Raw genomic sequence first — 57361 nt, forward strand, 5'->3', positions numbered from 1 at the left:
ACCAGGACGCCTCCAGCAAGCCGGACATCGATGCGGTCTACGCCATGAGCGAGGCCGAACGTGCCCAGTCCTTCGTCGGTGCCGCGCTCTGGAAGCGTGCCGCCACGGTGGCAGCTGGTCCCATTGCCAATTTTATTCTGGCGATTGCCATCTTCTCCGTCCTGTTTGCCATATACGGCCGCCAGGTTGCCGACCCTGTGGTAGCTGAGGTCAAGCCGGATAGCGCGGCCGCCCAGGCGGGGATCGAGCCAGGCGACCTCCTTGTGGCAATTGACGGCGACAAGGTCACGACATTCGACGACGTTCGCCGCTATGTCAGCATCCGCCCGGGCCGCAACATTGTCGTGACCGTCGAACGGCGTGGCGAAAAACGCGACTTCCCGATGGTTCCGCTTTCGACCGTCATGACCGACCAGTTCGGCAACAAGATGGAAGTCGGCATCATCGGCATCGTCACCAACCAGGAGATGGGCCATTTTCGCAAGGAAAGCTTCACACCACTCGGCGCAGTGGCCGAAGGTGTGAGGCAGACGGGGCACATCGTCACCGGAACGTTCGAATATATCGGCAATCTTCTTGGCGGCTACATGAAGGCGGATCAGCTCGGCGGCCCCATCCGCGTCGCCCAGGCCTCCGGCCAGATGGCGTCGCTGGGTATTGCAGCCGTGCTACAGTTGGCTGCCGTTCTGTCGGTTTCCATTGGGTTGTTGAACCTAATGCCTGTACCGGTACTTGATGGCGGCCACCTGATGTTCTATGCGATTGAGGCGGTAAGGGGAAAACCGCTTGGGGCCGGCGCGCAGGATGTCGCTTTCCGCATCGGTTTGTTCATGGTGTTGTCGTTGATGGTTTTCGCAACCTGGAACGATATCAGCGCCCTGATCGGATGAGGGCAGGACAGCGGAAATAATGCTTTATTTACGATGTTTCAAAGCTGTAGTGGCGAATGAGACACGTTTCCAAATGAAGTAAACAGAAATTAACCCGCGCGCTTGCTTGTAGGCTAAAAGCGGGTAAAACGACACACGTGGCCGGAATCGAGTTTGCTCGACATCAGGAACGACTGAGAAAAGGTAAGAAGTACATGAAGGCTGGTTCAAAGTTTTTGAACGCAGTATCGGCGGTTGCGCTGTCTGCTGGTATTGTTGCTTCGGGCGCAGGCGTCCTTACCCTTGCATCCGCCTCTGTCGCGGAAGCAGCTGTCATCCAGAAGGTCGACGTTCGCGGGGCATCCCGCTCTGGCGCGGACGCTGTTCGCGACAACATAACGATCAAGCCCGGTGTTAGTTTCACCAGTTCCGACGTCGATGACTCCGTAAAGCAGCTTTACGCGACGGGTTACTTCTCCGACGTCCACATCAATGTTTCCGGCGGCACGCTCGTCGTTTCCGTCAAGGAAAACCAGATCGTCAACGCGGTGGTTTTCAACGGCAATCGCAAGATCAAGGATGACAAGCTGCAGGGCGTCGTCAAGACGCATGCTTCGGGTCCTTTCGATCAGAACATCGTCAATGACGATATCAAGACCATCAAGGAAGCCTACGCAGTCATCGGTCGCAACGAAGTGACCGTGACGACGCAGGTCGTCAACGTGGCCCCCGGCCGCGTCAACATCGCTTTTGTCGTCAACGAAGGCGACCGTACGAAGATCGACAAGATCAACTTCACGGGTAACCAGGCCTATGGCGATGGTCGCCTTGCGTCGGTTATCGCGACGAAGAAGACCAACTTCCTGTCGTTCCTGACCCGCAAGGACGTCTACAGCGCCGACAAGCAGCATGCCGACGAAGACACGCTGCGCCAGTTCTATTACAATCACGGCTATGCCGACTTCCGCATCGTGTCCTCGGACGCGACGCTGGACGAGCAGACAAACGCCTACACCATGAACTTTGCTGTCGAGGAAGGTCCTCGTTACACCTTCGGCGACATCTCTGTCGTGTCGACGGTCGACGGCGTCAATGCCGACGAACTCAAGGGCCTGATCTCAACGTCTACCGGCGAAGTCTACAACGCCAAGAACATCCAGAAGTCGATCGAGGCGATCTCCAAGCGCGTTGCTGCTGCTGGATATCCCTTTGCCCGCGTCACGCCGCGTGGCACGCGCAACTTCCAGAACAACACGATCGCTGTGGAATATCTGGTCGACCAGGGTGAACGCGCCTATGTCGAGCGCATCGAAATCCGCGGCAACACCCGCACCCGCGATTACGTCATCCGTCGCGAATTCGACCTGAACGAAGGCGATGCGTTCAATCAGGAAATGATCACCCGCGCCAAGCGTCGCCTCGATGCTCTCGGTTATTTCACGAGCGTCAACATCACGACGGCACCGGGCAGCGCGCCTGACCGCGTCGTCATCGTCGTCAACGTGATCGACCAGTCGACCGGTTCGTTCGGCGTCGGTGCAGGCTACTCTGTCGGCAACAACGGCGGGATCCTGCTCGAAGCCTCCGTCGAGGAAAAGAACTTCCTCGGTCGCGGCCAGTACATCCGCATCGCTGCGGGCGCCGGCACAGAAGGCTCGCGCACCTACAACATCTCGTTCACCGAGCCCTATTTCCTCGGCTACCGCCTGGCCGCTGGTTTCGACATCTTCAAGAACCAGACGTCGAGCGACGATTACTACGACTACAGCGAAGCCGGCTTCTCGCTCCGCGTGACCGCGCCGATCACCGAAGACCTGGCCACGACCCTTCGCTACAACTACAAGCATATCGATTATAAGGGTACCAATGACTGGGAAGATCACCTGTCAAACACGTACCAGAACCTCATCAACGACGGTCCTTGGACGCAGTCGTCGGTGTCGCAGACATTCACCTACAACACGCTCGACGATCAGAACCTTCCTCGCGACGGTATCATCGCCAAGCTGACGCATGAGTTTGCAGGCCTCGGCGGCGACTCGAACTTCTACAAGATCAGCGGCAAGGCGCGCTTCGTTAAGACGCTGAGCGACGAAGCCGACATCATCGGATCTCTGACGCTCGGTGCCGGCTACGTGCTGCCTACGAACGGCAAGCTGAACGTCTTCGACCAGTTCCAGATCGGCGGTCGTGAAATCCGCGGCTTCGAGAACACGGGTATTGGCCCACGCACATCGAATGGCGACAAGGACCCGTTGGGCGGCACGACATACTTCACGGCCTCTGCTGAAGCCAGCGTTCCAATGCCTGGCGTTCCGCAGGACATCGGCCTGCGCGCTGCAGCCTTTGCCGACGCTGGTACCCTCACGGGTAACAAGGTCGACACCTCTGGCGATAGCGTCAACAGCGATAGCTCGATCCGTGCATCGCTCGGCCTCGGCATCATCTGGGCCTCGCCCTTCGGTGTGCTGCGCGTCGACTATGCGCAGCCTGTCATGAAGCAGAGTTACGACAAGGTTCAGCAGTTCCGGTTTGGCATTGCCAACCAGTTCTGATATCGGCAGGCCCAGACCCACGGGTTAGAATACCGTCCTGGAGCTGTTGTTTATGGAACATAACCGTTTTTTCCCGCCCCATGCTGGGGTCAGCCTTCGGGAGCTGGCCAATCATCTTGGGGCGGTTGTTGCCGATGAGAAGTTTTCAGACCGTGTCGTTCGTTCTGTAGCCCCCGTATACCGGGCAGCTGAAGGCGACGTTTGCTATATTCTTTCCCGCAAGAACATGGATGAGTTGAAGACCTGCAAAGCCTCCGCCATCATCTGCGATGCGTCGATGCAGTCGATCATTCCGCAACACGTGCCGATCATACTATCCTCAAAGCCCCATGCTGCCTTCGCCATTGCCGGTGCCTTGCTGCACCCTGCTGCAATGCGGGCCGTAACAGTCGGCACAGCTGAGAGCGGCATCTCGCCGTCCTCTTTCGTCGATCCCACCGCACGGCTCGAGGCCGGTGTGCTGGTCGAGCCGATGGCGGTTATCGGGGCAGATGCCGAGATCGGCGCGGGGACGCGGATCGGCGCAGGTGCCATTATCGGCGCTGGCGTCAAGATTGGCCGGAATTGCTCGATCAGTGCTGGGGCCAGCGTTCTTTGTGCCTATGTAGGCAACAACGTCATCATTCATAACGGTGCGCGCATCGGCCAGGATGGTTTCGGCTATGCCCCCGGTCCGGCCGGCATGCTGAAGATCGTCCAGGTCGGGCGCGTCATCATCCAGGATCACGTCGAGATCGGCGCCAACACGACGATCGACCGCGGGACGATGGACGACACCGTCATCGGCGAAGGAACGAAGATCGACAATCAGGCGCAGATCGGCCACAACGTCCGCATAGGGCGCCATACAGCGATTGTCAGCCAGGTCGGCATCGCCGGCAGCGCTCGCATCGGCGACGGCGTACAGATCGGCGGACAGGCCGGGGTTGCCGGTCACATCCATGTCGGAGACGGTGCGCAACTTGCTGCCGGTAGCGGCGTTATATTCGATCTGGCGCCTGGTGGTCGCTACGGCGGCGTTCCGGCGCGGCCGATCAAGGATTTTCTAAGGGAGATGGCGGAGACCATGGCTAAGATTGGAAGCCGCAAGAAGGCACGGGATGGCAAGGATGACTGATCACCCCGGGACCGAGCTCGGATCGGCCGATATTCTCGAGATCATGAAATTGCTGCCGCACCGCTATCCGTTTCTCCTCGTTGACAAGATCATCGAGATCGATGGCGACAACTCCGCAATTGGGATCAAGAACGTCACCGCCAACGAACCGCATTTCACTGGGCATTTTCCGGATCAGCCGATCATGCCTGGCGTCCTGCTGATCGAAGGCATGGCCCAGACCGCCGGCGCTATCTGCGCCCGCAAGGAAGGCCAGAGTGGCAGCCTCGTCTACTTCATGACCATCGACAATGCGCGCTTCCGCAAGCCGGTCGTGCCTGGCGACCGCGTTGAGTTTCACGTTGTGAAACAGCGCCAGCGTGGCAATATCTGGAAGTTTCATTGTGATGCAAAAGTTGACGGCACCAAGGTTGCCGAGGCCGATATCGGCGCGATGATCGTGCGCAAGGAAGAATCATGAGCGGAATAGCAAAGAGCGCCATTATCCACCCGATGGCCATCGTCGAAGATGGCGCCGTGCTGGGCGAGGGCGTCTCTATCGGGCCTTTCTGCTTCGTCGGACACAAGGTCGTGCTGGGTGACAATGTCCAGCTTTTCAACAATGCTGTCGTCACCGGCCGCACGACCCTCGGCAAAGGCTGCAAAATCTTCCCCATGGCCGTCGTCGGCGGTGATCCGCAGAGTGTCCATCACGGCGGCGAGGACACCAGCCTGACGGTTGGCGACAACTGCACGATCCGCGAGGGCGTGACGATGAACGCTGGCACGGCTGAATTTGGCGGCGAGACGATTGTCGGCAACAACAACCTGTTTCTCGCCAACTCGCACGTCGCCCATGATTGCCGGGTCGGCAACAACGTGATCATGTCCAACAACGTCATGCTTGCAGGCCATGTGGTGATCGGCGACCGCGCCATCCTGGGCGGAGGCTGCGCCGTGCATCAGTTCACCCGCATCGGCCGCCAGGCTTTCATCGGTGGTCTCTCGGCAGTCAATTACGATGTCATCCCCTACGGCATGCTGAACGGCAACCCCGGGATATTGGGCGGCCTTAACGTCGTCGGTATGACGCGTGCGGGTATCGAGCGGCCGATCATTCATATGGTCCGTCGCGCCTTCAAGGCGGTGTTCGAGGGCGAGGGTTCGATCCGCGAAAATGCGGCTGCAATCCGCACCGAGTTTGCCGATTGCGCCGAGGTGATGGAAATCCTCGACTTTATCGCCGCTGATAGCGATCGCGCCCTTTCGTCGCCGCATCGCGGCAACAAGAACTGACGTGGACGATAGCGGGAACGACGGCAAGGGGCGCCTGGCGATCATCGCCGGCAGCGGCTTTCTGCCAGCTTATCTCGCCGAGGCCGCCCGACAGGCGGGCGAAAACCCGGTTATCGTCGTATTGAAGGACGAGGTTCTCCGCGACTGGAGCGACTACGACCACGCGCTGCTCGGCGTCGGTGACTTCAAGGGATTCGAGGCGCTTTTCGATCGCTACGATGTGCGCCGTATCGTGATGTCAGGCAGCGTTGCCCGGCGCCCGGAATGGTGCGAGATACGGCCAACCTGGCAATCGTTGGTGCGAATGCCGCGAGTGGTCAAGACGCTGCTGTCCGGCGGAGACGATACCGTGCTGAAGATGGTGATCGGCCTGCTCGAGGTCAAAGGCCGCAAGGTCATCGGTGCCCACGACATCGCCCCCGATCTGCTGGCGACAACCGGCACGCTTGGCAGCCATGCACCGTCCGAGGATGACATGCGAGACATCAAACAAGCAGCCAGGGCAGCCGATGCGCTCGGCATGCTGGATGTGGGACAGGGCGCTGTCAGCGTCGGCGGACGCATCGTCGCGCTCGAGGGCGTCGAGGGCACGGACCAGATGATCGAGCGCGTCGCAGGCCTGCGAGCAGCGGGACGCATATCGCACCGCCGACGGGGCGTGCTGGTGAAGCTTTGCAAGCCGCAGCAGGACCTGCGCGCCGATCTGCCCTCCATCGGCGTATCGACCATCCTCAACGCCAAGGCTGCTGGTCTCGGTGGCGTCGCTGTCGAGGCCGGGCGTGCGCTGATACTCGAGCGCAAGGCAACGATCGACGCAGCCAATGAGGCCGGCCTGTTTTTGTTCGGCATCGACCGCGGCCTGCCTGCAGGAGGTCTCCAGTGAACAATGCGCCCCTGAAGGTCGCCATCATTGCCGGGGAAGTCTCCGGCGATCTGCTGGGCGCCGATCTCGTTGCTGCCCTGCGCCTGCAGACGACGCGACCGCTCGAGCTCGTCGGCGTCGGTAGCGACGGACTGGAGGCGCAAGGCCTGAAGTCGCTGTACGATTTCTCCGAACTGTCGCTGATGGGGTTCACCCAGGTGATCGCCAAGTTGCCGCGGCTGATTGCCCTTATCGGCGAAACGGCAAAGGCCATCATCGCCGCAAGGCCCGATGTTCTCGTGATCATCGACAGCCCGGATTTTACCCACCGGGTGGCCAAGCGGGTTCGCAAGGCGCTGCCCGACCTGCCGATTGTCCAATATGTTTGCCCGAGCGTCTGGGCCTGGAAAGAATATCGCGCCACAGCGATGCTCGCTTACGTCGATCACGTCCTGGCTGTCCTGCCGTTCGAGCCGGAAGTCATGAAACGTCTCGGCGGGCCGCCGACGACCTACGTCGGTCACCGCCTGGTGACGGATGCCGGTCTGGTCGACGCGCGCCAGCAGCGGGCTATTCGTCCGCCCCTCGACCAGGCCGACACGCGAACCATATTATTATTACCCGGCTCACGGTCGTCCGAAATAAATCACCTGATACCGTTCTTTCGCCGGACTGTCGATGAGCTTAGCCGGCGTAATAAAAACATGCGATTCGTCATGCCGACAGTCGCCCGACGCGAAGATTTGGTTCGCAAGCTGGTTGCGGATTGGGAGATCAAGCCCGAGATCGTCGTCGGGACTGCTGCCAAGTGGCAGGCCTTCGCGTCAGCCGATGCAGCGATGGCGGCGTCGGGGACAGTGATTCTGGAACTCGGCCTGACGGGTGTGCCGGTCATCTCGACCTACAGCACGGATTTCATCGTCAAGCTGCTGCACAAGCGGATAAAGACATGGACCGCTGCGCTGCCCAACCTGATCGCCGATTATGTCATCGTGCCGGAGCAGATCAACGAGATGCTGCTGCCGGGGCTGCTGTCCCGCTGGCTGGAACGCCTGTCGAGCGACACCCAGCAGCGCCGCGCGATGATCGAGGGCTTCGACCTCGTCTGGCACCGGATGCAGACCGAGATCCCACCCGGCGAAAAAGCTGCATCCATCGTGCTCGAAGTTCTGGACAACAAAAAACCCGCCCATTCCTGAGCGGGTTTTTTTTATGAAGCCGAAGACGCTTTTTAGCGGCCGTCGACCGGTGTGTAATCGCGCTTCGGTTCGCCCGTGTAGAGCTGGCGAGGACGGCCGATGCGCTGCTGCGGATCTTCGATCATCTCGTTCCACTGAGCGATCCAGCCGACGGTACGCGCGAGTGCGAACAGGACGGTGAACATTTCCGTCGGGAAGCCCAGCGCGCGCAGGGTGATGCCCGAATAGAAGTCGACGTTCGGATACAGCTTCTTTTCGATGAAGTAGGGGTCGTTCAGAGCGATCTTTTCGAGCTCCAGGGCAACCTGCATCAGCGGATCGCCGGCATTGCCGGTCGCTTCCAGCACCTCATACATCGTCTTCTGCATGATCTTGGCGCGCGGATCGTAGTTCTTGTAGACGCGGTGGCCAAAGCCCATGAGGCGGAAAGGATCGTTCTTGTCCTTGGCGCGAGCGATGTACTCGGGGATGCGATCGACAGTGCCGATTTCCTGCAGCATCATCAGGGCAGCTTCGTTGGCGCCGCCGTGGGCAGGGCCCCAGAGGCAGGCGATGCCGGCCGCGATACAGGCAAACGGGTTTGCGCCCGAAGAGCCGGCGAGGCGGACCGTCGATGTCGAGGCGTTCTGCTCGTGATCGGCGTGCAGGATGAAGATGCGGTCCATCGCACGGGCGAGAACCGGATTGACTTCGAACTCTTCGCAAGGAACAGCAAAACACATGCGCAGAAAATTCGACGCATAGTCGAGATCGTTCTTCGGATACACGAAAGGCTGGCCGATATGATACTTGTACGCCATCGCGGCAAGCGTCGGCATCTTGGCGATCATCCTGAGGCTCGCGACCATGCGCTGGTGCGGATCCGTGATGTCGGTTGAATCATGATAGAAGGCCGACAGCGCACCAACGCAACCGCACATCACAGCCATGGGATGTGCATCGCGGCGGAAGCCGGTGAAGAAGCGCGTCATCTGTTCATGCACCATCGTGTGATGAACGACGCGGTCGTCGAAATCCTTCTTCTGGGCAGCCGTCGGCAGTTCGCCGTAGAGAAGCAGGTAGCAGACTTCCAGGAAGTCACCCTTTTCAGCCAGCTGCTCGATGGGGTAGCCGCGATGCAGCAGAACGCCTTCGTCACCGTCGATATAGGTGATCTTGGATTCGCACGATGCGGTCGAGGTGAAGCCGGGGTCGTAGGTGAAGGAAGCGGTATTCTTGTAGAGTGCGCCAATGTCGAGGACGCTCGGGCCGATGGTACCGGCCTTCACCGGCAGATCGACAGTCTTATCACCCCAGGTCAGTTTCGCGCTTTGTTCCGTCATGAGAGCCTCCAAGATTTGGCGGGTTGGTGCCTTAAAAAAGCACCAAAGGGTTAAGCGTCTAAAGATTAGCTATATGATCCAGACGCTAATGCCAAGTTACCCTGACCGGTATTTGTGCATCGCGGTATCAACTTTTGGGCAGCGCCTGCGCCATGATTGCGATGCCTTTAAAGCACGTTCTTCGGCATTCCAGAAGCGACCTTCCTACGGCAGGCATTTCAATCGATTTTAGTTGAATTATTCGAGCAAAGGTTGCAAAAATACCCCGAGCTTGACGATTGCGGGCAGGGCTGACGGGCGAATGGCAGAGTTGGACGCGCGCGAGAGGCAAGGTCACCGCCAGGTATTTCTCGGCCTCGCCGAGCGGTCGCGCGCCACTGTCAACGCCGTTGCCAAGCTTGGACGGATGCCTGCCCGCACGCAACACGCCGTGCCGTGGCCGAAGCGCGCTGCCCTTTCGCTCAACGGGTGGCGAATCGCTACCGCCGGCATGCTTGCGGAAGAGGCCGCCCACGGTCGCGCGATGCTGTTTGCGCCCGTCTATATCGGCTGCGGCGCGATTATCTGGTTCGAGTTGCCGGGCAATCCGCCGCTGACGGGCATTGCGGCGGGCTTCCTCGTGCTCGCCGCCGTTTGCCTCCTGAAACACAATCTGAGCCCGATGCTGCGGCATCTGGCGTTCGCTGCGGCGCTGGGCCTGCTCGGCATGCTTCTCGCTGAGTGGGAGACGTGGCGGGCCTCGACGATCATGCTGGACTCGCCCGTGACCACCACCATCACCGGCCAAGTTCAGCGCCGCGAAGTGGACGATAAAGGGCGGTGGCGCTACGTGCTGGATCTGCTGGCGACAGACGCGCCTGTCGTTCGGCGGCCACCGGAGCAGATATCCCTTCTTGTGCGCGGCCAGGATGTACCGTTCGAACTCGGAGATGTGGTTGAGGGCAGGGCCCGGTTAAGCCCGCCAGCAGGCCCTGCGCTGCCCGGCCTCCACGATTTTGCGTTCACTGCCTATTTCGAAGGCACCGGTGCCAACGGTTTCTTCTACGGTACGCCGCAACTGATGATGGCCAGCGTCGACGACACCAGCGAGCGAACCACGCTCCAAAGGATCGACCGCTGGCTGACTGGGCTGCGCGGCCATATCGGAGACCGAATCCGCTCGATCCTGCCCGGCGACACCGGCGCCTTCGCGGCTTCGCTGGTCAACGACGAACGTCGGGCGATTTCGCCGGAAACGACGGATGCCCTAAGGGTGTCCGGCCTCGCCCATATCATCGCCATCTCGGGACTGAATATGGCTTTGTCGGCCGGTATCTTCTATGTCGGCCTCCGGCATGTACTGAGCCTGTTTCCCGGATTGGCGCAGGCTTTTCCGACCAAGAAAATTGCAGCCGTCGGTGCGCTGATCACCGTCACCGCCTATTATTTCATTTCCGGCTTCGGGGTATCGGCCGAACGGGCCTTCATCATGATGGCGATCATGCTGGTCGCGGTGCTGTTCGACAGACCATCCTTCAGCCTGCGCAATGTCGCCCTATCGGCCATCGCCATCCTGGTGCTCTCGCCGTCGCAGATCCTCGGCCCGAGTTTCCAGATGTCCTATGCGGCGACCATCGCCCTTGTATCCGGCTATTCGCTATGGAAGGGACGTCCGCCCCGCGAGCGGCGGTTTGCCGCTTTCCGGGCACCGATGCCGGTGCGGGCGGTCAGCCGCTTCTTCACAGGCGTCGCCATGACATCGTTCATCGGCGGCGCGTCGACGGCGATCTTTTCGATTGAGCATTTTCACAGGCTGGCGACCTATGGCCTCGTTGCCAACCTTGCCGCCATGCCGGTGGTGTCATTCATCGTCATGCCGATCGGCATGCTTGCCATGCTGATGATGCCTTTCGGCCTAGACGGCGTATTCTGGCTAGTCACCGGGTGGGGACTCGATATCGTCATGGTCATCGCAAAGACGGTGGCGGCATGGGGTGGCAATGTGCCCTTCGCGCGCCTGCCTGCCGGACTTTTCCCGACCATTATTGCCGGCTTCCTGCTGATGACGGTGCTGCGGACGCCTATGCGCCATGCCGGCGCGTTGCTGATTGCAGCCTCGGTGACCTTCGCCGCCTTCCAACCGTCTCTCCAGAAATCGGAACTGCTGATTTCGGAGGATGGCGAACTCGTCGCCCTGTTCCGGCAGGGGCGCCTCGAGCGCAACCGCGAACGCCCCCCGGATTTTATCTATCAGCAATGGAAGCGAGCCCTGCTGGTGTCAGAGGATACGCCGCCGCAAATGCTGCCGCCGGACAACTCGACCCCGTCCCATTCCGTTCGTGGCCGCCCCTCGACCCGTATGGATGCGGAGCATCAGGCCACATTGCGGTCAGCAATGGAAACTGCTCTGGACAATGCGGTCGACGGCGGGTTTGCCTGCCATGGTCGCGATTGGTGCGTTGCCATGCTCGAGACGGGCGCGATGCTGGTGACTATCTCCGACGCGGCTTATCTGGGGCCGGCCTGCGATACCGCCGACATTGTCATCACGCCGGTCAAACTTCGCCTTGATCGCTGTCGGTCCGGTGCAGTGCTCTACACCGGCGCTTCGTTACGCAAAACAGGTTCCATAGAGGTCAACTTAAGCTCTCCTAAGCCAGAGTTCATCACCGCGTTCAGCGCCCTTGACCGTCCATGGGAGAGGCATCGAGCCTACGACTGGCGAAAGCCCGCTTTCACCGGTACCGACGCCACGTCACCGGTCAGTGATACCGGCGGATGAGGCCGACAAGCCGCCCCTGGATCTTCACCCTGTCCGGGCCGAAGATGCGGGTCTCGTAGGCCGGGTTGGCTGCCTCGAGTGCAATGGAGGCACCTTTGCGGCGAAAGCGCTTGAGCGTGGCCTCCTCGTCATCGACGAGGGCGACGATGATGTCGCCGGGGCTCGCCGTACTGGCATTTCGGATGATCACCGTATCGCCGTCGAAGATGCCGGCCTCGATCATCGAATCGCCTCGCACCTCGAGCGCGTAATGCTCGCCGGCGCCGACCATGTCGGCTGGAACCATGATGTCGTGGGTGTTGTTCTGGATCGCGGCAATGGGAACACCGGCAGCGATTCGGCCCATGACCGGCAGCGAGACGGAGCCGCTGCGGTCGTCGACTGCGGGCTTTGTCGGCGCTGCGGCAACAGCCGGCGTCTTGCCAAGGCTGCCTTCGATGACGCTCGGCGAAAAGCCGCGCCGTGGCTGCGCATTCGGGTTATAGGCCTCGGGAAGCTTGATGACCTCGATGGCACGCGCCCGGTTCGGCAGGCGGCGAATGAAGCCGCGTTCCTCCAGCGCCGTGATCAGCCGATGGATGCCTGATTTCGACGCCAGATCCAGCGCATCCTTCATTTCATCGAAAGAAGGCGGCACGCCGGACTCTTTCATTCGTTCGTGAATGAAGAGAAGCAGTTCCTGTTGCTTGCGCGTCAACATCGTTTTTCGTGCTCCAAGTGCGAAACAAAGCCAGAACGGACACTATCTGTTCCATATGTGTTCCGCAAGTGACTAAATCTTTGTGAACGCCGTTGGAATAATCGCGTTTTTGGAAGATCATGTCGCGCTGCGGTCGCTGACGGCTTCGCAGGGTGGAGACAAACCATGACAGCAGCCTACCCGATCGACCATCTGGTCCTGCCGACCTGTGATATAGCCTCTGCGCGCCAGCGGCTGAGCAAGGTCGGCTTCACTGTCGCTGCCGATGCACGGCATCCCTTTGGTACTGAAAATGCTTGCGTTTTCTTTGCCGACAAGACCTATCTCGAGCCACTCGGCATTGCCAGTCTCTCGGAGTGCGAGGCGTCGGCGCTGGCCGGCAATGTCTTCGTCGCGCGCGACCAGGCTTTCCGGTTTCGCGTCGGCGACGATGGTTTTTCCTCCATTGCCTTCGCAACCGGCAATGCTGAAAGCGACCAGCAGCGCTTTCTCGACAGCGGGGTCTCGGGCGGCAAGATCCTCGAGTTCGAAAGGCCGTTGCGCATGCCGGACGGGTCCGAATCGATCGCCGGCTTTCGACTTGCCTTCGCTGCAGATTTGCGTGCCCCGGATTTCTTCGTTTTCACCTGCGAGCGCATCAATGCGATGCCGACGGATCGCAGCGCGCTGGAGAGGCATCCGAACGGCGTTCTCGGCATTTCGCGCATTGTACTGTCCTCCGCCAGTCCGGAGGCGTTTTCCGGGCTCATCAGCGAAGTTGGCAATGGTGCCGCAATCGCTCCGCATTCCTTTGGCATCACAGCATCGTCGGCCAATGTGGAAATCGACATCTTGAGCGGCGAGGGGATGGAGGCCTTCTATGAGGTGGCGCCATCCGGTGAAGATCCGGGCCTGCGGGGGCGGGCAATCGTCTTTGCCGTTCGCGATCTTTCCGTGACAGAAGCGCATTTGGCTGGTAACGGCGTGACCTACACACGCAAGAGCAACACTATTCTGGTGAAGGCCGCTCCCGGGCAGGGGGCATTGTTTGCCTTCGAGGAGACAGCATGAGCCATTCGACAAATTCGGACGTGGTCGCCGGCGAAGGCCCCGGCAAGGTCACTTTCTCCAACAGCAAGCGCCTCTCGCTGATTGCCGGTCCCTGCCAGATGGAGAGCCGCGACCATGCCTTCACGATAGCCGGCAAGCTCAAGGAACTCTGCGCCTCGCTCGGTATCGGGCTCGTCTACAAGTCGTCCTTCGACAAGGCCAACCGCACATCCCTGTCCGCCCAGCGCGGCCTTGGGCTGGAAGCGGCTCTGGAGATCTTCGCCGATCTGAAGCAGGAATACGGTTTCCCGGTGCTCACCGACATCCACACGGAAGAGCAGTGCGCGCTTGTCGCCAAGACCGTGGATGTCCTGCAGATCCCGGCTTTCCTGTCGCGCCAGACCGATCTTCTGGTCGCTGCCGCCAAGACCGGCCGCATCATCAACGTCAAGAAGGGTCAGTTCCTCGCCCCCTGGGACATGAAGAACGTGCTGGCCAAGCTTAACGACAGCGGAAACCCGAATATCCTGCTCTGCGAACGCGGAGCCTCCTTCGGCTACAATACGCTGGTCTCCGATATGCGCTCGCTGCCGATCATGGCGGCGATGGGCGCTCCGGTGATCTTCGATGCTACCCACTCCGTGCAGCAGCCCGGTGGCCAGGGCGCATCGTCAGGCGGCCAGCGCGAATTCGTGGAAACCCTTGCCCGCGCGGCCGTTGCCGTCGGCGTCGCCGGCGTCTTTATCGAAACCCACGAGGATCCCGACCATGCGCCGTCCGATGGCCCCAACATGGTGCATCTGAAAGACATGCCGCAGCTGCTCGAAAAGCTACTGGCATTCGACGCCATCGCCAAGGCCTAGCATCTGCGGGAGCGTTCAACAGGCTGACATGATCTTGGTTTAGTCGGCTATGACGTTCCCTCATTCGAAGCGCGTGATGGCATTGTAATTGTCACGCCTTCGATTTAGAGATTTCAATCGATTATAACCAGCGAGCAGGAACCAGCCATGACCGCAATCACCGACATTATCGCCCGCGAGATTCTCGACAGCCGCGGCAACCCGACTGTCGAAGTCGACGTATATCTGGAAGACGGCAGCATGGGTCGCGCCGCAGTCCCGTCGGGCGCCTCGACAGGTGCCCACGAGGCAGTCGAATTGCGCGATGGTGGCTCGCGTTACCACGGCAAGGGCGTCGAAAAGGCTGTAGAAGCCGTCGATACCGAGATTTTTGAGGCCATCGGCGGTCTCGATGCTGAAAACCAGATCCAGATCGACAACCTGATGATTGAGCTGGATGGCACGGCCAACAAGTCCCGCCTCGGCGCCAACGCCATCCTCGGTGTATCGCTCGCCGTCGCCAAGGCCGCTGCCCAGAGCGCCGACTTGCCGCTCTATCGCTACGTCGGCGGCGCTTATGCCAGCCTTCTGCCTGTGCCGATGATGAACATCATCAACGGCGGTGCCCACGCCGACAACCCGATCGACTTCCAGGAATTCATGATTCTCCCCGTCGGTGCAGAAACCTTCTCCGATGCCGTCCGCATGGGCTCCGAAGTTTTCCACGTGCTGAAGAAGGAGCTGTCGGCCCAGGGTCATAACACCAATGTCGGCGACGAAGGCGGTTTCGCACCGGGCCTGAAGAGCGCGCCGGAAGCCCTGGACTTCATCATGAAGTCGATCGAGAAGGCCGGCTATCGTCCCGGCGAAGACATCTACCTCGGCCTCGATTGCGCTGCGACCGAGTTCTTCAAGGACGGCAAGTACGTTCTCGAAGGCGAAGGCCGCACGCTGGAGCCGGGCGCCATGGCTGAATACCTTGCCGAACTCGCTGCCAAGTATCCGATCCTGTCGATCGAAGACGGCATGTCCGAAGACGATTGGGAAGGCTGGAAGACGCTGACCGAGCTTGCCGGCAAGACCACCCAGCTGGTTGGCGACGACCTTTTCGTCACCAACTCCTCGCGCCTTCGCGACGGCATCAAGATGGGCGTCGCCAACTCGATCCTCGTTAAGGTCAACCAGATCGGCACGCTGACCGAAACGCTCGACGCCGTCGAAACGGCCCACAAGGCCGGCTACACCGCCGTCATGTCGCACCGCTCCGGCGAAACCGAGGATTCGACGATTGCCGATCTCGCGGTCGCCACCAACTGCGGCCAGATCAAAACCGGCTCGCTGTCGCGCTCGGACCGTCTTGCCAAGTACAACCAGCTGATCCGCATCGAGGAAATGCTCGGTCCGCAGGCCCGCTACGCCGGCACGTCCATCCTGCGCGGCTGATACCAGACGCATCCGCTTTTCTACCAACCGCGCCTTCGGGCGCGGTTTTTTAGTCGATCTCGCAACACGGTCAACGGACGGTTAATCTCTGCCGTCTAGTGTCGCTCACACGGGTACAGCGTATGGGCAAACGGCATGTGGACAAAATATCATAAGAAGAAGCGGCTCGGTCACCTGGTTCTTCCAGCCATCACCGTCGCCTTCGTATCCTATTTCGGCTACCACTGCGTCCATGGCGACTACGGCCTGCGGGCGACCGAAGTCTTCGAGCAGCAGCGACTGGCCCGCTCCAAGGATCTGGCCGATCTCGTTGCTAAGCGACAGCACCTTGAAAAGGAGGTTGCCCTGCTCAGCGACGGATCGCTCGACAAGGACATGCTTGATGAAAAGGCCCGTTACCAGCTCGATTATTCCAAGGCCGACGAAATCGTCATCTTCAACAAATAGCGCGATTAACTGAATTTCAGTTAATCGAAGATTTTATTTATTTTTCAGTGACTTATATCGAATACTAGCCATGCGTTTATGGCATTGCTGCATCTGTTAATCTTCCCTATGTTACGCGTCACCATTGATCGATGCTTATCACACAGGGGAGGGTTGAATGGCGCCGAAAATCGCGTCCGTTTCCAACCGGAAAACGTCCAAGTCAGCACGTGTTGAAACCAACGGCGGTCCTATCGCCGATTTCGATCGCGACGAAGAGCTGAAAGCCTACCGCGAAATGCTGCTCATCCGGCGTTTCGAGGAAAAGGCCGGACAGTTGTACGGCATGGGGTTCATCGGCGGATTCTGTCACCTCTACATCGGCCAGGAAGCTGTCGTCGTCGGCATGCAGATGGCCCAGAAGGAAGGCGATCAGGTCATCACGGCCTATCGCGACCACGGCCACATGCTCGCTTGCGGCATGGAAGCGCGTGGCGTCATGGCCGAACTGACTGGTCGCAGCAGCGGCTATTCGCACGGCAAGGGCGGCTCGATGCACATGTTCTCGAAAGAGAAGCATTTCTACGGCGGTCACGGTATCGTCGGCGCGCAGGTTTCGCTCGGCACCGGGCTCGCTTTCGCCAACAAATACCGTGGCAATGACAGCGTCTCTGTCGCCTATTTCGGTGACGGTGCTGCCAACCAGGGCCAGGTCTACGAGAGCTTCAATATGGCTGCTCTCTGGAAGCTGCCGATCGTCTATATCATCGAGAACAACCACTACGCCATGGGCACGTCCTCGGCCCGCGCGACGGCGCAGTCCAACTATTCGCTTCGCGGTTCGGGCTTCGGCATTCCCGGTATGCAGGTCGATGGCATGGATGTGCGCGCCGTCAAGGCGGCAGCCGACGAGGCGCTCCAGCATTGCCGGTCCGGCAAGGGCCCGATCATTCTCGAAATGCTGACCTACCGTTATCGCGGCCATTCGATGTCCGACCCGGCGAAGTATCGCTCCAAGGACGAAGTGCAGAAGATGCGCTCAGAACATGATCCGATCGAGCAGGTGCGCTTGCGCCTGGTCGGAAAGGGCTGGGCATCCGAAGACGATCTGAAAGCGATCGACAAGGATGTTCGCGATATCGTTGCTGACAGTGCCGATTTCGCCCAGTCCGAGCCGGAGCCGGATGCATCCGCGCTCTATACAGACATTCTGCTCTGATCGGGGAGGGAACCCATGCCTATCGATATCCTGATGCCCGCCCTCTCTCCGACGATGGAAGAAGGCACACTGTCCAAATGGCTGAAGAAGGAAGGTGACAAGGTCACCTCCGGCGACGTCATTGCCGAAATTGAAACCGACAAGGCGACGATGGAAGTCGAAGCCGTCGACGAAGGCACGATCGGCAAGCTCCTGGTCGCCGAAGGCACCCAGGGCGTCAAGGTCAATGCCAAGATCGCGATCCTGCTGGCCGAAGGTGAAAGCACCGACGCCATGAGCGCCGGTTCGGACACCGAAGAGGCTGCGGCCCCCAAGGCCGATGCCGACACGCCGGCTGCGACCAGCAACGACGCCGGCGGCAAGGCCCGCCAATCGGCCGATGAGCCGACGGCCCGCGCCGACAGCAAGGTACCGGCCCAGCCAAAGGCTCATATCGCTGCCGATCCGGACATCCCGGCCGGCACCGAAATGGTCTCGACGACCGTACGCGACGCACTCCGCGACGCCATGGCCGAAGAAATGCGCGCTGACGATAACGTCTTTGTCATGGGCGAGGAAGTGGCCGAGTACCAGGGCGCGTACAAGGTGACGCAAGGGTTGCTGCAGGAATTCGGCGCCCGCCGCGTTATCGATACCCCGATCACCGAGCACGGCTTTGCCGGTATCGGCGTCGGTGCCGCCATGTCAGGTCTGAAGCCGATCGTCGAGTTCATGACGTTCAACTTCGCCATGCAGGCCATCGACCAGATCATCAACTCGGCTGCCAAGACGCTCTATATGTCCGGCGGCCAGATGGGTGCGCCGATCGTCTTCCGTGGCCCGAATGGTGCGGCTGCCCGCGTCGGTGCCCAGCATAGCCAGGACTACTCTGCCTGGTACAGCCAGATCCCGGGCCTCAAGGTTGTCATGCCGTACACGGCAGCCGACGCCAAGGGCCTTCTGAAGGCTGCAATCCGCGATCCTAACCCGGTGGTCTTCCTCGAGAATGAAATCCTCTACGGCCAGCATTTCGATGTGCCGAAGATGGACAACTTCGTGCTGCCGATCGGCAAGGCCCGTATCCACCGTACCGGCAAGGACGTGACGATCGTTTCGTTCGGCATCGGCATGACCTACGCGGTCAAGGCTGTCGCCGAACTCGAACAGCTCGGCATCGACGTCGAACTGATCGATCTGCGCACGCTGCGTCCGATGGATCTGCCGACCGTTATCGAATCGGTGAAGAAGACCGGTCGCCTCGTCACCGTCGAGGAAGGCTATCCGCAGAACTCGGTCGGTACCGAAATCGCCACCCGCGTCATGCAGCAGGCTTTCGACTACCTCGATGCGCCGATCCTGACGATCGCCGGCAAGGACGTTCCGATGCCCTACGCCGCCAATCTCGAAAAGCTGGCCCTTCCGAACGTCGGCGAAGTCGTCGATGCGGTGAAAGCCGTCTGCTACAAATAAGGGGAAGGTCTTTCGATGCCTATCAACATCACCATGCCTGCCCTGTCGCCGACCATGGAAGAGGGTACGCTCTCCAAGTGGCTGGTCAAGGAAGGCGATCAGGTCAAGTCCGGCGACGTGCTGGCCGAGATTGAAACCGACAAGGCCACCATGGAAGTCGAGGCAATCGACGAGGGCACCGTTGCCAAGCTCGTCGTTGCCGCCGGTACTCAGGGCGTCAAGGTCAACGCGTTGATCGCCATACTGGCCGCCGATGGCGAGGACGTCGGTGCTGCTGCGAGCGGTGCGGGTTCCGCAGCCCCGGCTGCAGCGTCCGCGCCGAAGTCGGAAGCTGCACCTGCCTCCAAGGCCGAGGAAGCCGTCAAGGCGGATGCGCCGGCGGTCGCTGCCGCAGCACCTGCTGCGCCGAAGGCCGCTCCTGCAGCTGCCAGCGGCGCCCGGACCTTCTCGTCGCCGCTTGCCCGTCGCCTGGCGAAGGAAGCCGGAATTGATGTGTCGGCAGTGGCCGGCTCCGGCCCGCATGGTCGCGTCGTCAAGAGCGATGTCGAAGCTGCGGTAGCTGGTGGCGGCGCCAAAGCGGCCTCCGCACCGTCTGCAACAGCTGCATCGGCCCCAGCCGCGAGCCTGCCGAAGGGTGCGTCGGACGAAGCCGTCATGAAGCTGTTCGAAGCCGGCTCCTACGAGCTTGTGCCGCATGACAACATGCGCAAGATCATCGCCAAGCGTCTGGTCGAATCCAAGCAGACCATCCCGCATTTCTATGTCACGGTGGATTGCAATCTCGATGCGCTGATGGCGTTGCGCGCGCAGCTCAACGATGCCGCACCGCGCAAGGACAGCGCGCCGGCCTACAAGCTGTCGGTCAACGACATGATCATCAAGGCGATGGCACTTGCGCTCCGCGATGTCCCGGATGCCAACGTGTCGTGGACCGAGAACGCCATGGTCAAGCACAAGCACGTGGACGTCGGCGTCGCCGTCTCCATCCCGGGCGGCCTGATCACGCCGATCATCCGCAAGGCCGAGCTGAAGACGTTGTCTGCAATCTCCAACGAGATGAAGGACCTCGGCAAGCGGGCCAAGGAACGCAAGCTGAAGCCGGAAGAGTTCCAGGGCGGCACGACGTCGGTCTCGAACATGGGCATGATGGGCGTCAAGGAATTTGCCGCCGTCATCAACCCGCCGCACTCGACCATCCTGGCCGTGGGCGCAGGCGAGCAGCGCGTCATCGTCAAGAAGGGCGAAATGGCGATCGCCACCGTGATGAGCGTCACGCTGTCGACCGATCATCGCAGCGTTGACGGTGCCCTCGGCGCCCAGCTTCTCGCCGCCTTCAAGGGCTACATCGAGAACCCGATGGGCATGCTGGTTTAGCGAATTTCCCTCCCCCTCGCGGGGAGGGTGTCCGCGTCAGCGGACGGGTGGGGGTGGTTCCATAGGGAAGGCATTGTATGGCATGGAATCGGGACAAGCCAAATTCCCCCAGCGCCTCAGCTGCCCGGAATGCTCACAAGCTGCGCAAGCTCATGACCGACGCAGAACGCCGTCTTTGGACCGCCCTTCGCCGAGAGATGACTGAATTAAAAGATACACATTTCCGTAGGCAAATGGCTATCGGGCCCTACGTCGCGGATTTTGTATGCCTTGGACGACGATTGATTATCGAGGTTGACGGCAAGATTCATGACGATAGGGATCAGCGCTTGCGTGATGCCGTACGTGATACTTATCTACGAGGCGAAGGCTTTCGCGTGATGCGGTTCTCAAATACGGACGTGATGTTGGACATGCCATTGGTGCTGAGACGAATCGTAGCGGCGATTGCCACCCCCACCCCTAGCCCCTCCCCGCAAGGGGTAGGGGAACCGGAGGCACTGCCATGAAAACTGTTCTTTGCTACGGCGACTCCCTGACCTGGGGCTACGATGCCGACACGCTCGGTCGGCATGAATTCGAAAACCGCTGGCCGAGCGTGCTGCAGGAAGCACTCGGCGGCAAGGTTCGCGTCATTGCGGAAGGTCTGAATGGCCGCACCACGGCCTTCGACGACCATCTCGCCGATGGCGATCGCAATGGAGCGCGGATCCTGCCGACCATCCTCGAGACGCATGCGCCGGTCGATCTCGTCGTCATCCTGCTCGGCACCAACGACATGAAGCCGGTGCTGGCCGGTTCGGCCTTTGCCGCCTGCCAGGGGATGGGGCGGCTCGTTGGGCTGATCCGCCACCACGACTGGGCGTTCGACTACGATGCCCCGGAAATCCTGATCGTTGCGCCGCCGATCATCTGCGAAACGGCCAATGCGCCATTTGCCGCGATGTTTGCCGGCGGCGTGGAAGAATCGCCGAAGCTGGCGACGCTCTATCGCGACCTGGCGGACGAGACGGGCTGTGGCTTCTTCGACGGTGCCTCGGTTGCCGTCACGACACCGCTCGACGGTGTTCACCTCGATGTTGAAAATACAAAGGCACTTGGCCGCGGCCTCGAGCCGATCGTGCGGATGATGCTTGGACTTTGATTGATCTCTCGGCTGGCCCTGGTTTTCGTGCGGCCAGCAACGACAAGAAACGACAAGACAGGAATTAAAATGGCAGAGAACTACGACGTCATTATCATCGGCTCCGGCCCCGGCGGTTACGTGGCGGCGATCCGCGCAGCCCAACTGGGCCTCAAGACGGCGATCGTCGAGCGCGAGCATCTCGGTGGAATCTGCCTGAACTGGGGCTGTATCCCGACCAAAGCGCTGCTTCGCTCGGCCGAGGTGATGGACCACGCCAACCATTTCAAAGATTACGGCCTGGTGCTCGAAGGCACCGTCAAGCCGGACGTGACCGCAGTCGTCGCCCGTTCGCGCGCCGTTTCCGCGCGGCTGACCGGCGGCGTTGCCTTTCTGATGAAGAAGAACAAGATCGACGTCATCTGGGGTGAAGCGAAAATCACCAAGCTCGGCGAGATCGTCGTCACCAAGTCGAAGAAGCCTGCCGTTCAGCCGCAGAACCCGCTGCCGAAGAACATCAAGAGCGAAGACGGCACCTACAACGCCAAGCACATCATCGTCGCCACCGGCGCTCGTCCGCGTGCGTTGCCGGGCATCGAGCCGGACGGCAAGCTCATCTGGACCTATTTCGAGGCTATGAAGCCCCAGGCTCTGCCGAAGACGCTGCTCGTCATGGGCTCCGGCGCCATCGGCATCGAGTTCGCCAGCTTCTATCGTTCCATGGGCGTCGACGTCACCGTCGTCGAGGTCATGTCTTCGATCATGCCTGTCGAAGATGTCGAGATTTCCGCCATCGCCAAGAAGCAACTCGAGAAGCGCGGCCTCAAGTTCATCCTCGACGCCAAGGTCACCAAAGTCGAAAAATCAGCCGACAGCATCACCGCCACCATCGAGACCAAGGATGGCAAGAGCCAGCAGATCACCGCCGACCGGATGATTTCGGCCGTCGGCGTCGTTGGCAATATCGACAATCTCGGTCTCGAAGCGCTCGGCGTGAAGACCGATCGCGGCTGCGTTGTCATCGACGGCTACGGCAAGACCAACGTCCCCGGCATCTATGCGATCGGCGATGTCGCGGGTCCTCCGATGCTTGCCCATAAGGCCGAGCATGAAGGCGTCGTCTGCGTCGAGAAGATCGCCGGACTGCCGAATGTCCACGCCACCGACAAGAGCAAGGTTCCCGGCTGCACCTACTGCAATCCGCAGGTGGCATCGGTCGGCCTTACAGAAGCCAAGGCCAAGGAACTCGGCCGCGACATCCGCGTCGGCCGCTTTCCTTTCGCTGCCAACGGCAAGGCCATTGCGCTCGGCGAAGACCAGGGGCTTTGCAAGGTCATCTTCGACAACAAGACGGGCGAATTGCTTGGCGCGCACATGGTCGGCGCCGAGGTCACCGAACTTATCCAGGGCTTCGTCATCGCGATGAACCTGGAGACGACGGAAGAAGAGCTCATGCACACCATCTTCCCGCATCCGACGGTATCGGAGACGATGAAGGAAGCATCGCTGGACGCCTACGGCCGCGCGCTGAACGCTTGATAGACCGCTAAGCCGCCCTCTATTGGAGCGGACCAATGCAAAGGAGATTATCATGTCAATTCTATCGCAGCCTTGGGTCGTATTCCTGCTGATCGGCCTCGTGGCGGGCTTCCTCGCCAGCCTAGTAGTCGGCGGCGGCGGTTTGCTCAGCTGCCTGCTGAGCGGCGTCATCGGTGCGTTCGTCGGTGGCTTTCTGTTTCACGCGCTGGGCATCTCGCTCGGCATCCAAAATCTGCTGGTCGTGCAGATCATTCATGCGACCGTTGGCGCCATCATTGTGGTGTTGCTGGCGCGAGCGATAGCCTGAGGCTAAAGGGCAAATCATGGGCGTAGGTTGGATTGGCGCTATCATCATCGGCGGACTTGCTGGCTGGCTGGCCGGCAAGCTGATGGAAGCGCGTTATGGCATCCTCTTGAATATCGTGCTCGGCATCGTCGGATCGGTGGTGGCAAACGCCATCCTGACCCAGTTCCACATCGCCGTGGCAGACACACGCATGGGCTTTTTCATCACCGGTTTCCTCGGTGCCTGCATTCTGATATTTCTCGCCCGGCTCGTCCAGCGATAGGTTTGTCGCTCTAGGCGGCAGAAAGAACGTTATGGTCACGATTCTCGACACCATCAATCCATTCGCCCTGCGCATCCGCCACCCGGAAAAGGCCCACAAGCCCGATACCGAAGTGCTGCGCAAGCCGGACTGGATCCGCGTCAAGGCCCCGACCTCGAAGGGCTACGCGGAAACGCGCGCCATCGTCAAGGAACACAAGCTCGTCACCGTCTGCGAAGAGGCGGGCTGCCCCAACATTGGCGAGTGCTGGGAGAAGAAGCACGCGACCTTCATGATCATGGGCGAGATCTGCACCCGCGCCTGTGCCTTCTGCAACGTCTCGACCGGCAAGCCCAATGCCCTCGACATGGCGGAGCCTGAAAACGTCGCCAAGGCCGTCAAGGAAATGGGCCTCAGCCACGTGGTCATTACGTCAGTCGACCGTGACGACCTCGCCGATGGCGGCGCCGAGCATTTCGAGAAGGTGATCTGGGCGATCCGGGCCTCGTCTCCGCTGACCACCATCGAGATCCTGACGCCTGACTTCCTGAAGAAGCCCGGTGCGCTGGAGCGGGTCGTCGCTGCCAAGCCCGACGTCTTCAACCACAACATGGAAACGGTGCCCGGCAACTACCTGACGGTCCGCCCCGGTGCACGCTATTTCCACTCCATCCGCCTGCTACAGCGCGTGAAGGAACTCGACCCGACAATGTTCACCAAGTCCGGCATCATGGTCGGCCTCGGCGAAGAGCGCAACGAAGTGCTGCAGCTGATGGACGACCTGCGCACCGCCGATGTCGACTTCCTGACCATCGGCCAGTATCTGCAGCCGACCCGCAAGCACCATGCCGTGATGAGCTTCGTCACGCCGGACGAGTTCAAGTCCTACGAGACGGTTGCCTACACCAAGGGCTTCCTGATGGTGGCGTCCAGCCCCCTGACACGATCCTCCCACCACGCCGGAGACGATTTCGCGCGGCTTCGTGCGGCGCGCGAGCGAAAGGTGCTGATGGCGGCGGAGTAGGCGGCACTACTGGAGTGAGCCTGTTCTGTCCGACCAACTGAGGTTGGAATGGTGATCTCCCGCTGTCATCCGCCGGTCATCGAAGCGGTTTAGGGCGTCGTCCGCGAATAGCAGCCTTGGTCTCTGAGGTTCGATGAGGGCAGGGCGATCAACGCGGAGGCAGGCGATGACTGCATTAACGAAGCCCGAGGCCCCGAACTACCTGACTGATATCACAGACGTGGCCGGTCGCATCGCAAAAGCCAGTCGCATCATGGTGATCGGTTGCTCCGGCGGCGGTAAATCGACCTTGTCGCAATATCTGGCCGCACGCTTCGGCCTCACCTATGTCTCGATCGATCGTGATATTCTCTGGCTCCCCGGCTGGGCTCAGCGCGACAAGCAGGAACAGCGGCGGCTGATGGCCGAAAAGGTGCAGGAGGACAGATGGGCCTTCGACGGTACCGGTCCCACCAGTTTTGACATCCGCCTCCCTCGCACCGACATCGTCATCTGGGTGCGCATGCCGCGTCTTCTCTGCATCTGGGGAATAACGACGCGCTGGTTCCGATGGATCGGCCGAACGCGGCCCGAGATGGCGCCTGGTTGTCCCGAGAAGCTCGATTGGGAGTTCCTGCGCTATGTCTGGACGTTCGACAATCGCTTTGCGCCCCTGGTGGTCGCTTCGCTGGTGCAGAACGGACCCAATGTTCCCGTTTTCCAACTAAAATCGCGCCGCCAGATGCGCAGGCTTCTTGATCTTCTGGGTCCGCCCGCTTAATTGCCGCTCATGCCAAAGTTCGAAACCCACCGTCCTGTTCCCCATACGCCCGATCAGATGTTCGACCTCGTCGCCGATGTCGAGCGCTATCCGGAATTTCTGCCGCTCTGCAACGGCCTCGTGGTGCGCAGCCGCAAGGAGCGCGACGGCAAGACCTTGCTGGTTGCCGACATGACGGTGGGCTACAAGGCCATCCGCGAGACCTTCACCACACAGGTGCTGCTCAACCGGGCGGAGCACGCCATCGACGTCCAGTACATCGACGGCCCCTTCAAATATCTCGACAACCGCTGGCGCTTCCAGCCCGACGGAAACGGGGGCTGCACCATCGACTTCTTCATCGACTACGAATTCAAGAGCCGTATTCTCGGCGCGCTGATGGGCTCGATGTTCGACAGGGCGTTCCGCATGTTCACGGAAGCCTTCGAGACCCGGGCCGGCAAGATCTACGCCTGAGCGAGATCCAGCAGCATCTCCAGCGCGGTCGCCACGGTTGCCAGCCGCACGGAATCCCGACCGAGATCGCCATAGCGCATCTCACGATGAACGATCGCGCCGCTGCGGGCACGAGCGGCGAGGTGCACGAGCCCGACCGGTTTTTCGGCGGAGCCGCCGCCCGGACCGGCAATGCCGGTGACGGCAACGGCAAGCGCTGCATGCGAGCGGAACAGGGCGCCCTGAACCATCTGCAGCGCGGTCTCTGCAGACACAGCGCCATAGGCCACAAGCGTCGCTTCCTGCACCCCGAGCATCTCCATCTTCGCCGTGTTGGTATAGGTGACGAAGCCACGGTCTACCACTGCCGACGACCCGGCGACATCCGTGAGCGAGCCGGCAATCAGGCCGCCCGTACAGGATTCCGCAGTGGCCACCATGAAGCCGCGCGACTTGCAAAGCGTGACAAGCCGGGCCGCGAGTGTTGCGACCGGATCGGTAAAGGTGCTCATGGCTTGTTGCTCCTGTAGACCACTGTCGCCGTCGCAATCGCCGCAATGCCCTCGCGGCGGCCGATAAAGCCGATTTCCTCGTTCGTGGTCGCCTTGACCGAGCAGCGGTCGAGACTGATTCCGAGGCATTCCGAGAGCTTCTGGCGCATTTCGAGCCGGTGCGGGCCGATCTTTGGCGCTTCGGCGATCAGCGTCACATCGGCATTCATGATCGTCCCGCCAGCATCGCGAACGATCCGGGCAGCATGCTCGATGAAGATCCGCGATGCGGCTCCTCGCCACTGCGGGTCGCTTGGCGGGAAGTGATCGCCGATATCGCCTGCACCGCAGGTGGCAAGCAGCGCATCGGTCAGGGCATGCAGCGCCACGTCGGCGTCTGAATGGCCTTTCAGCCGCTGGTCATGGGGCAGGAATATGCCGCAGAGAGTGACACCGTCGCCGGGCTCCAGTTGATGTACGTCGTAGCCGTTGCCGGTCCGCACGTCGGGAAGGTTTGCCGACATTCTCTCATCTGCCATGCTGATATCCCTTGCGATCGTCAGTTTGATGTTGTCCGGGCTACCGGCCACCAGTTGGACCGGCAGACCTGCCCATTCGGCAATCGATGCATCATCCGTGAAATCCGACCGACCGTCGAGCGCGGCCTTTTCATGGGCGGCAAGAATAGCGGTAAGCTCGAAGGCCTGCGGCGTCTGGGCAGCGTAGAGCCCGGCGCGGGCAACGGTTTCAACCACGAGACCGACAGAGCCGAGCCGCTTCAGCGTATCGGCGACCTGTATCGCAGGCAGCACGGCCGAGGCGCCGTTGTCGAGCGCGGTCATGATCTCGTCGAGGAGGGTATGGTTAAAAAACGGGCGGACCGCATCGTGGATCAGCACATGAGTGACGTCGGCAGCCTCCAGCGACCTCAGGCCGGCCAGCACGGATTGCTGGCGTGTCTCGCCGCCAAATACGGTGGAGACCGATGCTGCTTCGCTGATTCCCCCAAGCGCCTTCGCCAGCAGCGCTTCGTCATCACGATGAATAACCACGACTATTTGCAAAGGCTGGCGCCACGTCATAAAGCCTTCAAGCGTATGGGCGATAATCGCCTTGCCGCCGATCGGACGATACTGCTTCGGCCCGTCTTCCGGTGAACCTGCCCGCTCGCCCCGCCCGGCCGCAACGACGATAATTCCGATCTTGATCGGTTGCTTTGCGTGCATTTGCGTCCTAAACCCCGGATTGTCAGTCAAGTTCTGAAAGCGGGTCTATCGTCTCCCCCCGGGCTTTTCCAGCATTTGCCCAAAAAATATCGAGCACCTCCGAAAGCGCTTGGCAAGCATCGTAATTGTGGCTAAAAATAGTGCAAATTCCTCGCGTGCCCGAAAGATAACCGATTGTCAGCCATCGACATTGCATCCCCTTTGTCCATCGGGCCTGTCCAGATTAGAAACCGGGTGGTGCTTGCGCCGATGTCCGGGGTGACGGATCTGCCCTTTCGCCAACTGGCAATGTGCTTCGGTGCGGGCCTTGTCGTCACTGAAATGGTGGCGAGCCGCGAGCTCGTTCAGGACACGGCAGAATCCTGGTCGCGCCTCAAGCATGCAGGTCTAAAGCCCCATATGGTGCAACTTGCCGGTCGCGATGCCTACTGGCTGGCGGAAGCTGCGAAGATTGCCGCCGGAAACGGCGCAGATATCATCGATATCAACATGGGTTGCCCGGCCAAGAAGGTCATTGGCGGCTATGCCGGTTCGGCCCTGATGCGCGAGCCCGATCATGCACTGTCGCTGATCGAGGCAACGGTCAACGCCGTCGACGTGCCGGTAACGCTGAAGATGCGCCTTGGATGGGACGAGAAGTCCATCAATGCCCCCGATATCGCAAGGCGCGCCGAGCAGGCCGGCATCAAGCTCGTCACGATCCACGGTAGAACGCGCATGCAGTTCTATCAGGGGCGCGCCGATTGGGATGCGATCCGCGCAGTGCGCGACGCTGTCTCCATTCCCCTGGTTGCAAACGGCGATGTCGAGACATCCGGGGACGTTGCCGAGATCCTCCGTCGCTCGGGCGCCGATGCCGTCATGGTGGGACGCGGATGCCAGGGGCGACCCTGGCACGCCGGTTTCCTTGCCGGCCATGCAGCCCCTTCGGCAACCGAGATCGCCGACATTGCTGTCGACCATTATCACGCCATGCTCGAATTCCATGGTGCTCAGGTCGGCTTGCGTCATGCGCGCAAGCACCTGGGTTGGTATCTCGATCGCCATGCGCCGGCCTTCGACAAATCGGTCATCATGACATCGACCGATGCAGGGCAGGTGGCATCGCTTTTACACGAGGCGCTGTCCGGTCAATCGGGCGGCTCCCAAATGACGCAGGAGGCAGCATGACTTCCGGGTCAAAACACGAGCCCGCCGGCCACACCGTTGCCATGGCGGTGCTCAACGCCATCCAGAACCCCGTCGTCATGGTCGACGAGGCCGGCCTGATGGTTTTTGCCAACTGGGAGGCCGAGGCATTCTTCGGCGCCAGTGCCTCGCATCTGGCGCGCTACAATATCTCGACCTTCATTCCTTTTGGCAGCCCTTTGATCGGACTGATAGACCAGGTGCGCGAACGCCGCGCGCCGGTCAGCGAATACCGCGTCGACCTGAGTTCGCCGCGCCTCGGCCAGGACAAGCTTGTCGACATCTACGTGGCGCCGGTGGTGAGCGAGCCCGGCTGCGTCGTGATTGTCTTCCAGGAACGCTCGATGGCCGACAAGATCGACCGTCAACTGACGCACAGAGCCGCAGCCCGTTCCGTTACCGGTCTCGCCTCGATGCTCGCCCATGAAATCAAGAACCCGCTTTCGGGCATTCGCGGCGCCGCCCAGTTGCTCGAACAGTCGGCTGCAGACGATGACCGCGCCCTGACCCGTCTGATCTGCGACGAGACCGACCGGATCGTATCGCTCGTCGACCGCATGGAAGTGTTCTCCGACGAGCGACCGGTCGACCGGACGCCGGTCAATATCCACTCCGTGCTCGACCGGGTGAAGGCCGTCGCCAAGGCGGGCTTCGGGCGCAACATCAAGATCACCGAGAACTACGATCCGTCGTTGCCAGCCGTCTACGCCAACCGGGACCAGCTTGTGCAGGTCTTTCTCAACCTCATCAAGAACGCCGCTGAGGCCGTTGCCGACCGCCCCGATGGCGAGATCGTGCTGACCACCGCCTATCGACCGGGCATTCGGCTTTCGGTTGCCGGCTCGCGCGAAAAGATTTCGCTGCCGCTGGAGTTCTGCGTCATCGACAATGGACCGGGCGTGCCGGCCGATTTGCTGCCGCACCTGTTCGATCCGTTCATCACCACCAAGACCAACGGCACCGGCCTCGGCCTTGCGCTGGTCGCCAAGATCATTGGCGATCACGGCGGCATTGTCGAATGCGACAGCCAGAACCACAAGACCACCTTCCGCGTTTTGATGCCGGCTTCCAAGGGTACCACTCCCGAAGACTCCCTTCCCGCGAACACCACAGGATCTTCCAGATGACTGCTACGATACTTGTCGCTGACGACGATGCGGCCATTCGCACAGTTCTCAACCAGGCCCTCAGCCGGGCAGGGTACGATGTGCGCATCACGTCCAATGCCGCCACGCTCTGGCGCTGGATTTCCGCCGGCGAGGGCGATCTTGTGGTCACCGACGTGGTGATGCCCGACGAGAACGCCTTCGACCTGCTGCCGCGCATCAAGAAGGCAAGGCCTGAACTGCCTGTGCTGGTGATGAGCGCGCAGAATACGTTCATGACGGCGATCAAGGCGTCGGAGAAGGGGGCCTACGACTACCTGCCGAAGCCGTTCGACCTTACCGAACTGATCGCCATCATCGGCCGCGCGCTCGCCGAGCCGAAGCGTCGCCCGATGAAGATCGAGGACGACATGCAGGACGGAATGCCACTCGTCGGCCGTTCGGCGGCGATGCAGGAAATCTACCGGGTGCTCGCCCGCCTGATGCAGACCGACCTGACGCTGATGATCACCGGCGAATCGGGCACCGGCAAAGAGCTCGTCGCCCGGGCGCTACACGACTACGGTAAGCGCCGAAACGGTCCCTTCGTCGCCATCAACATGGCAGCCATTCCGCGAGACCTGATCGAATCGGAACTGTTCGGCCATGAAAAGGGAGCCTTCACCGGCGCCCAGAATCGCTCGACAGGTCGTTTCGAGCAGGCCGAGGGCGGCACGCTGTTCCTGGATGAAATCGGCGACATGCCGATGGATGCCCAGACCCGATTGCTGCGCGTTCTGCAGCAGGGGGAGTACACCACAGTCGGTGGTCGCACGCCGATCCGCACCGATGTCCGCATTGTCGCGGCTACCAACAAGGATCTGAAGCAGGCGATCAACCAGGGCGTTTTCCGCGAAGACCTGTATTACCGCCTCAACGTCGTGCCGCTGCGCCTGCCGCCGCTGCGCGACCGCGCCGAGGACATTCCTGATCTGGTCCGCCATTTCATCCAGCAGGCCGAAAAAGAAGGTCTCGGTACCAAGCGATTCGACACCGAAGCGCTTGAGCTGATGAAAGCCTATCCGTGGCCCGGCAACGTCCGCGAGCTGGAAAACCTCATCCGACGCCTGATGGCGCTCTATCCGCAGGAAGTCATCACCCGCGAGATCATCGATTCGGAACTCCGCGCCGATGTCGCCGACAGCCCGATCGACAAGGGCCCGGTACGCACGGGAACGATGACCATCGCCCAGGCGGTGGAAGAAAACATGCGCGCCTATTTCACCAGCTTCGGCGATAACCTGCCACCGCCCGGCCTTTACGATCGCGTTCTCACGGAGCTCGAATATCCGCTGATTCTGGCCGCGCTGACGGCCACACGGGGTAACCAGATCAAGGCGGCCGATCTCCTCGGTCTCAACCGCAATACTTTGCGCAAGAAGATCCGGGAACTGGGCGTCTCCGTGTACCGCAGTTCGCGCACGGCTTGACAACCGCCTCGCAACCGTTGCATTTTCGCCACAATGCGTTGCTTAAAGGTCACGCAGCCGGTGGAGGAATTTCCGAGGCGGTCTTGCGACAATCGCAATGTATCGAAGCTGTCTGAAGGTTGATGCACTCACAGTGTGCCGACTCCTGGCCAACTCGACGTTGTGACGGGTAGGTTACCCTCCTGGTCGCAGATTGCCGAATGCTGTGTCCTGCAAACCCGGTTTATCCAGTGGGCCAAGCGCTTCCGAGCGCCGGTGCAGGGAGACGAATGTATGAACGAGGACGCTGTAGCGCCGTCTGTCAGCGGCCAGGCGATCGTCAAGGTCACCGACCGCCGTGCGAGCTTTGCCTTGCCCGGCCTGATACTGGCAGGCGGAGCCTTGCTCTGCGCCGGCGTGACGCTTTTCATATTGCTCGGCCTGACACCCGTTCCGCCCACCTCCCATGTCGTCGTCGCCTCCGTTATCGTCAATTCGCTGTTCGTCGCGGCGCTGATCATCCTGATCGGTCGCGAAGTCTTCCGGCTTTTCAAGGCGCGTAGCCGTGGTCGTGCCGCAGCCCGCCTGCATATCCGCATCGTCGTGCTGTTCTCCATCGTCGCCATAACGCCAGCCATCCTCGTGGCGATATTTGCCAGCTTGACGCTGAATGTCGGCCTTGATCGTTGGTTCGCGTTACGAACCCAGCAGATCATCCGCTCGTCGCAGAACGTTGCGCAGGCTTATCTCATGGAAAATGCGAGCTACCTGCAGGGGCAGACCGCGTCGATGGGCAACGACCTCGAGCGCAACCACACGCTCTACAGCCTGGACAGGACGGGCTTTGCGGACCTGATGACCCGTCAGGCCAAAGGGCGCGGTCTCCTGGGCGCCTTCCTGGTTCGCGGCGACGGTTCGGCCATCGTCCAGGCTGACATCAAGACGGAGCGGCCGCTGCCGGCCATTCCCAAGGATGCGCTGGAAGCCTCGGCCGGCGGACAGCCGACACTCATTCCCCCGGGCGTGACCAACCTCGTCGGTGCCATCATCAAGCTCGACGAAATTCCCGGCGCTTTCCTGTACACCGTTCGGGCCGTCGATCCGCGCGTGATGAATGCCATGCGCATGGTCGAGGAAAACACCGCCGAGTACAAGGGTATGGAAGAGGGGCGCATGTCCCTCCAGATCGCCTTTGCAGTTCTCTATATCGGCTTTGCCCTGATCGTCCTGCTGGCGGCAATCTGGACCGCCATCGCTGTCGCCGACCGGATCGTCCGGCCGATCCGGCTGTTGATCAGTGCGGCCGACAACGTCGCCTCCGGCAACATGAATGTGCTGGTGCCGGTGCGTGCGGCCGATGGCGACGTCGGCAGCCTGTCGCGGACGTTCAACAAGATGATTTCCGAGATCCGCACCCAGCGTGACGAGATCCTTGAGGCCAAGGACGAGGTCGACGACCGTCGCCGCTTTATCGAGGCCGTATTGTCGGGCGTTACCGCAGCCGTCATCGGCGTCGAGCACGATCGCCGCATCACTATCGTCAACCTTTCCGCAGAAGTGCTGCTGACGCTTTCGAGCAACGAACTGCTGGGCAAGAGCCTTGCCGAGATTGCCCCCGAGGTCGATCAGGTCGTGACGGAAGCGACCGCTCGCCATCGCAATGACTTCCGCAAGCAGATCAGCCTGGTGCGCGGTGGAACCGTCCGCACGTTAAGCGTCCAGGTGACGCGCGAAGAAACGCGCGACATGAAGGAGTCCTATGTCATCACGCTCGATGACATCACCGACCTCGTCATCGCCCAGCGATCGACGGCTTGGGCGGATGTCGCTCGCCGCATTGCCCACGAGATCAAGAACCCGCTGACGCCGATCCAGCTTTCCGCCGAGCGTATCCGCAGGCGCTACGGCAAGCAGATCGACGAGAACGACCGCGCAGTGTTCGACCAGTGCACAGATACGATCATTCGCCAGGTCGGCGACATCGGACGTATGGTCGACGAATTCTCCTCCTTCGCCCGCATGCCAAAGCCTACCATGGAGCCCACGGACCTGCGCAGCATCATCCGCGATGCTGCCTTCCTGCGGGAGATGGGTAACAACCATGTCAAGTTCAAACGCGAACTCGGCAGCGAACCGCTCGTCGGCATGTTCGATACCCGCATGCTCGGACAGGCGTTCGGCAATATCATCAAGAATGCCGTCGAGGCGATCGATGCGGTTGGTGCCGGGGAGGAACGGGGCGAGCCGACCATCCTCGTCCGGGCGTCGCTTGATCGGGAGCGCGACCGCTTCACCGTCGATGTCATCGATAACGGTCGCGGCCTGCCGGTGGAAAACCGCCACAGCATCCTTGAGCCCTATATGACGATGCGGGAAAAGGGCACGGGCCTCGGCCTGGCAATCGTCAAGAAGATTATAGAAGACCATGGCGGGCAGCTCGAACTGCACGATGCTCCCGCCGAATTCGACCAGGGAAGGGGAGCCATGATCCGCGTGCATCTGCCACGCCGCGAACTGGCGACCATCGCTCCCGAGGCAAACGACAAGGAAGCAGCTTATGGCATCTGATATTCTGGTGGTGGACGACGAGGAAGACATTCGCGAGATTGTCTCCGGTATTCTCTCCGACGAGGGCCACGAGACCCGCACGGCGCATGACAGCGACAGTGCGCTCGCGACCATCGCCGAGCGCGTGCCGCGCCTGATATTTCTCGATATCTGGATGCAGGGCAGCAAGCTCGACGGGCTGGCGCTGCTGGACGAGATCAAGATACGTCACCCGGATTTGCCGGTGGTGATGATTTCGGGTCATGGCAACGTCGAGACAGCCGTTTCCGCCATCAAGCGCGGTGCCTTCGATTTTATCGAGAAGCCCTTCAAGGCCGACCGTCTTATCCTGATCGCCGAGCGGGCGCTCGAAAACTCCAAGCTCAAGAAGGAAGTGGTCGACCTGAAGCGGCGCACAGGCGACACGATCGAGCTGATCGGTACTTCGGTCGCGGTGTCGCAGTTGCGCCAGACCATCGACAAGGTGGCGCCGACCAACAGCCGCGTCATGATCTTCGGCCCGTCCGGCTCCGGCAAGGAGCTGGTGGCGCGCATGGTGCACAAGAAGTCGACCCGCGCCAACGGCCCGTTCGTCGCCCTCAACGCGGCCAATATCACGCCGGACCGCATGGAAGTGGCGCTGTTCGGCACAGAGGGATCTCCGGGGCAGGCACGCAAGATCGGCGCCCTCGAGGAAGCCCATCGCGGGATGCTCTATCTGGACGAAGTCGGCGAAATGCCGCGCGAGACGCAGAACAAGATCCTGCGGGTGCTGGTGGACCAGCAGTTCGAGCGCGTCGGCGGCTCCAAGCGCGTCAAGGTCGACGTCCGTATCATCTCGTCGACGGCTTACAATCTCGAAAGCAGGATCGCTGAAAACCTCTTCCGCGAGGATCTCTATCACCGGCTGGCCGTGGTGCCTGTCCGCGTCCCGGCGCTTGCCGAGCGTCGCGAGGACATTCCGTTCCTGGTAGACCAGCTGATGCGGCAGATCTCCGAGCAGGCCGGTATCCGCCAGCGCCGCATCGGCGACGACGCCATGGCGGTGCTGCAGGCTCATGACTGGCCAGGCAATATTCGCCAACTGCGCAACAATATCGAGCGGCTGATGATTCTCGCCCGCACCGACGGACCGGACACACCGATCACCGCCGAGATGCTGCCGACCGATCTGGGCGATATGCTGCCGAAGGTGTCGGCGCAGAACGACTATCACATCATGACGTTGCCTCTGCGCGAGGCCCGCGAAATGTTCGAACGCGATTACCTGATCGCCCAGATCAACCGTTTCGGCGGCAACATCTCGCGGACTGCCGAGTTCGTCGGCATGGAGCGATCGGCGCTGCATCGCAAGCTGAAGTCGCTGGGCGTGTGAGTCGCCGGGCCGGCGGACGATAGCCGGCTGGGCCACATGCTTCGAGGGAAGGATGTGATTTTATCGGTCTCCGGCGGGATATATAAGCAATTGCCAGCGGTTAGGGAGGTGACATTTGCCGAAATTCCGGCATAGCCTTTTCGACATTGCGGAAAAGACTGCGATTTGATACCAAGATTTGCTGGAGGAGAGGCGAGGGTATCTCCTGCCGCATCCCATAGTCTATGATGATATTGCACCGGCTGAAATGGTCGGCAAGAAAGAAAGAAGCGGCGCCATGGCGGAACGTTCTCAGAATTTGCAGGACTTATTTCTCAATACGGTTCGCAAACAAAAGATTTCACTGACGATTTTTTTGATTAACGGTGTAAAACTCACGGGCGTTGTTACGTCCTTCGACAATTTCTGCGTCCTGTTGCGTCGTGACGGCCATTCTCAGCTTGTCTACAAGCACGCTATCTCTACGATCATGCCAGGCCAGCCCATGCAAATGTTCGAAAGCGAAGAAGCCGCTTCCTGACTGCATCCCCGATAGGATTTCTGACATCACAACACGCGATACCAAAAATGACAGCATCATCCCGGAAGCTGAAAAGCACAGGGATGACATGCGGGCCGTCGTCATCGTTCCTGTTCTGAAACAGGCGCGCGGCAGGGCTTCCAAACCCGACGGCACCGTTACCACGACACGCACGCCGGAAAGCCGGCTGGAGGAAGGCAGGGGTCTGGCCCATGCCATCGACCTCGAAGTCATGTATGGCGCCATTGTCCCCGTCAACGAACCCCGTCCCGGGACGTTGCTCGGCAGCGGCAAGATCGAGGAGATCGGCGCGCTACTCGACGAGTTCAATGCGGGCCTGGTCATCGTCGACCATCCGCTGACGCCCGTGCAGCAGCGCAATCTCGAGAAGGAATGGGGCGCCAAGGTCATCGACCGGACGGGCCTGATCCTGGAAATCTTCGGCCGCCGCGCCTCCACCAAGGAAGGTACGCTGCAGGTCGATCTTGCCCATCTCAATTACCAGAAGGGCCGCCTGGTCCGCAGCTGGACCCACCTTGAACGCCAGCGCGGCGGCGCGGGCTTCATGGGCGGCCCCGGCGAAACCCAGATCGAGGCCGACCGTCGTCAGCTGCAGGACCGGATCATCAAGCTCGAGAAAGAACTCGAGCAGGTGGTGCGGACGCGCCAGCTGCATCGTGCCAAGCGTCGGAAGGTGCCGCATCCGATCGTGGCTCTGGTCGGCTATACCAATGCCGGCAAGTCGACGCTGTTCAACCGCATCACCGGCGCCGGCGTGCTGGCCGAGGACATGCTGTTTGCGACGCTCGACCCGACGCTGCGCCGCATGAAGCTGCCGCAGGGCCGCACCGTCATCATGTCCGACACCGTCGGCTTCATCTCAGACCTGCCCACCCATCTCGTGGCAGCCTTCCGCGCCACGCTGGAAGAGGTGCTCGAGGCAGACCTGATCCTGCACGTGCGCGACATGGCGGATGAGGACAATGCTGCCCAGAGCGTCGACGTAATGCGCATCCTGGCCGACCTCGGTATCGACGAGGCCGAGGGCGAAAAGCGCATCATCGAGGTCTGGAACAAGATCGACCGGCTCGAGCCCGAAGCCCATGACGCGATGATGCAGAAGGCCTCGACGGCGAAAAACGTCATCGCCGTGTCGGCGATCACCGGCGAGGGCGTCGAGACGCTGATGGACGAGATCAGCGGCCGGCTCTCGGGCGTGCTGGTCGAGGCAACGATCACGCTGCCGCTCGACAAGCTGGCCCTTTTGCCCTGGCTCTACAGCCACGGCATCGTCGACGGCCGCGAGGATCATGAGGACGGTACGGTGTCTCTCGACGTCCGCCTTTCGGAAGCCGAAACCGCCGAGCTGGAACGGCGCATGGGCAACGGTCAGAAGGCGCAAAACGCCGACTGGTGAACTATTCGGGACGGCAGCTCAAGTCAGCTGCCGCTCGATTGCCTTCGCGGCTTCCCAGAGTTCTTCCATTCTCTCCAGGGTCGCTGCTTCCAGCGTTTCGCCTTCTGCCTGAAGCGTGCGCTCGATATGGCCGAAGCGGCGGCGGAATTTCGCGTTTGTGCCGCGCAGCGCCTGCTCCGGATCGGCATCGACATGCCGACCGACATTGACGACGGCAAAGATGAGATCGCCCAGCTCGTCGCGGACCTTGGCCTGATCGCCCTCTTTCAGCGCCTCTCGCAATTCAGCAATTTCCTCCTCGATCTTGTCGAGGATAGGTTCTGCCGTGGACCAGTCGAAGCCGACCTTGGCGGAGCGCTCCTGCAGCTTGAGGGCTTCCGTCAGTGCCGGAAAGCTGCGCTGCACCGAACCGAGATAGCCGGCGTCCGGATCGGCCTTCGATCCGCGCTTGGCGCGCCGTTCTGCCCGGAGCCGCTTTTCCTCAGTCTTAATCTGATCCCACTGCAGCTTTACGGCGCCGGGCGTGGACGCGTCGGACACGGCAAAGACATGCGGATGGCGCCGCACCATCTTGGCCGTGATGGCTTCGACCACGTCGCCGAACGAAAACTCACCGGCTTCTTCCGCCATGCGGGCGTGAAACACCACTTGCAGCAGGAGGTCGCCGAGCTCGTCGCAGAGATCGTCCATGTCGTTGCGCTCGATTGCGTCCGACACTTCGTAGGCCTCTTCGATGGTATAGGGCTTGATGCTTTCGAACGTCTGGACGATATCCCAGGGGCAGCCAGTTTGCGGATCGCGCAGTGCTGCCATGATCTCGATCAGGCGCGAAATGTCCTTGGAAGCTTCCATCACGATGTCTCGGTCACTTTCGGTCGTCAGTTGAGGGGAATGGCGTTGTCGTCTTTCGTCGCCTGATAGCTGTCCGAAAGTTGATCGTAGACGGCTTTGATCCGCGCTGTCTGTGCCTCGAGCGCCGCCTTGGCTGGCTCCGCTTCGATGGCGACGAGGTCGGCGATGGCGAAGGATTTCCAGAAGGCGTTCTGTTTGCGGTAACCGCCGGGCTCGAGACCGAAAACTTCGCTCAGGATTTTTAGGTCGTGGGGAATGGCGAAGGCATCGCGCGAATCCTCGTGGCTGAAGAAATAGTAGAAATTGTCGAACCCCGCCCAGGTGATTGCCGACATGCACATGCTGCAGGGTTCGTGAGTCGACAGGAAGATCAGCTCCTTGGTATCGGGCGTTTCGCCCATCTCGTAGAACCGCTTTAGCGTGTGCACCTCGCCGTGCCAGAGCGGGTTTTCCATCTCGTTGTTGGTGGCGGCAACGACGAGCGATAGGTCAGACTTGCGCAGGATGGCCGCGCCAAAGACCTTGTTGCCGTCGGCAACGCCTTTTTCCGTCAGGGGAAGGATGCTCTGCTCGATGACATCGAGGAGACGGGCGACGATATTTGATGGCACGCGGGGGATCTCCTTGGACGAGGTTTCCTGACCTTAGCCGCACAAAACCCCCGGATGAAAGCGAAAATGGCGAATGGACATTCTTTGTCACAGAGAATAAAAATCGCCGATCTGGTCAGGGTGGCCGGTGAGTTTTACTCCAAGGCGGTGCTTGTCTGGTAAAAGAATACGCAGGGCTTCCGCTATTGGAATTTCTGTTTCTTCAATTTCCCGCTGACAAGAGCCATATTCGGGCACTCTCGAAGTGGATTGATAATGCTTTCCTGGAATGAGCAGCTTTCAGTGTTTCCGGCTTTCATGCGCGTGGAAGGACGGATTGCAGCCGTATTCGGCAACGGTGACGAGGCTTTCGCCAAGGCGAGGCTTCTATCGAACACCCGTGCCAAGATCGTCGCCTATGCCGACGATCCGGCAGATGACTACGCCGCCTTTCTCGAATCGAACGGCATCGAAACCCATCGGAAGCCCTTTTCGCCAGAATTGATGGAGGGGGCCGTGCTCGTCTTTGCGGCCACCGGCGACGGCGCGCTCGACAGGCACATCGCGGAAGCTGCGCGCGCGGCCCGAATTGTGGTCAACGCCGTCGATCAGCCGGATCAATGCGACTTCTATACGCCGGCCATCGTCAATCGCGCTCCGCTTGCCGTTGCTATAGGCACGGAAGGTGCGGGTCCGGTGCTGGCGCAGATGGTCCGTGCCCAGGTCGATCAATTGCTCTCTCCATCTCTCGGCCGGCTTGCGCAACTGGCGATCAGCTATCGCAAGGCTGTGGAGGAACGCATACCGAAGGGTGTGGCACGCCGCATCTTCTGGCGGCGCTTCTTTTCAGGCGGCGTCGCCGATGCCATGGTCACCGGCGATGTCACGCAGGCACAGCATGTTGCAGACGGGCTGCTCGCACAATCCGGGCGTGCAGAGGGGCACGTCTGGCTGGTTGGCGCAGGACCCGGTGCCGAAGACCTGCTGACGCTGCGAGCCCAGCGGGTGATGATGGAAGCCGACGTGCTGGTCTATGACGCACTTGTTCCGCAGGCCATCGTCGACATGGGCCGCCGCGATGCCGAGCGCCTGTCGGTGGGCAAGCGCAAGGGCTGCCATTCGAAGTCGCAAGCCGAAATCAACGACCTGCTGGTACAGCTCGGCCGCGATGGCAAGCGGGTCGTGCGCCTGAAATCGGGCGATCCGCTGATCTACGGGCGTGCTGCCGAGGAAATGGCCGCACTTCGGGCAGCTGGCATATCCTATGAAATTGTTCCCGGCATTACCTCTGCGCTCGCTGCGGCCGCGGATTTCCAGCTGCCGCTGACATTGCGCGGCGTCGCCTCGTCGCTGGTTTTCACGACAGGCCACGACCTTACCGGCGACGCCTTGCCGGATTGGGCAAGCCTGGCGATATCGGGCGCCACTATCGCCGTCTACATGGGACGTACCGTGGCCGCCTCGGTCGCCGGCCGGCTGATGGAAGCCGGACTTCCGGCGGAGACGACGGTCGCCGTCATTGAGAACGCCAGCCGTGCCGATCGCCGCCTGTTGCACGGCACGCTGAAGGATCTTCCGGATCTGGAGTTCCGCGACGAACTCACCGGTCCGGTCATGGTCATCATCGGCGAAGCCGTGGCGGGCGCCAATTTCGATCACTCCGAGCCGCTGGTGCACCAGCAGTCCGTGGCTCAAGAACGTGCAAGGAACTGAGATGGCAGACAAGGTCCTGACCGCTAACCGCCTGACGGACGGCATTTCCGTCTGGCTTGACGCCAACGGCCAGTGGGCCACGTCTTTGCAGGAAGCGCTTGTCGCGCGCCATGCCGAGGCTGTGGCTGCCCTCGAGGCGATTGGCAAACAGTCCTATGCGGATAACAAGGTCGTTGACGTCAATCTCATCGACGTTCAAGAAACGGACGGTGTCCTGTGGCCGTTGCGTCTTCGCGAGCGCATCCGCGCCGAGGGCCCGACCATGGAATACGCACCGGGCTATCCGGTCGCCGATCCCAAATTCATTGATGCCTGAGGAAGACGATGTATCGCTACGACGAATTTGACCATGCCTTTGTCGCCGAACGCGTCGCCCAGTTTCGCGATCAGGTCGAGCGCCGGCTCTCCGGCGAACTGTCCGAGGATGCCTTCAAGCCGCTGCGCCTGATGAACGGCGTATATCTGCAGCTCCACGCGTACATGCTGCGCATCGCCATTCCCTACGGCACGCTTAGCTCCAAGCAGATGCGTATGCTGGCGCATGTGGCGCGCACCTATGACCGCGGTTACGGCCACTTCACCACGCGCCAGAACCTGCAGTTCAACTGGCCGAAGCTTTCCGACATGCCGGCGGTTCTCGACGACCTGTCGAAGGTCGAGATGCATGCCATCCAGACATCTGGCAACTGTATTCGCAACGTCACCGCAGACCATTTTGCCGGCGCCGCGGCCGACGAAGTTGCCGATCCGCGCCCCTATGCCGAAATCCTGCGCCAGTGGTCGTCCGTTCATCCGGAATTCTCGCTGCTGCCGCGCAAGTTCAAGATTGCCGTCACCGGCGCCGAGCGCGACCGTGCCGCCATCCAGGTGCACGACATCGGCCTGCACCTGAAGAAGAACGACAAGGGTGAGATCGGTTTTGCCGTCTATGTCGGCGGTGGCCAGGGTCGCACGCCGATGATCGCCAAGCTGATCCGCGAATTCCTGCCGGAAGAGGATCTGCTGTCCTACACGACGGCTATCATGCGCGTGTACAATCTGCACGGCCGCCGCGACAACAAGTATAAGGCGCGCATCAAGATCCTGGTGCACGAGACCGGTGCCGAGGAGCTCGCCCGCCAGGTGGAGGTCGAGTTCGCGCAGCTGAAGGACACGGAACTGAGATTGCCGGAGGCCGACGTCCAGGCAATAACATCCTATTTCGCACTGCCTGACATGCCGGAGCGTCCCGAAGGCTGGGAAAGCCTGGCGCGTTGGAAGAAGGCCGATCCGGATTTTGCCCGCTGGGTCCAGCAAAACGTCCAGCCGCACAAGAACCCCGACTATGGCATGGTGACGATCTCCCTGAAGCCGATCGGCGGCATACCGGGCGATGCGACCGATGCGCAGATGGAAATCGTCGCCGACATCGCCGAGGAATTCGCCTTCGACGAGATCCGCGTCAGCCATGAGCAGAACCTCATTCTGCCGCACGTGGCACTGGCGGATCTGGAATCGGTCTATCGCCGACTGCAGGGCACCGGTCTCGAAACGGCCAATGCCGGGTTGATCACCGATATTATTGCCTGTCCCGGGCTGGACTACTGCGCGCTGGCCAATGCCCGTTCGATCCCGCTGGCGCAGGAAATCTCCACGCGCTTCGGCTCGTTCAAGCGTCAGGCGGAAATCGGTGAATTGAAGATCAAGATTTCCGGTTGCATCAACGCCTGCGGCCATCATCATGTCGGTCACATCGGCCTGCTCGGCGTCGAGAAGAAGGGCGCGGAGCTTTACCAGATCACGCTCGGCGGCTCCGGCGACGAAAACACATCCATCGGAGAAATCATCGGTCGCGGTTTCGATCCGGACAAGGTGACCGATGCCATCGAGACGCTGGTCAATACCTATCTCGGTCTGAGGCTGGATCCGTCCGAGATTTTCCTCGCCGCCTACAGGCGTGTCGGGCCGCAGCCCTTCAAGGAAGCGCTCTACGGCTCGGCAGCGGAAGCGGCATAGGGGATGGCCATGACACGTATCTGGAGAGAGACCGGTTTTGTCGACAACGATCCTTGGGTCGCCGAAACCGAAGAAGTCCAAGCAACGGAAAGCCAGACCCGGCTGCTCGACATCGACACGTTGGTGGCACGCGCCGAGGAAAGCAATGACGTCGGTCTCGGCGTGCTGTTGAAGCCTGCCGACGACGTCCTGCGGCTGGAGCCCTATCTCGATCGTCTTGCCATCGTCGCCGTATCGTTTCCGGCTTTCAACGATGGTCGTGGGTTCAGCCAGGCCTCGCTGCTTCGCCAGAGGCTCGGCTACGCCGGCGAGGTTCGCGCCATGGGAGACGTGCTGATCGACCAGGTGCCGCTGATGCTGCGCTGCGGTTTCGACAGCTTTTCCGTGACCAATGCGACGGCCTTGAAGCGCCTTTCGGAAAATAGGCTGCCCGGGATCCAGTACCACTACCAGCCGACGGCCCAGCCGGCAGAGGCAGGGCAGGGTTACAGCTGGCGCCGGATCTCGCCGAAGACGGCCTGATACTGGTTGCGCTTGACCGCATCGCGGTGTCCTGCAGGCTTGAAACTTGACTAGTAGGTGCATATTTCCGCTCCTCGCTGCATTGCGGAACGGCATGCCTTCAAATTGCGGGCATTGTGGAATATCAGCCTGCGATCGATAGAAGTCGCACACGCATTATGGGATCTGAAATCGCATGAACGCCCCCACGACGACAGATGAGTTTGCATCGACCGTACCCGCCGGCGTTTTCGCCGAGACGGTTTTGAGTGTCACCCACTATACCGATCGCCTTTTCCGCTTCACTATGACGAGACCGCAAGGTTTCCGCTTTCGCTCGGGCGAGTTCGCGATGATCGGTCTGATGGTCGACGGCAAGCCGATTTACCGCGCCTATTCGATCGCCAGCCCGGCCTGGGCCGACGAACTCGAATTCTTCTCCATCAAGGTACCGGACGGTCCCCTGACGTCGCACCTGCAGGGCATCAAGCCTGGCGATCAGGTGCTCATGCGCAAGAAGCCCACGGGTACGCTGGTGCTTGATGCGCTCACCCCCGGAAAACGCCTCTATATGTTTTCCACCGGTACCGGCATCGCGCCGTTCGCCAGCCTTATCCGCGACCCAGAGACCTACGAGAAGTTCGACGAAGTCATCCTGACGCACACCTGCCGCGAAATCTCCGAGCTGAAATATGGATTCGATCTCGTCCACGAGATCCAGCACGACGAGTTGCTGAGCGAGATCGTCGGGTCGAAGCTTCGCCACTATGCGACTGTTACACGCGAGGATTTCGAGTATCGCGGCCGGATCACGGATCTCATCTCCTCCGGCAAGCTGTTCACCGATCTTGGCGTCCCGCCCATCGATCCCGCCATCGACCGCGGAATGATTTGCGGGTCTTCAGAGATGCTGAAAGAGACGAAGGAAATCCTGGAGAAGGCCGGTCTCGACGAAGGCGCCAACAACAAGCCGGGCGAGTTCGTCATCGAACGGGCATTCGTCGGGTGATCGTGGCCTAACCGCACAGCAAAAGGGCCGTGCGACGAACACACGGCCCTTTCTAGGACGCAAAACGCTATACGTTCAATCCCTTAGCGATCTACCGTCGTATCGGTTGCCGGCGGCCGTCTCTTGGCCGCCATGAGCAGGTCTAGTTCTGTCGAAGAAGGACCGAACTTGGTGAAGAGGCGCTCAGCCTCTTCTGCTTCGAGACTGTATTTCTCCGCAAACTCGCCGACGCTGTAAGGACGACCCCGGCTGACTTTGCGGTTGGTTGAAGCGATCGATATTTCCGTCATTTCGTTCTCCCCACAAAACGAAGTGCGTCAGGTTAGCGGCGAATAAGACGTCCGACGGCGATCAGGATGCAGGCGCCGATGAAGCCAGCGATCAGGTATGCAATCCAGCCGGTGCCGAGGCTGATGTGAAGTGCGCCGAGGATAAAGTTGGCGACGATAGCGCCGACGATACCGAGAATGATGTTCATGATGATGCCGGTGTTGCTTTTCATGAACATTTCGGCCAGCCAGCCTGCGAGGCCACCGATAACAATTGCTGCGATCCAACCAATTTGTGCGTCTTGCATAATATTCTCTCCGGTTAAGTAAAATCCCACGTAAAATGCACTTCACGCAGATTTGTTCCACGAGCGGCGTGAATTAAATGCGCCAATTCAACTCGGTAGCCGAAGATATTTGCTGCAGCGCAAACGCCGATGCGGTCAACGCTTTGTTTGGTAGACTTGGCAATCGATATTGAGGTGATCAATTTGGATCGGGAGATCGCTTCGTCACCTGCCTCGGCGATCAAGCGATTTGCTATGTCTCGGGAATGGAAAAATATTGAAGTGGTGGGCGGGATGGGACTCGAACCCATGACCATTCGATTAAAAGTCGAATGCTCTACCAGCTGAGCTACCCGCCCCACCGTTGGCCTTGGGTCTCTGAAACGACCCTGCCGGAAGTGCGCGGAACATAGGCAGACGTCCCGATGCGGTCAACCCGGAAAATCGTGCTTTTTCGTCGCACAAACCGGTTTTCTTCTGCCTTCCTCAAAAGGTGATTGGCTTTGGCGGAATGCCGGCGATAGGTAGGCGATCTCGCTGGATCTGGAGTGTTTCGTGTCGATTGCCGATATTTCGCTGCTCAGTGCTCTGCTGGCCGGTGCGTTGTCCTTCCTGTCGCCTTGCGTCCTGCCGCTGGTGCCGCCTTACCTCTGCTACATGGCGGGTATCTCGGTGGAGCAGTTTCGTGGCGGTAACGCAGTGGTCACGGATCGATCGCAGGTGCGCGGCGGCGTGCTGCTTTCGGCGCTGTTCTTCACGCTGGGTTTTTCCACCGTCTTCGTGGCGCTCGGTGCCGGGGCCTCGACTATCGGCCTGATGCTGCGCCAGCATCTCGATCTGCTGGCCCAGGTCGGCGGTTTCATCATCATTGTCATGGGGCTGAATTTCCTTGGCATCTTGCGGTTCGGCCTGCTGTCGCGTGAGGCGCGGTTCCAGGGAGGCGGCAAGCCTGCGACCTGGACCGGCGCCTATATCATGGGTCTGGCCTTTGCCTTCGGCTGGACGCCGTGCATCGGCCCGGTGCTGGGCGCTATCCTCGGAGTTGCCGCCTCGCGTGAAACCGTAGGTGCCGGAGCAGGGCTGTTGGCCGTCTATTCGCTGGGCCTTGCCGTGCCGTTCTGGATTGCCGCCGGATTTTCGGGCGCCTTCATGGGCTTTCTAGCCCGCTTCCGCCGTCATCTCGGCCTGGTCGAAAAGGTGATGGGGGCGTTCCTGGTGCTGACCGGGCTGGCCTTCATGTTCGGCTTCGTCAGTCAAGCCGCGATCTGGTTCCAGCAGACCTTTCCCATCCTCATGCAAATCGGGTAGCAAGGCGAACTAATATTCTCCTGCTTTTCGAATCGGAAATGCCTGATGGCTGACATTGTCGGTCTGCTTTTACCGTTTTTCGGCCTGATCCTGATCGGTGCGATCGCGGCGCGCATTACGAAGCAGCCGGCCGAGGCTCTTGGCTGGCTCAACACCTTCATCGTCTATGCTGCTCTGCCGGCGCTTTTCTTCAAATTGGTGTCGCAGACGCCGATCGAGCAATTGACGCGCCTGGGCTTCATCGGCACCGATCTGGCGGCGACCTATTCCATCTTTGTCCTGCTGCTCATCGTCGGGCGGTTCGTGCGACGAAACTCGTTGCCGGAAAGTACGATGCAGGCCTTTGCCGGGGCCTATGGCAATATCGGCTATATGGGGCCGGCCCTGGCGCTGCTGGCCTTTGGCGAGAAGGCTGCAGTGCCGGTGGCGCTGATCGTCTGCCTGGAGAATGCGCTACATTTCATCGTTGCACCGGCGCTGATGGCAATCGAGGGAAAGGACAAAAGGACGAAGGCGCGTCTTGCTTGCGACGTCGCGCGAAAGGTCCTGTTTCACCCCTTCATCCTGTCCACGGCGCTCGGGTTTGTCGCTGCCGCAACCGCTGTAGATCAGCCATTGGCGTTCCGCCGGTTCGTCGACTATCTCGCGCAGGCTGCAGCGCCTTGCGCCCTGTTTGCGATGGGGGTCACCCTTGCGTTGCGGCCACTGCGGCGTATTCCGGCAGAGATCGGCTACATCGTGCCAGCCAAGCTCATTCTTCACCCGCTTGTCGTCTACCTGGCACTGGAGGCGGTCGGCGGCATAGAGCCGATCTGGATCTATTCCGCCGTACTGCTCGCCGCGTTACCGACTGCCACGAATGTCTTCGTCATGAGCCAGCAATACGGTGTCTGGCAGGAGCGTGCGTCGGCGACCATCCTTATCAGCACGGCGGCCTCGATCGTCACGGTGTCGGCGATCCTCTATATGATCCGCTCAGGAAGCCTGCCGGCGCAGCTTTTCCATTAGGAACGTGGGGATAAAGCGCAAGCCTTTACCGGGCTCGATGCCTTCGCGCATGACGATGTTGCGCAGTGGCGTCAGCGAGGCGAGCACATGCAATCCCGCTGCTCGAAGCACTTGTACCGGCAGGAAATCCGACAGAAGAGAACGGTTGAGCAAATCGACGCTTGCTGTCCGGCTGAGGATATCGGCACGCCGCTTGCGGTCGAAGCGATCGCCTGAAAGCGGTGAAATTGCCTCCTGCGGATTGTCGCAAAGAATGTCGGTGAGCGCCATGATATCGCGCAGGCTGAGGTTGAGGCCTTGCGCGCCGATGGGCGGGAACACATGGGCTGCTTCGCCGATCAGCGCCGCGCGACCCTTGCCGAAATGCGCAGCGGTCATCCCGGAAAGTGGCCACACCTGCACGCCGTCCGCGACCGTCACCTTGCCCAGCAGCGACTGCATCCGTTCCTCGACGAGGACGCTAAGATCTTCAGGCGTCCTGGCTGCATTGCGCGCAGCCTCGTCCGGCTTCTGGACCCAGACCAGGCTCGATCGGTTGCCGGGAAGGGGCACCTGCGTGAATGGCCCGCTCTCGGTGTGGAATTCGGTAGAGACGTTACGATGGGGAAGGGAATGCTCGAAATTCAGCACCATCGCAGACTGCGGGTAGGACCAGGTCTTTACCGAGATGTGGGCAGCGTCTCTCACCATCGAACTCCGACCATCGGCGCCGACGACGAAATCGGATCGCACGGTCTCACCGGTGTCGAGCGTCACGATGACACAATCGTCGCGGATGTCGATGCCAGCGGCTGTCGCCTCTACGGACCTGATGTTGCGTTCTTCACTGACGGCCTTGGCAAGTGCGGCCAGCAGCACCGAGTTCGGCATGTTGTACCCAAATGCCTCGAGGCCGATCTCGGCTGAATGGAAAGCGACGGTGGGTGAGCGCAGGAGGCGGGTGGTGCCGTCGATGATCTGCATGGTCGTCAAGGCAGCGGTGGACGGTGCAATCTCCTGCCACACGCCCAGCCTCTCGAGAAAGCGAATCGACTGGTCCATCAAAGCCGTGGTGCGCCGATCGGTTTTCGCCGGCGCCGGCGCGACGAAGGCAACTTGCCTGCCACCGCGGCCAAGCGCAATGGCGGCAATCATGCCAGCAGGGCCACCGCCGACAATCGTGATATCCATCTGCTCCATAGGTCCCGTCCTGTTGTTTCAGGCATCAGAGGTAGTCTCTCGCACCGGCGAAATCCATGGGATGAAATGGCGCAGGCAGCGAAAATCGGCGGGCACAACGGTTATAAATTGTGCTTTTGCGCTGGCAGCGTTGAACAAAGGATGCATATTGGGCAAAACATGCCTGCCGGGACGGGCTGATAGGGTGGCGATACGGGGACGCATGAAAATCTTTAAGTACAGGCGGGTGCCTTATGCGGAGATCCGTGCGTTCTCCGTCCACATCCTGACAGCCTCCGGCTCGTTCCTGGCGTTCCTCGGCGTCGTGGCGGCGGCCGAGCATCGTTTCGTGGTGATGTTCTGGTGGCTCGGGCTGGCACTGCTGGTGGACGGGATAGACGGTCCCATCGCCAGAAAGGTGCGCGTCAAGGAGGTCCTGCCGAACTGGTCGGGCGATACGCTCGACAACATCATCGACTATGTGACCTATGTCCTGCTGCCGGCCTTTGCGCTTTACGAGAGCGGCATGATCGGCGAGCCGCTTTCCTTTGCCGCCGCCGGCATGATCGTCGTCTCGAGCGCGATCTACTACGCCGACACCGGCATGAAGACGGAAGAGTATTTCTTCTCCGGCTTCCCCGTCGTCTGGAACATGGTGATATTCACGCTTTTCGTCATCCAGCCCGGAGCGACGACCGCCATGGTCATCGTCAGTTTCTCGGTCGTGCTGACATTCCTGCCGATCAATTTTCTTCATCCGGTGCGCGTCAAGCGGCTGCGACCGCTCAATCTCTTCGTGTTCCTGCTGTGGTCGGCGCTCGGCATCTATTCGCTGCTGAGGGACTTCGTCATGCCCCAGTGGGCCCTCGTCCTGTTCATCCTGAGCGGCATCTATCTCTATTGCATCGGTGCCGTTCTGCAGTTCTTCCCGTCACTCGGTCGCCGCTGACGGGAAGTTCATCCACAGGATGAGCTTCGAGCCATTATTTGCTGTTGTGCAAAGCAACAAAGTCGGTATCAATATCAACCAGACGTCGCCGTGGCCCGTGCTTGCGGTTGCATGAGAACAGAGTGGAACGAGACTGCTGAGGCCTAGAAGATCCTGAGAGGACGAGGGCTGCAGGGAAAATGAGGAATCCGTGTCGTCATCCGATGCGTCGCCGAACGGCGCGTTACTGTCGGTCCGAAAGCTGACGAAACTGTTTGGCAGTTTCGCTGCCTGCAACGAAATAGATATCGACATCCAGCCCGGCGAAATTCATGCGCTGCTAGGCGAAAACGGCGCGGGCAAGTCGACGCTCGTCAAGATGCTGTTCGGCGTCCTGGAGCCCAGCGACGGCGATATCGTCTGGCAGGGCAACGCTGTGTCGATCCCTTCGCCCGGCGACGCCCGCAGGCTCGGCATCGGCATGGTATTCCAGCATTTTTCCCTGTTCGAGGCGCTGACGGTGGCCGAGAACATCGCACTTTCGCTGGACGACAATATCCCGATTGCCAAGATCGCCGAGGAAGCCGCCGCCCTGTCAGAGGCGTACGGACTGCCGCTCGACCCCTTTGCCCATGTTGCCGATCTCTCCGTTGGCGAACGCCAGAGGATCGAGATCGTCCGGGCGCTGCTGCAGAACCCGAAACTGATCATTCTCGATGAACCGACGTCGGTGCTGACGCCGCAGGAGGCCGATCGCCTGTTCGAAACGCTGTTCAAGCTGCGTGCGGAAGGTCGCTCGGTGCTTTACATCAGCCATCGTCTTGAAGAAGTGCAGCGTATCTGCGACCGCGCCACCGTGCTGCGCCATGGGCGCGTCACCGGCGCCTGCGATCCGAAGCAGGAGACGACAGGCTCGCTGGCGCGCATGATGGTCGGCAGCGACGTTGCCAGCATCAAGCACGGCGATCGCGGCGAAAAGGGCGAGATCCAGCTCGAGATTGCCGGTCTTTCCGTGCACGCGCGAACGCCGTTCGCCATTTCGCTGAGCCAGGTGTCGCTCCGCGTCCGCGCCGGCGAAATCCTTGCTATCGCCGGGGTTGCCGGCAACGGCCAGGGCGAACTTTTCGACGTCATCTCCGGCGAGTTCCCGGTGGTCTCCGACGACCTTATTTTCATCCGCGGCGAGCCGGTGGGGACAAGGGGCATAACCGCCCGCCGCCTGCTTGGCGCCGGTTTCGTGCCCGAGGAGCGCCACGGCCACGCTGCCGTCACGACCCTAAGCCTTTCCGACAATCTGGTGCTGGCCCGCAGCCAGTCCGACCGCAAGGCGTTTCTCGGCGGCGGCGCGTTGCAGATCATTCGTCGCGCTGCGGTGACGCTGGCGACAAAGCGGATTTCCGAGGCCATGGACGTGCGCAAGAGCGGCGAAGACCCGATGGCCGGCTCGCTCTCCGGCGGCAACCTGCAGAAGTTCATCGTCGGTCGTGAGCTCGATCGCCAGCCGGACGTGCTAGTTGTCAACCAGCCCACCTGGGGTGTCGACGCCGGCGCTGCGAGCCGTATCCGCCAAGCCCTGGTCGATCTCGCCAAGGCCGGATCGGCGGTACTGGTGATCAGCCAGGACCTCGACGAAATCTTCGAGGTCGCCACCGAGATTGCCGTCATATCGGACGGGCATCTGTCCCCGTCCTATCCGGCAGGCGAGATGACACGTGAAAAGATAGGACTGTTGATGGGTGGCACCCACGGCGTGTCGACAGAGGCGGAGCCGGCCCATGCGCATTGAACTCGAGAAGCGCGGCGGAGTCTCCAGGCTGTTCGGCCTGCTGTCGCCGCTTCTGGCCCTGCTGCTCACCCTGATTGCCGGGGGCATCATGTTCCTGCTCCTCGGCAAGGATCCGCTCGGTTCGCTCTATGCTTTGCTCGTGGAACCGCTGTTCGATCCCTGGTCGCTGAACGAGCTTGCCAAGAAGGCCGCACCGCTGATCCTGATCGCCGTCGGCCTGTCGGTTTGCTACCGCTCGAACAACTGGAACATTGGCGCGGAAGGCCAGTACAGCGTCGGTGCCATCGTTGGCTCGATGATCCCCGTCTATTTCTACGACTGGCAGTCGCCGCTGGTCCTGCCGCTGATGCTGGTCATGGGCGCGCTCGGCGGCGCCCTGTTTGCGACGATCCCGGCACTGCTGAAGACGCATTTCAACACCAACGAAATTCTCACCAGCCTGATGCTCACCTATATCGCCCAGCTGTTTCTCGACTGGCTGACTCGCGGTCCCTGGCGCAATCCCGATGGGCACGGCTTTTACGGGACGCGCGATTTCACGCCAGACCAAGTGCTGCCGCCGATCTGGGACGATATCGTCACGGCCCATTGGGGACTGATATTCGCCATCGTTGCGGCGGTGCTCATCTGGTTCATGATGCGCTTTACCCTGAAGGGCTTCGAGGTCGTGGTACTCGGCCAATCCGAACGGGCAGGGCGGTTTGCCGGCTTTTCGCCCCGTAAGATGGTTTGGTTCAGCTTCATCCTCTCGGGTGCGCTGGCGGGCCTTGCAGGGATCTCCGAAGTTTCAGGCTCCATCGGCCATCTGCAGCCCGATATCTCGCCCAGCTACGGCTTCACGGCCATCATCGTCGCCTTTCTCGGCAGGCTCAATCCGCTCGGCATCATTGCATCGGGCTTCGTCCTGGCGCTCACCTACATCGGCGGCGAGGCGGCACAGTTGTCGATCGGTGTTTCGGACAAGGTGACGCGCGTCTTCCAAGGCTTCCTGCTGTTCTTCGTGCTCTCCTGCGATACGCTGATCTACTACAAGGTGCGCATCGTCTGGTCGCGCATCCGGGCCCGGACAGGAGCCGCATCATGACCTTTTTCGAAGCCGTCCTGCTGACCATCATCACCGCATCGACTCCGCTCGTCATTGCCGCCATCGGCGAACTGGTGACGGAGCGGGCCGGCGTCCTCAATCTCGGCGTCGAGGGCATGGTGGTCATCGGCTCCGTCAGCGCCTTCGCCGCAGCACAACTGAGCGGCTCCGCCTATATTGGATTGCTGGCAGGGATTGCCGGCGGCGCGTTTTTCTCGCTGCTGTTCAGCTTTCTCACCCTGACGCTGGTTGCAAACCAGGTGGCGACGGGGCTGGCGCTGACGATTATGGGGCTCGGCGCCTCCGGCATGATCGGCGAGTCCTATGTCAGCGTTCCCGGCATCCGGCTACTTCCGATCGAGATCCCGCTGCTGTCGCAAATACCCTACATCGGCACCGTGCTGTTCAAGCAGGACATCGTCTTTTACGTATCCATCTTGCTCGTCATCGCCGTCAACTGGTTCCTGTTCCGCAGCCGGGCGGGGCTTAAACTCCGAGCCATCGGCGACAGCCACGGATCGGCCCATGCCCTCGGCATTCCTGTCATCAGGACGCGCTATCTGGCCGTGATGTTCGGCGGTGCCTGCGCCGGGCTGGCTGGCGCGCAGCTGTCGCTGATCTATACGCCGCAATGGACGGAGAACATGTCCGGCGGCCGTGGCTGGATCGCCCTGGCGCTCGTGGTGTTCTCGTCCTGGCGTCCGTGGCGCATATTAGCGGGCGGCTACCTGTTCGGGGCGGTGACGATCCTGCAGCTGCATGCACAGGCGTTCGGCATCGGCATTCCAGCCCAGTTTCTGTCGATGCTTCCCTATGCGGCGACAGTGATCGTGCTTATCATCATTTCTCAAAATCGGCGTATGACTCTCATCAATACGCCGGCATCGCTCGGCAAATCCTTCGTGCCGGACCGGTGATAAAATGCCAGAAGACGGGCTCTCGCCAACTTTACAAACAACAGGGGTTCTTATGAAAAAAATTGCAATTGCACTGGCAGCAACCGCCGCCGTGATCATCGGTTTCGGCTCGTCGGCCGAAGCGGCTGGCAAGACCAAGGTCTGCTTCGTCTATGTCGGTTCCCACACCGACGGCGGCTGGTCGCAGGCCCACGACATGGGCCGCCTTGCGGTCGAAAAGGAATTCGGCAGCAAAGTCGAAACCGCCTACCTCGAAAACGTTGCCGAAGGCCCGGACTCCGAGCGCGCCATCGAGCGCATGGCCCGTTCGAATTGCTCGATCGTCTTCACGACGTCGTTCGGCTTCATGGACTCGACGGTTGCAGTTGCCAAGAAGTTCCCGAAGGTCAAGTTTGAACACGCGACCGGATTCAAGACTGCCGACAACCTCGCGACCTACAATTCGCGCTTCTACGAAGGCCGCTACATCAACGGCCAGATTGCCGGCAAGATGTCGAAGAAGGGTATCGCCGGATACATCGCAACCTTCCCGGTTCCGGAAGTCGTCATGGGCATCAACGCCTTCGAGCAGGGCGCCAAGTCGGTCAACCCGAATTTCAAGATGAAGGTCATCTGGATCAACACCTGGTTCGACCCGGGCAAGGAAGCCGATGCGGCAAAGGCGCTGATCGACCAGGGGGTCGACGTGCTGACCCAGCACACCGATACCACGGCACCGATGCAGGTTGCCGAACAGCGCGGCGTCTATGCTTTCGGTCAGTCCTCGGACATGATCAAGGCCGGCCCCAAGGTACAGCTGACGGCGATCGAGGACACCTGGGGTCCCTACTACATCAAGCGCGTCAAGGCGCTGATGGACGGCACCTGGAAGTCCGAGCAGTCCTTCGACGGACTGAAGGCCGGCAACCTCACCATGGCGCCTTACACCAACATGCCGGATGACGTGAAGAAGATGGCTGAAGACACCGAAGCCAAGATCAGGTCCGGAGAGCTTGCACCGTTTACCGGCCCGATAAACAAGCAGGACGGTACGCCTTGGCTCAAGGCTGGCGAGAAGGCCGACGACGGCACGCTGCTGGGCATGAACTTCTACGTCGAAGGCGTCGACGACAAACTGCCGAAGTGAACAGTATATTCCATTGAACTAACGGAAAGGGCGCCGATTTGGCGCCCTTTTTGCTGCAGTGCGTCACACTATCCGCATTTACAAAAGTATTACTATATGATTTTTTAACGTTGGCCGCGTGGAGGCGGCCCAATGGGAGGAAATCATGAGATTGAAGACCGCACTCGCGAGTGCAACAATTCTTGCTGCCTGCATGTTTAATTCGGCCTACGCCAAGCCATTGGTCGTCGGCTTCTCGCAGATCGGTTCCGAATCGGGCTGGCGCGCTGCCGAGACGACGCTGACGAAGAACGAAGCCAAGAAGCGCGGCATCGATCTGAAGTTTGCCGATGCGCAGCAGAAGCAGGAAAACCAGATCAAGGCCATCCGTTCCTTCATTGCCCAGGGCGTCGATGCCATCCTGATCGCGCCGATCGTTGCAACAGGCTGGGACGCTGTCCTGAAGGAAGCCAAGGAAGCCAAGATCCCGGTCATCCTGCTCGACCGTGACATCGACGCACCGAAGGACCTGTACCTGACGGCCGTTACCTCCGACCAGGTCTACGAAGGCAAGGTTGCCGGCGACTGGCTGGTAAAGACCGTCGGCACGAAGAAGTGCGATATCGTCGAGCTTCAGGGGACAACCGGTTCATCGCCTGCCATCGCCCGCAAGAAGGGCTTCGAGCAAGCCATTGCCGGCCATGACAACCTGAAGATCGTCCGCAGCCAGACTGGCGACTTTACCCGTTCCAAGGGCAAGGAAGTCATGGAAAGCTTCCTGAAGGCCGAAAATGGCGGCAAGGACATCTGCGCCGTCTACGCACATAACGACGACATGGCTGTCGGCGCCATCCAGGCAATCAAGGAAGCCGGCCTGAAGCCAGGCAAGGACATCCTCACAGTGTCGATCGACTCGGTGCCGGATCTGTTCAAGGCAATGGCAGCCGGCGAAGCCAATGCCACGGTCGAGCTGACGCCGAACATGGCGGGACCAGCCTTCGACGCTCTCGAAGCCTACCTGAAGGACAAGAAAGAGCCTAAGAAGTGGATCCAGACGGACTCCAAGCTCTACACGCAGGCTGACGACCCGCAGAAGGTCTACGAAGCCAAAAAGGGCCTCGGCTACTGATTTGAACCATAGAACCGCACCGGCCCATCATGGGCCGGTGCGGAACAGCCTTGGCATCGTATCGGACATCATGTCCGCCGCCGTGGCCTGAACGCTCAATATCAGGAAACATATCCTTCCATGGCTCACGATTTCGAGAACATTCTCGCGGCCACCGATTTCTGCAAATATTTCCCTGGCTCAACCGCCCTCGATCACGTCAATTTCACATTGCGACGCGGCGAAGTGCATGCGCTGCTCGGCGAAAACGGCGCAGGCAAATCGACGTTGATCAAATGCATGACCGGCGCCTACCGCCCCGATGCCGGCACCCTCGTTCTCGATGGTGCTGAAATCCAGCCACACGACACGCTGTCGGCGCAAAAGCTCGGGATCGGAACTGTCTATCAGGAAGTTAATCTGCTGCCCAACCTGAGCGTCGCCGAGAACCTGTTTCTAGGGCGTCAACCGCGCAAGTTTGGCATGGTCAGCAGCCGCAAGATGAACGAGCAGGCCCGTACGCTGCTGGCGCAATACGGCATCGATCTCGATGTCGGCCGACAGCTCGACCGCTTTTCCGTTGCCATCCAGCAGGTCATCGCCATCGCCCGTGCCGTCGATCTCTCCGGCAAGGTGCTGATCCTTGACGAGCCGACTGCCAGCCTCGACGCCCAGGAAGTTGCGATGCTTTTCGGCATCATCAAGAACCTGAGGGCTCGCGGCCTAGGCATTATATTCATTACGCATTTTCTCGAACAAGTGTTCGAGATCAGCGACCGTATCACTGTTCTTCGCAACGGCAAGCTGGTCGGGACGCGCGACCGCGAGGGACTGGAGCGCCAGGCCCTGATCGAGATGATGCTCGGCCGTGAGCTGGCCGCAGCCGAGGCTGCCGTCCGGGTGGATCAGGACGCTGCCGGGCCGGTCAAGTTCCAGTTCAGGAATTTCGGCAAGCGCGGCAAAATCATGCCGTTCGATCTCGATGTTCGCGCCGGCGAAGTGGTCGGCGTTGCCGGCCTGCTCGGCTCTGGCCGGACGGAGACGGCGGAGGTCATGTTCGGCGTCGAACGAGCCGACAGCGGCGAGGCGACGGCAGACGGCAAGCCCCTGGCACTGTCCACACCACGCGCTGCCATCAAGAGCGGCTTCGGCTTTTGCCCGGAAGACCGCAAGACCGACGGCATCATCGGCGACCTGTCGATCCGCGAAAATATCGTCGTGGCGCTGCAGGCACGCCGCGGCTGGGCGCGGCCCCTTGCACGGAGCGAACAGAACGCTATCGCCGACCGCTACATCAAGGCCCTCGATATTCGCACGACCGACCGCGAAAAGCCCATCCGGCTTCTGTCCGGCGGCAACCAGCAAAAGGCCATCCTTGCCCGCTGGCTGGCGACCAACCCGAGCTTCCTCATACTCGACGAGCCGACGCGCGGCATCGATGTGGGTGCGCATGCCGAGATCATCCATCTCATCGAGGATCTCTGCGCCCAAGGCATGTCGCTGATCGTCATCTCGTCCGAGCTCGACGAACTCGTCGCCTACAGCTCGCGCGTCGTCGTCTTGCGCGACCGCGAACACATCGCCGAACTGACCGGCGCCGAAATCTCGGCCAACCGCATCGTCGAGGCAATTGCCGGCACATCCAGCAAAAAGGTGGATGCATGACTTCCGCATTCAAGCCGCTGCTGATCAGGCTGGCTCCGCAGCTGATCGCACTCGCTCTCATTCTTCTACTGAATTTCATCATGTTCCCGCAGTTCTTTCATCTGGAAATTCAGAATGAGAGGCTTTACGGGAGCCTGATCGACGTCCTCAACCGCGGCGCGCCGGTGGCGCTGCTGGCAATTGGCATGACGCTGGTGATCGCCACCAAGGGCATCGATCTGTCGGTCGGTGCTGTCATCGCGATCTGCGGCGCTGTTGCGGCATCCTCGATCGTCTCGGGCAATTCGGTCGGCTACACCCTAGTGCTGGCACTGGGTACAGGTCTGCTCTGCGGCGTCTGGAACGGCTTCCTCGTCGCAGTCCTCGACATACAGCCGATCATCGCTACCCTGGTGCTGATGGTGGCAGGTCGCGGCATCGCCCAGTTGGTGACCGAAGGCGTCATAATGACCTTCAACAATGACGGGCTGATCTTTTTTGGCAGCGGCTCGATTGCAGCCCTGCCGATGCCGGTCGTCATCTGGATCGTCGCCGGCATCGTCATCACGCTGTTGGTGCGACGGACCGCGCTCGGCATGCTGGTCGAAGCCATCGGCATCAACAGGCGGGCGAGCACGCTGTCGGGCATCCAGACACCGGTGCTGCTGATGGCTGTCTATGCACTGAGCGGCCTATGCGCCTCGGTCGCAGGCGTCGTCGTCGCTGCGGACATCAAAGGCGCCGATGCGAATAATGCGGGCCTCTGGCTGGAGCTCGATGCGATCCTTGCTGTGGTCGTCGGTGGAAACTCACTGCTCGGCGGCCGGTTCAGCATCGTCGGCTCGTTGCTGGGTGCGATAATCATCCAGTCCGTCAATACGGGCATTCTGCTGTCGGGCTTTCCGCCGGA

54 protein-coding genes and 1 tRNA gene (2 of these 55 running past the window's edge) are annotated in these 57361 nt (G+C 60.7%); 44 read left to right on the forward strand and 11 right to left on the reverse strand.

What is annotated here, in order from left to right; translation table 11 throughout:
* The 7 genes from rseP to lpxB all read left to right on the forward strand — a co-directional run.
* Positions 1 to 890, forward strand: partial view of an RIP metalloprotease RseP gene (gene rseP / locus EQW76_RS01305; RefSeq protein WP_202617104.1) — the 3' portion only. The gene continues 244 nt to the left of window position 1, outside the view; 890 of the gene's 1134 nt are visible here — the last part of the coding sequence; its start codon lies off the left edge, out of view; the stop codon is at positions 888 to 890.
* Positions 891 to 1084: 194 nt separating this feature from the next.
* The gene (bamA, locus tag EQW76_RS01310) at positions 1085 to 3424 is read left to right on the forward strand and encodes an outer membrane protein assembly factor BamA (RefSeq protein WP_142822538.1); all 2340 of its coding nucleotides are present in this window, start codon (positions 1085 to 1087) and stop codon (positions 3422 to 3424) included.
* A gap of 52 nt (positions 3425 to 3476) precedes the next feature.
* Positions 3477 to 4541, forward strand: coding sequence for a UDP-3-O-(3-hydroxymyristoyl)glucosamine N-acyltransferase (gene lpxD / locus EQW76_RS01315; RefSeq protein ID WP_142822540.1), 1065 nt, complete (start codon positions 3477 to 3479; stop codon positions 4539 to 4541).
* The gene (gene fabZ, locus EQW76_RS01320; RefSeq protein ID WP_142822542.1) at positions 4534 to 5001 is read left to right on the forward strand and encodes a 3-hydroxyacyl-ACP dehydratase FabZ; all 468 of its coding nucleotides are present in this window, start codon (positions 4534 to 4536) and stop codon (positions 4999 to 5001) included. The genes lpxD and fabZ overlap by 8 nt, the downstream gene beginning before the upstream one ends.
* Entirely contained in the window at positions 4998 to 5816 is an 819-nt protein-coding gene (gene lpxA, locus EQW76_RS01325; protein ID WP_142822544.1) for an acyl-ACP--UDP-N-acetylglucosamine O-acyltransferase, read from the forward strand. The genes fabZ and lpxA overlap by 4 nt, the downstream gene beginning before the upstream one ends.
* Before the next feature lies 1 nt (position 5817).
* Complete coding sequence (locus tag EQW76_RS01330; RefSeq protein ID WP_142822545.1) at positions 5818 to 6699, forward strand: LpxI family protein; 882 nt, start codon at positions 5818 to 5820, stop codon at positions 6697 to 6699.
* Positions 6696 to 7877: a lipid-A-disaccharide synthase gene (gene lpxB, locus EQW76_RS01335; protein WP_142822547.1), complete on the forward strand. Its 1182-nt coding sequence runs from the start codon at positions 6696 to 6698 to the stop codon at positions 7875 to 7877. Before EQW76_RS01330 ends, lpxB begins: the two co-directional genes overlap by 4 nt.
* Positions 7878 to 7909: 32 nt before the next feature.
* On the opposite strand, the gene gltA is transcribed toward lpxB, so the two are convergent.
* Positions 7910 to 9199 (reverse strand): citrate synthase, encoded by a 1290-nt coding sequence (gltA, locus tag EQW76_RS01340; protein WP_142822549.1) that lies wholly within the window; start codon positions 9197 to 9199, stop codon positions 7910 to 7912.
* A gap of 301 nt (positions 9200 to 9500) precedes the next feature.
* Here gltA and EQW76_RS01345 point away from each other — a divergent pair, with 301 nt between their 5' ends.
* Positions 9501 to 11960, forward strand: coding sequence for a ComEC/Rec2 family competence protein (locus EQW76_RS01345; protein ID WP_142822551.1), 2460 nt, complete (start codon positions 9501 to 9503; stop codon positions 11958 to 11960).
* Here the strand turns inward: EQW76_RS01345 and lexA are convergent.
* Positions 11941 to 12660 carry a transcriptional repressor LexA gene (gene lexA / locus EQW76_RS01350; RefSeq protein WP_142822553.1) on the reverse strand — a complete coding sequence of 240 codons (720 nt, stop codon included), beginning with the start codon at positions 12658 to 12660 and terminating at the stop codon, positions 11941 to 11943. The two genes, EQW76_RS01345 and lexA, sit on opposite strands and share 20 nt — an antisense overlap.
* Positions 12661 to 12825: 165 nt before the next feature.
* On the opposite strand from lexA, the gene EQW76_RS01355 reads away from it, so the two are divergent.
* From EQW76_RS01355 to EQW76_RS01425, 14 genes are all read left to right on the forward strand, one after another.
* Complete coding sequence (locus EQW76_RS01355) at positions 12826 to 13710, forward strand: VOC family protein (RefSeq protein ID WP_142822555.1); 885 nt, start codon at positions 12826 to 12828, stop codon at positions 13708 to 13710.
* Positions 13707 to 14552: a 3-deoxy-8-phosphooctulonate synthase gene (kdsA, locus tag EQW76_RS01360; RefSeq protein ID WP_142822556.1), complete on the forward strand. Its 846-nt coding sequence runs from the start codon at positions 13707 to 13709 to the stop codon at positions 14550 to 14552. The genes EQW76_RS01355 and kdsA overlap by 4 nt, the downstream gene beginning before the upstream one ends.
* A 147-nt stretch (positions 14553 to 14699) precedes the next feature.
* Positions 14700 to 15974: a phosphopyruvate hydratase gene (eno, locus tag EQW76_RS01365; protein WP_142822558.1), complete on the forward strand. Its 1275-nt coding sequence runs from the start codon at positions 14700 to 14702 to the stop codon at positions 15972 to 15974.
* A gap of 135 nt (positions 15975 to 16109) precedes the next feature.
* Positions 16110 to 16421, forward strand: coding sequence for a septum formation initiator family protein (locus EQW76_RS01370; protein WP_111215546.1), 312 nt, complete (start codon positions 16110 to 16112; stop codon positions 16419 to 16421).
* Between the two features lie 157 nt (positions 16422 to 16578).
* Positions 16579 to 17619 carry a pyruvate dehydrogenase (acetyl-transferring) E1 component subunit alpha gene (gene pdhA / locus EQW76_RS01375; RefSeq protein WP_142822560.1) on the forward strand — a complete coding sequence of 347 codons (1041 nt, stop codon included), beginning with the start codon at positions 16579 to 16581 and terminating at the stop codon, positions 17617 to 17619.
* A 15-nt stretch (positions 17620 to 17634) separates the two neighbouring features.
* A complete protein-coding gene (locus EQW76_RS01380) occupies positions 17635 to 19068 on the forward strand; it encodes a pyruvate dehydrogenase complex E1 component subunit beta (RefSeq protein ID WP_142822562.1) in 1434 nt (477 codons plus the stop codon).
* Positions 19069 to 19083: 15 nt separating this feature from the next.
* On the forward strand, positions 19084 to 20442 hold the full coding sequence (locus EQW76_RS01385) for a pyruvate dehydrogenase complex dihydrolipoamide acetyltransferase (RefSeq protein WP_142822563.1): 1359 nt from the start codon (positions 19084 to 19086) through the stop codon (positions 20440 to 20442).
* A gap of 505 nt (positions 20443 to 20947) precedes the next feature.
* The gene (locus EQW76_RS01395) at positions 20948 to 21586 is read left to right on the forward strand and encodes an SGNH/GDSL hydrolase family protein (RefSeq protein WP_142822565.1); all 639 of its coding nucleotides are present in this window, start codon (positions 20948 to 20950) and stop codon (positions 21584 to 21586) included.
* A gap of 69 nt (positions 21587 to 21655) precedes the next feature.
* Positions 21656 to 23104 carry a dihydrolipoyl dehydrogenase gene (gene lpdA / locus EQW76_RS01400; RefSeq protein WP_142822567.1) on the forward strand — a complete coding sequence of 483 codons (1449 nt, stop codon included), beginning with the start codon at positions 21656 to 21658 and terminating at the stop codon, positions 23102 to 23104.
* 52 nt (positions 23105 to 23156) lie between these two features.
* Positions 23157 to 23411 (forward strand): GlsB/YeaQ/YmgE family stress response membrane protein, encoded by a 255-nt coding sequence (locus EQW76_RS01405; protein ID WP_142822569.1) that lies wholly within the window; start codon positions 23157 to 23159, stop codon positions 23409 to 23411.
* 13 nt (positions 23412 to 23424) lie between these two features.
* Positions 23425 to 23673, forward strand: coding sequence for a GlsB/YeaQ/YmgE family stress response membrane protein (locus EQW76_RS01410; protein WP_111215561.1), 249 nt, complete (start codon positions 23425 to 23427; stop codon positions 23671 to 23673).
* Between the two features lie 31 nt (positions 23674 to 23704).
* Positions 23705 to 24676 carry a lipoyl synthase gene (gene lipA, locus EQW76_RS01415; RefSeq protein WP_142822570.1) on the forward strand — a complete coding sequence of 324 codons (972 nt, stop codon included), beginning with the start codon at positions 23705 to 23707 and terminating at the stop codon, positions 24674 to 24676.
* Between the two features lie 166 nt (positions 24677 to 24842).
* On the forward strand, positions 24843 to 25436 hold the full coding sequence (locus EQW76_RS01420; RefSeq protein WP_142822572.1) for an AAA family ATPase: 594 nt from the start codon (positions 24843 to 24845) through the stop codon (positions 25434 to 25436).
* Between the two features lie 9 nt (positions 25437 to 25445).
* On the forward strand, positions 25446 to 25892 hold the full coding sequence (locus tag EQW76_RS01425) for a type II toxin-antitoxin system RatA family toxin (RefSeq protein WP_142822573.1): 447 nt from the start codon (positions 25446 to 25448) through the stop codon (positions 25890 to 25892).
* On the opposite strand, the gene EQW76_RS01430 is transcribed toward EQW76_RS01425, so the two are convergent.
* Positions 25883 to 26383 (reverse strand): CinA family protein, encoded by a 501-nt coding sequence (locus EQW76_RS01430; protein WP_142822575.1) that lies wholly within the window; start codon positions 26381 to 26383, stop codon positions 25883 to 25885. The genes EQW76_RS01425 and EQW76_RS01430 overlap by 10 nt on opposite strands.
* On the reverse strand, positions 26380 to 27588 hold the full coding sequence (locus tag EQW76_RS01435; RefSeq protein WP_142822577.1) for a bifunctional 2-C-methyl-D-erythritol 4-phosphate cytidylyltransferase/2-C-methyl-D-erythritol 2,4-cyclodiphosphate synthase: 1209 nt from the start codon (positions 27586 to 27588) through the stop codon (positions 26380 to 26382). Before EQW76_RS01435 ends, EQW76_RS01430 begins: the two co-directional genes overlap by 4 nt.
* 174 nt (positions 27589 to 27762) lie before the next feature.
* Between EQW76_RS01435 and dusB the strand changes: the two genes are divergently transcribed.
* The 7 genes from dusB (at position 27763) to hflX (ending at position 37189) form a co-directional block, all read left to right on the forward strand.
* Complete coding sequence (gene dusB, locus EQW76_RS01440; protein WP_142822579.1) at positions 27763 to 28758, forward strand: tRNA dihydrouridine synthase DusB; 996 nt, start codon at positions 27763 to 27765, stop codon at positions 28756 to 28758.
* Positions 28755 to 29903 carry a nitrogen regulation protein NR(II) gene (locus EQW76_RS01445; RefSeq protein ID WP_142822581.1) on the forward strand — a complete coding sequence of 383 codons (1149 nt, stop codon included), beginning with the start codon at positions 28755 to 28757 and terminating at the stop codon, positions 29901 to 29903. Before dusB ends, EQW76_RS01445 begins: the two co-directional genes overlap by 4 nt.
* Complete coding sequence (ntrC, locus tag EQW76_RS01450) at positions 29900 to 31351, forward strand: nitrogen regulation protein NR(I) (RefSeq protein ID WP_142822582.1); 1452 nt, start codon at positions 29900 to 29902, stop codon at positions 31349 to 31351. The genes EQW76_RS01445 and ntrC overlap by 4 nt, the downstream gene beginning before the upstream one ends.
* 273 nt (positions 31352 to 31624) lie before the next feature.
* Positions 31625 to 33898 (forward strand): PAS domain-containing sensor histidine kinase, encoded by a 2274-nt coding sequence (locus EQW76_RS01455; protein WP_142822584.1) that lies wholly within the window; start codon positions 31625 to 31627, stop codon positions 33896 to 33898.
* Positions 33888 to 35252 (forward strand): sigma-54 dependent transcriptional regulator, encoded by a 1365-nt coding sequence (locus tag EQW76_RS01460; RefSeq protein ID WP_111215576.1) that lies wholly within the window; start codon positions 33888 to 33890, stop codon positions 35250 to 35252. Before EQW76_RS01455 ends, EQW76_RS01460 begins: the two co-directional genes overlap by 11 nt.
* 277 nt (positions 35253 to 35529) lie before the next feature.
* A complete protein-coding gene (hfq, locus tag EQW76_RS01465) occupies positions 35530 to 35772 on the forward strand; it encodes an RNA chaperone Hfq (protein WP_003539403.1) in 243 nt (80 codons plus the stop codon).
* A gap of 16 nt (positions 35773 to 35788) precedes the next feature.
* Positions 35789 to 37189 (forward strand): GTPase HflX, encoded by a 1401-nt coding sequence (gene hflX / locus EQW76_RS01470; RefSeq protein WP_142823581.1) that lies wholly within the window; start codon positions 35789 to 35791, stop codon positions 37187 to 37189.
* Between the two features lie 18 nt (positions 37190 to 37207).
* On the opposite strand, the gene mazG is transcribed toward hflX, so the two are convergent.
* Positions 37208 to 38041 (reverse strand): nucleoside triphosphate pyrophosphohydrolase, encoded by an 834-nt coding sequence (mazG, locus tag EQW76_RS01475; RefSeq protein ID WP_142822586.1) that lies wholly within the window; start codon positions 38039 to 38041, stop codon positions 37208 to 37210.
* A gap of 26 nt (positions 38042 to 38067) precedes the next feature.
* Positions 38068 to 38652, reverse strand: a complete 585-nt coding sequence (locus EQW76_RS01480) for a nucleoside deaminase (RefSeq protein ID WP_142822587.1) — start codon at positions 38650 to 38652, stop codon at positions 38068 to 38070.
* Between the two features lie 255 nt (positions 38653 to 38907).
* Between EQW76_RS01480 and cysG the strand changes: the two genes are divergently transcribed.
* The 5 genes from cysG (at position 38908) to EQW76_RS01505 (ending at position 43849) form a co-directional block, all read left to right on the forward strand.
* Positions 38908 to 40344 carry a siroheme synthase CysG gene (cysG, locus tag EQW76_RS01485; RefSeq protein WP_142822589.1) on the forward strand — a complete coding sequence of 479 codons (1437 nt, stop codon included), beginning with the start codon at positions 38908 to 38910 and terminating at the stop codon, positions 40342 to 40344.
* A 1-nt stretch (position 40345) separates the two neighbouring features.
* Positions 40346 to 40660, forward strand: coding sequence for a DUF2849 domain-containing protein (locus EQW76_RS01490; protein ID WP_142822590.1), 315 nt, complete (start codon positions 40346 to 40348; stop codon positions 40658 to 40660).
* An 8-nt stretch (positions 40661 to 40668) separates the two neighbouring features.
* Positions 40669 to 42339, forward strand: a complete 1671-nt coding sequence (locus tag EQW76_RS01495; protein ID WP_142822592.1) for a nitrite/sulfite reductase — start codon at positions 40669 to 40671, stop codon at positions 42337 to 42339.
* Positions 42340 to 42348: 9 nt separating this feature from the next.
* The gene (locus EQW76_RS01500; RefSeq protein WP_142822594.1) at positions 42349 to 42861 is read left to right on the forward strand and encodes a DUF934 domain-containing protein; all 513 of its coding nucleotides are present in this window, start codon (positions 42349 to 42351) and stop codon (positions 42859 to 42861) included.
* A 175-nt stretch (positions 42862 to 43036) separates the two neighbouring features.
* On the forward strand, positions 43037 to 43849 hold the full coding sequence (locus tag EQW76_RS01505; protein ID WP_142822596.1) for a ferredoxin--NADP reductase: 813 nt from the start codon (positions 43037 to 43039) through the stop codon (positions 43847 to 43849).
* An 83-nt stretch (positions 43850 to 43932) separates the two neighbouring features.
* Here EQW76_RS01505 and EQW76_RS01510 read toward each other — a convergent pair whose 3' ends face one another.
* The 4 genes from EQW76_RS01510 to EQW76_RS01525 all read right to left on the reverse strand — a co-directional run bounded on the left by EQW76_RS01510 (position 43933) and on the right by EQW76_RS01525 (position 44764).
* Positions 43933 to 44139 (reverse strand): hypothetical protein, encoded by a 207-nt coding sequence (locus tag EQW76_RS01510; protein ID WP_142822598.1) that lies wholly within the window; start codon positions 44137 to 44139, stop codon positions 43933 to 43935.
* A gap of 32 nt (positions 44140 to 44171) precedes the next feature.
* Positions 44172 to 44426: a GlsB/YeaQ/YmgE family stress response membrane protein gene (locus EQW76_RS01515; protein ID WP_111215590.1), complete on the reverse strand. Its 255-nt coding sequence runs from the start codon at positions 44424 to 44426 to the stop codon at positions 44172 to 44174.
* A 14-nt stretch (positions 44427 to 44440) separates the two neighbouring features.
* A complete protein-coding gene (locus tag EQW76_RS01520) occupies positions 44441 to 44650 on the reverse strand; it encodes a hypothetical protein (protein WP_142822600.1) in 210 nt (69 codons plus the stop codon).
* Between the two features lie 38 nt (positions 44651 to 44688).
* Positions 44689 to 44764, reverse strand: a tRNA-Lys gene (locus EQW76_RS01525).
* Between the two features lie 196 nt (positions 44765 to 44960).
* On the opposite strand from EQW76_RS01525, the gene EQW76_RS01530 reads away from it, so the two are divergent.
* Together EQW76_RS01530 and EQW76_RS01535 are read left to right on the forward strand one after the other, a co-directional pair.
* Positions 44961 to 45713, forward strand: coding sequence for a cytochrome c biogenesis CcdA family protein (locus EQW76_RS01530; RefSeq protein ID WP_142822601.1), 753 nt, complete (start codon positions 44961 to 44963; stop codon positions 45711 to 45713).
* 45 nt (positions 45714 to 45758) lie between these two features.
* The gene (locus EQW76_RS01535; protein WP_142822603.1) at positions 45759 to 46721 is read left to right on the forward strand and encodes an AEC family transporter; all 963 of its coding nucleotides are present in this window, start codon (positions 45759 to 45761) and stop codon (positions 46719 to 46721) included.
* Here EQW76_RS01535 and EQW76_RS01540 read toward each other — a convergent pair.
* Entirely contained in the window at positions 46689 to 47900 is a 1212-nt protein-coding gene (locus tag EQW76_RS01540; RefSeq protein ID WP_142822604.1) for a UbiH/UbiF family hydroxylase, read from the reverse strand. The two genes, EQW76_RS01535 and EQW76_RS01540, sit on opposite strands and share 33 nt — an antisense overlap.
* Before the next feature lie 202 nt (positions 47901 to 48102).
* Here EQW76_RS01540 and pcsA point away from each other — a divergent pair, with 202 nt between their 5' ends.
* The 8 genes from pcsA to EQW76_RS01580 form a co-directional block, all read left to right on the forward strand.
* Entirely contained in the window at positions 48103 to 48828 is a 726-nt protein-coding gene (pcsA, locus tag EQW76_RS01545) for a phosphatidylcholine synthase (protein WP_142822606.1), read from the forward strand.
* Between the two features lie 190 nt (positions 48829 to 49018).
* Positions 49019 to 50593: an ABC transporter ATP-binding protein gene (locus tag EQW76_RS01550; RefSeq protein ID WP_142822608.1), complete on the forward strand. Its 1575-nt coding sequence runs from the start codon at positions 49019 to 49021 to the stop codon at positions 50591 to 50593.
* Positions 50583 to 51677, forward strand: coding sequence for an ABC transporter permease (locus tag EQW76_RS01555; protein WP_142822610.1), 1095 nt, complete (start codon positions 50583 to 50585; stop codon positions 51675 to 51677). The genes EQW76_RS01550 and EQW76_RS01555 overlap by 11 nt, the downstream gene beginning before the upstream one ends.
* The gene (locus EQW76_RS01560; protein WP_142822612.1) at positions 51674 to 52594 is read left to right on the forward strand and encodes an ABC transporter permease; all 921 of its coding nucleotides are present in this window, start codon (positions 51674 to 51676) and stop codon (positions 52592 to 52594) included. Before EQW76_RS01555 ends, EQW76_RS01560 begins: the two co-directional genes overlap by 4 nt.
* A 52-nt stretch (positions 52595 to 52646) precedes the next feature.
* The gene (locus EQW76_RS01565; protein WP_142822613.1) at positions 52647 to 53720 is read left to right on the forward strand and encodes a BMP family ABC transporter substrate-binding protein; all 1074 of its coding nucleotides are present in this window, start codon (positions 52647 to 52649) and stop codon (positions 53718 to 53720) included.
* 145 nt (positions 53721 to 53865) lie between these two features.
* The gene (gene ytfQ / locus EQW76_RS01570; protein ID WP_142822615.1) at positions 53866 to 54828 is read left to right on the forward strand and encodes a galactofuranose ABC transporter, galactofuranose-binding protein YtfQ; all 963 of its coding nucleotides are present in this window, start codon (positions 53866 to 53868) and stop codon (positions 54826 to 54828) included.
* A gap of 120 nt (positions 54829 to 54948) precedes the next feature.
* Positions 54949 to 56472, forward strand: a complete 1524-nt coding sequence (gene ytfR / locus EQW76_RS01575; RefSeq protein WP_142822617.1) for a galactofuranose ABC transporter, ATP-binding protein YtfR — start codon at positions 54949 to 54951, stop codon at positions 56470 to 56472.
* Positions 56469 to 57361 carry the 5' portion of an ABC transporter permease gene (locus EQW76_RS01580; protein ID WP_142822618.1) on the forward strand. Its footprint extends 151 nt past the window's final position, so 893 of the gene's 1044 nt are visible here — the first part of the coding sequence; the start codon lies at positions 56469 to 56471; the stop codon falls past the right edge of the window. The genes ytfR and EQW76_RS01580 overlap by 4 nt, the downstream gene beginning before the upstream one ends.

This window comes from Rhizobium sp. rho-13.1 (assembly GCF_007000305.1).
Taxonomy (GTDB): Bacteria; Pseudomonadota; Alphaproteobacteria; order Rhizobiales; family Rhizobiaceae; genus Rhizobium; species Rhizobium rhododendri.

What these genes read in the sequence shown, in the direction of transcription:
- bamA (WP_142822538.1), top strand. Translation starts at nt 1,085, where the DNA reads ATGAAGGCTGGTTCAAAGTTTTTGAACGCAGTATCGGCGGTTGCGCTG.
- lpxD (WP_142822540.1), top strand. Translation starts at nt 3,477, where the DNA reads ATGGAACATAACCGTTTTTTCCCGCCCCATGCTGGGGTCAGCCTTCGG.
- fabZ (WP_142822542.1), top strand. Translation starts at nt 4,534, where the DNA reads ATGACTGATCACCCCGGGACCGAGCTCGGATCGGCCGATATTCTCGAG.
- lpxA (WP_142822544.1), top strand. Translation starts at nt 4,998, where the DNA reads ATGAGCGGAATAGCAAAGAGCGCCATTATCCACCCGATGGCCATCGTC.
- gltA (WP_142822549.1), bottom strand. Translation starts at nt 9,199, where the DNA reads ATGACGGAACAAAGCGCGAAACTGACCTGGGGTGATAAGACTGTCGAT.
- EQW76_RS01345 (WP_142822551.1), top strand. Translation starts at nt 9,501, where the DNA reads ATGGCAGAGTTGGACGCGCGCGAGAGGCAAGGTCACCGCCAGGTATTT.
- lexA (WP_142822553.1), bottom strand. Translation starts at nt 12,660, where the DNA reads ATGTTGACGCGCAAGCAACAGGAACTGCTTCTCTTCATTCACGAACGA.
- EQW76_RS01355 (WP_142822555.1), top strand. Translation starts at nt 12,826, where the DNA reads ATGACAGCAGCCTACCCGATCGACCATCTGGTCCTGCCGACCTGTGAT.
- kdsA (WP_142822556.1), top strand. Translation starts at nt 13,707, where the DNA reads ATGAGCCATTCGACAAATTCGGACGTGGTCGCCGGCGAAGGCCCCGGC.
- eno (WP_142822558.1), top strand. Translation starts at nt 14,700, where the DNA reads ATGACCGCAATCACCGACATTATCGCCCGCGAGATTCTCGACAGCCGC.
- EQW76_RS01370 (WP_111215546.1), top strand. Translation starts at nt 16,110, where the DNA reads ATGTGGACAAAATATCATAAGAAGAAGCGGCTCGGTCACCTGGTTCTT.
- pdhA (WP_142822560.1), top strand. Translation starts at nt 16,579, where the DNA reads ATGGCGCCGAAAATCGCGTCCGTTTCCAACCGGAAAACGTCCAAGTCA.
- EQW76_RS01380 (WP_142822562.1), top strand. Translation starts at nt 17,635, where the DNA reads ATGCCTATCGATATCCTGATGCCCGCCCTCTCTCCGACGATGGAAGAA.
- EQW76_RS01385 (WP_142822563.1), top strand. Translation starts at nt 19,084, where the DNA reads ATGCCTATCAACATCACCATGCCTGCCCTGTCGCCGACCATGGAAGAG.
- EQW76_RS01395 (WP_142822565.1), top strand. Translation starts at nt 20,948, where the DNA reads ATGAAAACTGTTCTTTGCTACGGCGACTCCCTGACCTGGGGCTACGAT.
- lpdA (WP_142822567.1), top strand. Translation starts at nt 21,656, where the DNA reads ATGGCAGAGAACTACGACGTCATTATCATCGGCTCCGGCCCCGGCGGT.
- EQW76_RS01405 (WP_142822569.1), top strand. Translation starts at nt 23,157, where the DNA reads ATGTCAATTCTATCGCAGCCTTGGGTCGTATTCCTGCTGATCGGCCTC.
- lipA (WP_142822570.1), top strand. Translation starts at nt 23,705, where the DNA reads ATGGTCACGATTCTCGACACCATCAATCCATTCGCCCTGCGCATCCGC.
- EQW76_RS01420 (WP_142822572.1), top strand. Translation starts at nt 24,843, where the DNA reads ATGACTGCATTAACGAAGCCCGAGGCCCCGAACTACCTGACTGATATC.
- EQW76_RS01425 (WP_142822573.1), top strand. Translation starts at nt 25,446, where the DNA reads ATGCCAAAGTTCGAAACCCACCGTCCTGTTCCCCATACGCCCGATCAG.
- EQW76_RS01430 (WP_142822575.1), bottom strand. Translation starts at nt 26,383, where the DNA reads ATGAGCACCTTTACCGATCCGGTCGCAACACTCGCGGCCCGGCTTGTC.
- EQW76_RS01435 (WP_142822577.1), bottom strand. Translation starts at nt 27,588, where the DNA reads ATGCACGCAAAGCAACCGATCAAGATCGGAATTATCGTCGTTGCGGCC.
- EQW76_RS01445 (WP_142822581.1), top strand. Translation starts at nt 28,755, where the DNA reads ATGACTTCCGGGTCAAAACACGAGCCCGCCGGCCACACCGTTGCCATG.
- ntrC (WP_142822582.1), top strand. Translation starts at nt 29,900, where the DNA reads ATGACTGCTACGATACTTGTCGCTGACGACGATGCGGCCATTCGCACA.
- EQW76_RS01455 (WP_142822584.1), top strand. Translation starts at nt 31,625, where the DNA reads ATGAACGAGGACGCTGTAGCGCCGTCTGTCAGCGGCCAGGCGATCGTC.
- EQW76_RS01460 (WP_111215576.1), top strand. Translation starts at nt 33,888, where the DNA reads ATGGCATCTGATATTCTGGTGGTGGACGACGAGGAAGACATTCGCGAG.
- hfq (WP_003539403.1), top strand. Translation starts at nt 35,530, where the DNA reads ATGGCGGAACGTTCTCAGAATTTGCAGGACTTATTTCTCAATACGGTT.
- mazG (WP_142822586.1), bottom strand. Translation starts at nt 38,041, where the DNA reads ATGGAAGCTTCCAAGGACATTTCGCGCCTGATCGAGATCATGGCAGCA.
- cysG (WP_142822589.1), top strand. Translation starts at nt 38,908, where the DNA reads ATGCTTTCCTGGAATGAGCAGCTTTCAGTGTTTCCGGCTTTCATGCGC.
- EQW76_RS01490 (WP_142822590.1), top strand. Translation starts at nt 40,346, where the DNA reads ATGGCAGACAAGGTCCTGACCGCTAACCGCCTGACGGACGGCATTTCC.
- EQW76_RS01495 (WP_142822592.1), top strand. Translation starts at nt 40,669, where the DNA reads ATGTATCGCTACGACGAATTTGACCATGCCTTTGTCGCCGAACGCGTC.
- EQW76_RS01500 (WP_142822594.1), top strand. Translation starts at nt 42,349, where the DNA reads ATGACACGTATCTGGAGAGAGACCGGTTTTGTCGACAACGATCCTTGG.
- EQW76_RS01505 (WP_142822596.1), top strand. Translation starts at nt 43,037, where the DNA reads ATGAACGCCCCCACGACGACAGATGAGTTTGCATCGACCGTACCCGCC.
- EQW76_RS01510 (WP_142822598.1), bottom strand. Translation starts at nt 44,139, where the DNA reads ATGACGGAAATATCGATCGCTTCAACCAACCGCAAAGTCAGCCGGGGT.
- EQW76_RS01515 (WP_111215590.1), bottom strand. Translation starts at nt 44,426, where the DNA reads ATGCAAGACGCACAAATTGGTTGGATCGCAGCAATTGTTATCGGTGGC.
- EQW76_RS01535 (WP_142822603.1), top strand. Translation starts at nt 45,759, where the DNA reads ATGGCTGACATTGTCGGTCTGCTTTTACCGTTTTTCGGCCTGATCCTG.
- EQW76_RS01540 (WP_142822604.1), bottom strand. Translation starts at nt 47,900, where the DNA reads ATGGAGCAGATGGATATCACGATTGTCGGCGGTGGCCCTGCTGGCATG.
- pcsA (WP_142822606.1), top strand. Translation starts at nt 48,103, where the DNA reads ATGAAAATCTTTAAGTACAGGCGGGTGCCTTATGCGGAGATCCGTGCG.
- EQW76_RS01555 (WP_142822610.1), top strand. Translation starts at nt 50,583, where the DNA reads ATGCGCATTGAACTCGAGAAGCGCGGCGGAGTCTCCAGGCTGTTCGGC.
- EQW76_RS01560 (WP_142822612.1), top strand. Translation starts at nt 51,674, where the DNA reads ATGACCTTTTTCGAAGCCGTCCTGCTGACCATCATCACCGCATCGACT.
- EQW76_RS01565 (WP_142822613.1), top strand. Translation starts at nt 52,647, where the DNA reads ATGAAAAAAATTGCAATTGCACTGGCAGCAACCGCCGCCGTGATCATC.
- ytfQ (WP_142822615.1), top strand. Translation starts at nt 53,866, where the DNA reads ATGAGATTGAAGACCGCACTCGCGAGTGCAACAATTCTTGCTGCCTGC.
- ytfR (WP_142822617.1), top strand. Translation starts at nt 54,949, where the DNA reads ATGGCTCACGATTTCGAGAACATTCTCGCGGCCACCGATTTCTGCAAA.